Genomic DNA, 55363 nt, shown 5'->3' on the forward strand with positions numbered 1-55363 from the left:
GACGACGTCGCGGCCGCCGGGTATCGCGGGTTCGTGCTGGACGATCCCGCGGGCGCCGAGGTGAAGGCGATGCTGGCCGGGCTGGCCGATTTCCCGGACGTGACCCAGCACGAGCCCGCCGAACTGCGGGCGATCATCCGGTCCCGGCGGGCGCCGCTGACCCACCAGCCCGCGATGCGGATCGCGGAGGACCGCGTGATCGAAGGCCCCGGCGGAGACCTGCCGCTGCGGATCTACGCGCCAGAGCACGATGGGCCGCTTCCGGTGGTTGTCTTCGCGCACGGCGGCGGATTCGTGTTCTGCGACCTCGACAGCCACGACGAGTTCTGCCGCTCGATGGCCGCCGCGGTGGGTGCCGTCGTGATCGCGGTCGACTATCGGCTGGCCCCGGAGCATCCCGGACCCGCGGCGATGGAGGACCTGTACGCGGCCGTGGTCTGGGCAGCTGAACACGCCCTTGAATACGGGGGAGACCCAGCCCGGATCGGCGTGGCCGGCGACAGCGCCGGGGGCAACCTGGCCGCCACGGTGTGCCTCGCTGCCCGCGACCGCGGCGGCCCGCGCATCGCCGGGCAAGTCCTGCTGTACCCGGTGATCGACGACGATTTCACCACCGAGTCCTATAGCCGGTACGGCGAGGGTGACTACAACACCGAGAGCGCCATGCGGTGGTACTGGGCGCAATACGCGCCGGACGGAACCGACAGCCCCTACCTGGTGCCCACCCGGGCAGAGTCGCTGGCAGACCTTCCGCCCGCCGTGGTCGCGACCGCCGAACTGGACCCGCTCTGCAGCTCCGGGGACGACTACGCGCAGCGCCTGCGGGAGGCCGGGACAGCAGTCACCGCGCACCGGTTCGAGGGACTGTTCCACGGTTTCCTGACGATCCCGGCGCTGTCCCTGACCGAACCCGCGCGCGAGAAGCTCTGGCAGATGATGCGGGACCTCCTGGCCTAGGAAGGACTGATCCATGACGACCGACCGACTGCGTCCCGTCCCGGCCGCCGCGATCGCCGAATGGCACGACTCCGCGGACGTGGTGATCGCCGGGTACGGCATCGCCGGGGTGTCCGCGGCGATCGAGGCGGCGAGGTCCGGCGCGCAGGTGCTGATCCTGGAACGCACGAGCGGCTGGGGCGGCGCGGCGGCGCTGGCCGGCGGGTTCGTGTACCTCGGCGGCGGCACTCCGCTCCAGCGCGCCCTCGGTTTCGCGGACAGCGCGAAGAACATGGAGAAGTTCCTGCTCGCGGCCGTCGGCCCGGGCGCGGACGGAGCCAAGATCGCCGACTACTGCCGCGGCAGCCTGGAGCACTACGACTGGCTCGTCGGCAACGGCGTGCCCTTCCGCGAGGCGCTCTGGGACGAGCCCGGCTGGGAACCGCCGCACGACGAAGGCCTGGCGTACTCCGGCGGCGAGAACGCGGCCCCGTTCAACGCCGTCGCCAGGCCTGCGCCGCGCGGGCACGTGCCGCGGATGAGCAACAAGCGCACGGGCGAGCAAGGCGGCGGATACATGCTGATGAAGCCGCTCGCGGAGACCGCGGAAGCGCTCGGCGTGCGCGTTTCCTACGACGTCCGCCTGAGCAGTCTCATTGTGGACGGAGACCGAGTCGTCGGAGTGCTCGCGCGGCGCTACGGACGCGAGATCGCCGTGCGGGCCGACCTCGGTGTCGTCCTGGCTACCGGCGGATTCGCCTACTCAGAGCAGATGGTCGCCGATCACGCGCCGCGGTTGATCGGCCGCCCGGGGGCCGCGATCGAGGAACACGACGGCGTCGGCATCCTGGCGGCCACCGCGTTCGGTGCGGCGACCGCGCACATGGACGCCACGGAGGTCGCGTTCTTCGGCGACCCGCAGATGATGGCGCGCGGCATCCTCGTCAACGGCCAGGGCCAGCGTTACGTCACCGAGGACACGTACCCGGGCCGGATCGGCCAGGCGACGCTGTTCCACCAGGACAACCAGGCGTACCTGGTGATCGACGAACAGGCGCACGAGGAAGCGCTCGCGACCGAGACCGCGACCCCGAACTTCCGCGTCCCGCCGACCTGGGCCGCGGAGACCATCGCCGAACTCGAGGCCGACATGGGCCTCCCGGAACGGGCGTTGCAAACCACGGTCGAGCTTTACAACACGTATGCGGCGCAAGGCCGGGACCCGCTGTTCGGCAAGAAACCGGAATGGCTGCGCCCGCTTACCGGCGCGGTCGCTGCCTTCGACCTGCGAGGCGCCACCGCAGGCTTCCCGCTGGGCGGACTGCGGACCGACCTGGACTCGCGGGTGCTGCACGTGTCAGGGGCGCCGATCCCGGGGTTGTTCGCGGCGGGCCGCTGCACGGCGGGGATCTGCACCGGCGGTTACGTCAGCGGCGCTTCGCTGGGCGACGGCAGTTTCTACGGACGCCGGGCCGGGCGCGCGGCGGCGAAGGGGGAAGTGCAGTGACCGAACCGTCCGACCCCGCCCTGATGCGCACCGTGCTGGGGCATTTCGCGACCGGCGTCGTGGCGATCACCGGCATGGACGAGGAAACCGGCTCGCCGGTCGGGCTGGCGGCGAACTCGTTCACGTCGGTGTCGCTGGATCCGCCGCTGGTTGCCTTCTGCGTAGCCGCGACCAGCACTTCGTGGCCGCGGGTGCGCTCGGCGGGGTGTTACGCGATCAGCATCCTGTCCGAGTCGCAGGAAGCGGTGTGCCGTCAGCTGGCGGCCCGGGGCGCCGACAAGTTCGCGGGGATCGACTGGACGCCGTCGCCTTCGGGCGCGCCCGTGGTGGCCGGTTCGCTGGCGTGGATCGAGGCGGAACTCGATGCCGAGCACGTGGCAGGCGATCACGCGATCGTGGTTTCGCGGGTGCGGCATCTGTACTCGTCGGACCTGGAGCCGCTGGTCTTTTTCCGGGGCCGCTACGGGCGGATCAGCGCGGGCGTCCGCTGATCGGGAAGGGCGATCGACCGGCCCCGGTTCCGCTGGCAAGGTCGGGCCATGACCCCCGAACTGCTTGAACTCCCCACCGAACACGGTGTGCTGCGCTACCGGGAAAGCGGCGACGGCCCGCCTTTGGTGCTGCTGCACGGTTCCGGGCCCGGCGTGACCGGATGGCGCAACTTCGGCGCCAACCTGCCGGCCTTCGCCCCGCACTATCGCACGATCGTCCTGGAGTTCCCGGGTTTCGGGGTCAGCGACGATTTCGGTGCCGTGCACCCGATGCAGTCCGCCAGGACCGCCGTGCGGGCGCTGCTCGACGGTCTCTCCCTGGATCGCGTGCGCATGGTCGGCAACTCGATGGGCGGGTTCGTCGCGACGGATTTCGCCCTCGCGGCCCCCGAACGCGTCGAGCGGCTGGTCACGATCGGCGGCATCGGAACCCCGATTTTCAGTGCCCAGCCCGGGGAAGGGATCGTCCGGCTCAGCGAGTTCGTCGAAAACCCGACCCGCGACGCGCTCGTCGCCTGGCTGCGCTCGATGGTCTACGACCAGGCGATGGTCACCGAGGAACTGATCGAGGAACGCTGGAGCCAGGCGACGGATCCCGCCACGCTGGAGAACTCGCGCCGGATGTACGGCGCGGCGGCACTGGCCGCGATGGCGGCCGCCGCACGCAGCGCGGAAACCCCGGCCTGGGCCCAGCTTCGCCGCCTCGACGTCCCGACCCTGGTCACCTGGGGGCGCGACGACCGCGTCAGCCCGGTCGACATGGCGTTGCTTCCGATGCGTGCGCTGCCGCAGGGCGAGGTGCACATCTTCCCGAACTGCGGGCACTGGGTCATGATCGAACAGAAAGCCGCCTGGGAAGCCACTGTCCTGGCTTTCCTCGGCCGCTGATGTTCCGCTGACTGGACTCGGCCGGGGGACCGGCGCACCCGGCGAAATACGGTGACCCGGCCTCCTGCCGAGAACGAAGTGGAGTTCGAAGGACATGAAGAAGAAAATGCCCGCGCTCGTGCCTGCCGAGGACACGACCGTCGATCTCCTCGTCGTCGGCTCGGGAACCGGGATGGCCGCCGCGCTCGCGGCCCACGAACGCGGACTGTCCACTTTGGTCGTCGAGAAGACCGGCTATGTCGGCGGATCGACCGCGCGTTCCGGCGGGGCGTTCTGGATCCCCGGGAACGCCGCGTTGCCGGACCGCTCGGTCGCCGACGCGGGCACCTATCTGAACGCCGTGGTCGGTGACTCGGCCCCGGCCGAACGCGGCCGCGCCTACCTTGAGCACGGTGCCGCCGCCGTCGACATGCTGCGCCGCACCACTCCCATGCGGTTCTTCTGGGCCAAGGGCTATTCCGACTACCACCCCGAGGAACCGGGCGGCCGTGCGGAAGGCCGGACGTGCGAATGCCGCCCGTTCAACGCCTCCGTCCTCGGCGACGAGCGCCCCAGGCTGCGTCCCGGCGTGATGGAAGCGCCGGTCCCGATGCCGGTCACCGGCGCGGACTACAAGTGGATGAACCTGGTGGCGCGCAAGCCGCTCAAGGCGCTGCCGCGGATCTTCGCCCGGGCCGCGCTGGGCATCGGCGGCATGCTGATCGGCCGCGACTACCTCGCGGGCGGGCAAGCGCTTGCGGCCGGGATGTTCGCGGGCGTGCTGCGCGCGGGCATTCCCGTGTGGACAGAGACCGCCCTCGTCCGCCTGCTGCGCGACGGCGACCGGGTCACCGGAGCCGTTCTGCGGCAAGGGGCTCGCGAAGTCACCGTGCAGGCCCGGCGCGGCGTCGTCCTGGCCGCGGGCGGCTTCGATCACGATGTCGAGGCACGGCACAAGTTCCAGTCGCCGCGGCTCGGCGAGTACAGCCTGGGTGCGGAAGGCAACACCGGCGACGGCATCCTGGCCGGCCAGGAACTCGGCGCGGGCACCGCTTTGCTGGACCAGGCCTGGTGGTTCCCGGCCTTCGCCCCGGTCCCGGGCGGCTCCCCGGCGGTCATGCTCGCGGAGCGTTCGCTGCCGGGTTCGTTCATCGTCGACCAGACCGGGAAACGGTTCATCAACGAGGCGACCGACTACATGTCGTTCGGGCAGGAAATCCTGGCGCGCGACCGGGCCGGGACGCCGGTCGAGGAGACGTGGCTGGTTTTCGACCAGCGCTATCGCGACAGCTACATCCTCGCCGGCCGCTGCTTCCCGCGGCAGCCGCTCCCGGAATCGTGGTACCGGGCAGGAATCGCCCACAAGTCGGACGACCTCGGCGCACTCGCCCGGGCGATCGGCGTTCCGGCGGATTCCTTCCAGGACACCTTCCAGCAGTTCAACACTCTCGCCGCCACCGGACGCGACACCGCCTTCGGCCGCGGCGACAGCGCGTACGACCGTTACTACGGCGACCCCACGATCGCCCCCAACCCGAACCTGGCCCCGCTGCGCCGCGCGCCGTACTACGCGGTGAAGGTGGTCCTGAGCGACCTCGGCACGTGCGGGGGACTGGTCGCCGACGAGCACGCCCGAGTCCTGCGCGAGGACGGCACCGTGGTGGAAGGCCTGTACGCGATCGGAAACACCGCAGCGAACGCCTTCGGCGCGTCGTACCCGGGCGCGGGCGCGACGATCGGGCAGGGTGTGGTGTACGGGTATATCGCCGCTCTGCACGCGGCGGGCGCGTCTTCGTAACGTCCTTTGTGGACCGGGCGGGGTTTGCGTCCGGTCCACAAAGGACTACTTGGGGAGTCGGGTCAATCCGCTCAACGCCAGCCGCAATCCGCGCGCTTCCCACCGTTCGATGTCCGCGAAGTCATCGGACCCGCCGTTCTGTACCCACTGGATCAGTGCGTGCCGCATCGTCTGGATCACCAGCAGCGCCGGAAGCTCACGCAGGAACGGGTCCTCGTCGAGTTCGTAATACCGCGCCAGAAACCGCGTCACTGCCTCGCTGAGCCCCTCGCACCACTCCACGAACCGGAGCCGGTACTGCGGCGTGTTGACGATGAGCGTCATGATCTGGTGGTCGTACTCCGGCACCTGCCGCCGGTTGAGCTCCGTGGTGAGCGCGGCCGTCAGGACCTCGACCGGGTCCGCGTCGTCCGGCGCGTCCTCGAGTCCTTGGAGGATGACGCGTTCGCTGCGGCGCAGCAGCGGCATCAGGACGTCCTCCTTGACCGGGAAGTGCCGGTGGAACGTCCGCGGGTTGATCCCGACGATCTCGCAGATCCGCTCGACAGTGACCGCCGTGTGGCCCTCGGCCACGAACAGGTCGCGTGCGGTGAGCGCGATGCTCATCCGCAGCTCCTCGGCCCGGCGCTCGGTGAGGGTCTGCCGTTTCGGCTCCGTCACCAGGACTCCCTCCCTGTCGCGTGCATGGACCGTAGCCGCCCGGACGCGCCTGGTGCTGCCCGCTGACCGCTCTGCGGAACAACGCGCCGTCCGGCCACGGGTGTCAGAATATGACACGTTCCGGCGCGGCCCGCGGCGATCCTGCTACGCTCGGGTGTGATGAACGACTACTCGTGCAGATCGGAGGTTCCGTTCGCCCCAGGTGAGTGCTGATGCACCCATTCCCCGCGAACGAGAATCCTCGTCTTCTTTCCTGGGCGCGCGTGCGACAGTTCGCCGTGCCGCCGTCGATGATCGAGTCAGCGACTGCCCGCCGGGCCGCGGGCGACTGGGCCGGAGCCTGCGCCGCCGCCCGCGTCGACGTGGATCTGAACCTGCGAACGGCAAGCCGGGCTCACGGCGCTGGGCCGGCCGCGCAGATCCGCTGTGGACTTACCCTCCGTGAGCCTGGCTCATCGAGGTGGCGGATTGCGCCACCTGGCCCAGTGGTAGCGGGGGCAACAGCGGGTATCCCCACCCCATGAACCGGATCGCCGCCAAGGTCGCCCGAGGCGAAAAGACCGACACCGCCCAGCTCCTCGGCCGGGCCGGAATGGTTTGTTACGCGCTCGTGCACCTCATCCTTGCCTACCTCGCCCTGCGGGTCGCCTTCGGCAGCGGCGGACAGCCCGACCAGAAGGGCGCGTTGCAAGAGGTCGGGTCGACGGCGTTCGGCCAGGTCCTGCTGTGGGTCCTCGCGGCCGGGCTCGTCGCGTTCGGGCTGTGGCAGTTCCTGATGGCCGCGACCGGATACACCTGGACCAGCGGCGGAAAACGGACGCGCAAACGGTTCGGCGCCGCCGCGCGAGGAATCGTCGTGCTCGCGATCGGCGCCACCGCCTTCCGCCTCGCCGCGGGCCAGGGCGGCGGTGGTTCGAGCGATCAGACCCAGCAGGAATTCACCGCGAAGCTGCTCCAGTTGCCCGCCGGCCCTGCGCTCGTAGTGGCCGCCGCCGCGATCGTGCTCGGCGTCGCCGTCGCGGCCGGGGTCAAGGGCGTGAAGCAGAGTTTCCTCGAGGATCTCGACCTGGCCGGGCTGCCCGGCAAGACCCGCCGCTGGGTCGGCTGGCTGGGCAGCACCGGGTACCTGGCGAAGGCGGTTGTTTTCGCGGTGACCGCGTTCCTGCTGGGCTACGCCGGTTTCCGCTCCGACGCGAAACAGGCGGGCGGGTTGGATGCCAGCCTCAAAACCCTCGCCGCCCAGCCGTTCGGCGCGGTGCTACTGACGGTGGTGGCGCTCGGTCTCGCGGCGTTCGGTGTTTATTGCCTGGCTGCGGCGTGGGCGCATCGGCGCTGACGGGGTGCCTGCGACCAGCTCCGTGCCGTCGCTCGCCGCGTCCCCGTTCGGCGCGTTTATCGTCTGGCTCCGGCGGTGAGCGGCCCGCGGTCAGGGAGTGCCCGCGAGCAGGTCCGTGCCGTCGCTCGCCGCGTTTATCGTCTGGCTCCGGCGTTGACCGGCCCGCGGTCAGGGCGTGCCCGCGAGAAGGTCCACGACATCCTCGCCGCGGCCTCGCTCTGGGAACCGGTTCCGTTGCCGGTCCGCGCCGCAGCCTTCGGCGCACAGTTGCGCTGTGGGTTCCTGCGCGGATCTCGGATGAGGTCAGCTCGGCCAGAGCGGTGTTGCTGACGAGCCCGCAGTCAGGGAGTGCCCGCGAGCAGGTCCACGACATCCTCGCCCCGCCCCCGCTCAGCGAACCGCCGCCGTTGCCGGTCCGCGCCGCAGCCCTCGGCACACAGCTGCGCCGTCGCCTCTTGCGCGAACTCCAGATCCCCGGCCGATTCCAGCGCGGACGACGTCACCTCGATCAAATCCGCGAGCACCGCCTTCGCCGGGGCCAAATCGCCACTCCGCGGGTGCGGGCAACAACCGCTGATGCCGTCCCGCGACGCGCGCCAGAGGTGGGCTCGCAGCACCTCGTTCGGCAGGTCCGGCGGGGGATCGTCGTCCGCCAGTGCGGTGGCGACCAGGCCTCGCGCGAGCACTCCCAGCAAGACCGCCTCCTCGGGCGTCGCGGCGACGTCGGCGATGCGGAACTCGATCGTCGGCTGCTTCTCCGAGAGCCGGGCGTCCCAGTAGACCATCCCGCGGTCGAGGATCGCGCCCGAGCGCAGCCACGCGTCGACGACGCTTTCGTACTCGTCGAGCGACGCGAACCGCGGGGGCGGGCCGGCCGAGGGCCAGCGGCTCCATTGTTGGTAGCGCCAGCTGCGGTAACCGGTGTCGTAGCCGTCGGCGATCGCGGAATTCGCGGTCACGGTCAGCAGCGCGGGCAGCCACGGCCGGATCCGCCCGAGCACCTGGATGCCGGTCTCCTTGTCCGGGATCGCGACGTGCACGTGGCAGCCGCAGGTCAGCGACGTCCGCGCGGTCGCCCCGAAATGCTCGCCGATCCGCTCGTAGCGCGGACTCGGCGTGACGTCCGGCAACCCCTCCTCCAACACCGGCGGCGAGGCCGCGGGCAGCAACCGGCGATTCTGCCGCCGGGCGGCCGCCGCCAGATCCTCGCGCAACTCGCGCAGCCGCTGCAGTGCCTCGCCACGGGTCCGGCAGACGTCGGTGGCGATCTCGGCCTGCGCCTGGGTCAGTTCGTGCTGCAGTTCGCCGTTGTCGCCGCCCGTTTCCGCGGCGCGGTCGACGACGTCGTCCGCCTGGGCCAGCCGGCCGTCGCGGTCGACGACGAAGAACTCCTCCTCGATGCCGAAGGTCAGCTCGTCGCCGGTCTGGTCGTTCACCGAGGTTCTCCTGGGGTCGGGGGCATCGGAGTACCCCGGCGGCCTCGCGCGCAAACGACGTTTTCCCGGCCCGGAAAAGGGTAATCAGCGGACCGAGAAACGGCGGGCGGGCGACCCTGCGCTGCCCGCGCCCGGACCGCACTGGGAGGACCCCGATGTCGACCGACGCGATCGTGCTGCTCAAGAACGACCACAAGACGGTGGAGAAGCTTTTCAAGGAGTTCGAGAAAGCGGGCGACAAGGCTTACCAGAAAAAGCGCCGCATCGTCGACTCGATCATCGAAGAGCTCACCATTCACGCCTACATCGAGGAAGAGATCTTCTACCCGGCGGCCAAGGAAGCCGTGCCGGAGACCAAGGACCACGTCCTGGAAAGCGTCGAGGAGCACCACGTCGTGGTGTGGATGCTGTCGGAACTGCTCGACCTGGACCCGGAAGACGAAACCTTCGACGCGAAGGTGACCGTGCTGACCGAAAACGTCCGCCACCACGTCGAGGAAGAAGAAGACGAGTGGTTTCCGGAGGTCCGCTCGGCCATGGGCCGCAAGCAGTTGCAGGAATTGGGGCAGCGGATGATCGACGCGCGGCCGGACGCGCCGAAGAATCCGCTGAAACTGCAGAGCGCCAAGGCCTGAGCTGGACACCCGGGTAGGTCCACAAAGGACAAAATCAGGTGAGTTTGCCGTTAGCGACAAGCGAATCCTTCAACGCTCCCGTGGCCGTAGTGAGCGCCTTGGTCGCGGTCCCGACATCGATGCTGTCGTCCCACGTGCTCATCACCGCGACCGCGAACGTCCGCGACCCGGTCCGGACCAGACCGGTCGTGTTGAGCACCCGCCGCCCCTCCGACGTGCCCCAGCCCTGTTTGATCGCCCACGTCGCACCGGGGAAGGCGCGCGGGATCCCGAAATGCTGGTCGAATCCGTCGGCGGCGGTGAGCGGGGCGCTTTCCAGCGCCTCGGTCAGAAAATCGCGTTCGTCGGCGGACCGTGCCGAGGTGATGTGCCGGTACACCGTGACGACGTCCTCCGGCGACATCTTCGTCGACCCCCACTGGCCGGGATCGTCAGGCGGCGAAGTGTGCGTGAGCCCCAGCTTCCCGGCCTGCCGCCGGACGATCGCCGGTCCGCCGAGTTGCTGCCAGAACCGGCTGGCGACCCGGTCGTCGCTGGCCGCGAGCATGGCGTGGACGGCGTCGGCCTCGCTGTCTTCGGGGACGCCGGACTGGTCGAGGAGATCAAGCGCGATGAGCAGTTTCACCACCGACGCCGTCGGCTGCGGCTGATCGGCCTTCCAGCCGACCTCCACCGCGCACGCGTCGAGGTCGACGACCTCCATTTCGAGCCGGGGGTCGTTCCCGTTGCTCAGCAACGCTTTCCGGGCGTCCGCGACGGCTCCGGGATGCTTGCCCGCCGTCGAAGCCGGGGCCGTTCCGCACGCGGCTTGCCAGTCGGTGCCGCCGGAGCCGGCGGCCAGGCAGATCGCGGCGACCAGACCTCCCGCGACGGCAAGCGCGGCGAGCCCCACGAGCATCTTCATCGATGCGCACTCCTTCGGCAACGGTCCGCTTCTGCGGGAAGCGGGAGCGCTCCGAAGGTAGGGAGGCAGGCGGACGGACAGGATCGTCCGAAAAGTCCGTCCATTCAGGCCAGTCGGCGGGCAACCCCGTCCCGGCATCGGCCATCTGGCCGACCCGCGCCGCGCTGACCTGCGACGACTAGACCGTCGACAGGGGTGCGGCGACGGCGGTCGAGGGTGCGCGCAAAGCGACGGCGGCGAAAGCCGGAGGACGTTCAGGCGCCTGCGCCTGCCCGATCATCCCTCTTCGCCGTCGTCGGTCCCGGGGTTTCGCTCAATCGGTTTCCGGCTGCTGCCACGCCCTTCCGGCCCGCTGGGCGGCCAGCTGGATCTCGTCGCCGACCTCCTGCCAGTTCTGGTCCGTCGGGTCGTGGTCGCCGATCCACGTGCGCCGCGGCGTCGCGAGCGAGCCGCCTGCCTGCTGCGGTTGTTCTGTCATCTGAGTCATGATTCCTCCGTCTCCGGGTGAAGACCAGCGGGGATTACCCCTTCCGGGGCCCCTGAAACGGGTCGTTGTTTGAGATCGGCCCGGCTGGGTAAGCGGGGCGGGTGGCCGATCATTCCCGCGCACCAGTGCTCGAGGCGATCCGGCGGTTCCGCGCGTCCGGGCACGTGTCCTTCCTGCCGCCCGGGCACAAACAGGGCCGCGGCGCCGACCCCCGGCTGACGGAGATCGTCGGCCGCGACGTGTTCGCCTCGGACATCATCCTGATGAACGGGCTCGACGACCGGGCGCTCACCCGCGGCGTCCTGAACGAGGCCGAAGACCTCATGGCGGACGCGGTGCACGCGGACCGCGCGTTCTTCTCGACCTGCGGCAGTTCGCTGTCGGTCAAATCGGCGATGCTGTCGGTCGCGGGCCCGGGCGAAGAGCTGCTGATTTCCCGCAACGTGCACAAATCCGTGGTCGCCGGGCTCATCCTGAGCGGCGTCCGGCCGGTGTGGGTGTCCCCGCGCTGGGACCGGACCCTGCACTTCGCCCATCCGCCCGGTCCGGAAGAAACCGAGGCGGCCTTCGCGGAACACCCGGCGGCGAAGGGAATGCTGCTGATCACGCCGACCGATTACGGGTCCTGCGCGGACATCCGCGGCGTCGCGCGGATCTGCCACGAACGCGGGGTGCCGCTGATCGTCGACGAAGCCTGGGGCGCGCACTTCCCGTTCCACCCGGACCTGCCGGCGTGGGCGATGGACGCGGGCGCCGACCTGTGCGTGACGAGCGTGCACAAGATGGGCGCGGGCCTGGAACAGGGCTCGGTCTACCACCTGCGCGGCGACCTGGTCGACGCCGACGTGCTCGCCATGCGCGCCGACCTGCTCGACACGACCAGCCCGTCGTCGCTCGTCTACGCCGGACTCGACGGCTGGCGCAGGCAGATGGTCGAACACGGAAAGGGCCTGCTCGACACCGTGCTGGAGCTGGCCGCGGACACCCGGAAGCGGCTGGCCGGAATCGCCGGGATCACCGTGCTGGGCGATGCCGAACTCCTCGGCCCCGGCCGGGCGGACGACCGGGATCCGCTGAAAATGCTGATCGACGTGTCCGGCCTCGGCTGCTCCGGCTACGACGCGAACCACTGGCTGCGCGAACACCAGCGGGTCGACGTCGGACTCTCCGACCATCGCCGGATCGCCGCCCAGCTGACCGTCGGCGACGACGAGGAGACGGCCGCCCGGCTGGTCGAGGCGCTGCAAGCGTTGTCCGATCACGCCGAGGAGCTGCCCCGCGCGAAATCGGTGGACCTGCCCGCGCCCGAGGACCTGGAACCGGACCAGGCCATGCTGCCGCGCGACGCGTTCTTCGGCCCGGCCGAACAGATCCCGGTCGAGAAGGCCGCCGGACGGATCGTCGCCGAAACGATGAGCCCGTACCCGCCCGGCGTCCCGGCCGTGCTGCCCGGCGAGGTGCTGACCCGGCCGATGCTCGACTATCTGCGGAGCGGGGTGGCCGCGGGCATGTTCCTGCCCGATCCGGTGGATCCGTTGCTGCGGGGCGTGCGGGTCGTCGCCCGCTGAGGTTGCCTCCGCCGGACGCGGGTAATCCCGGGCCCATGACGGAATGGGACAACCGGCTGCCCGTCGTGCGGGACCTCGACGAACTGGTCTCGGCGTTCCGCCGGGCCGGCGAGGACGACCTGTACGTCCGGTGGTCGCGCGGACCGGACGCGGACCTGCGCTCCGGCGAGGAAAGCCGCGACGGGCTCACCGGGATGCTGCTGCCGGGACTGTCGGCGAACTCGCTGGCCCGGCAGCCGTGGTGGCGCGGCCGCTCGCTCCGGCTGTGGCTGGCCCGGCGCCTGCACGACTACCAGCACCTGCGCGAACGCGGCGGCCCCGGCGTGCGTCCGTGGCTGTTGCGGGGCAGGGAGATCGCGCGGGGCCCGGACAACGAGCCGCTGGTCGTGGACGCGGAGCCGCTGGCCTGGATCGAGGACGCCGTCATGCACGAAGCGCTGCGGCTGGTCGATCAGGAAGCCCCCGCGGACTGGGGCTCCATGGACCGGCAATCGTGACCTGCCACTACGCGGCGGACTGGACGTGAGGGGAACCCTGCGGGAATCAGATTCCGTCAGGGTTCCCCTCACGGACTTCTGCGGAACTCAGCCGACCGTCGACGCCCGCACGATCAGCTCCGGCTGCAGCCGCTCCGACTCCACCTCTTGCCCGGCCAGCTTGCGCAGCAGCGTCGCCAGCGCCCGGCGTCCCATCTCGTGCATCGGCGACCGGATCGTCGTCAGCGGAATGGAGATCGACGCGGCGAGGGGCGTGTCGTTGTAGCCGACCAGCGCGACGTCCTCGGGGATCTGGAGTCCCTTGTCCCGCAAGGAACCCATCGCGCCGATCGCGGCGAAGTCGTTGGTCGCGAAGATCGCGTCCGGATAGGGCTTGCGCGCCAGCAGCTGATCGGCTGCCTCGCGTCCGGCCGCCGCGTCGAATCCGTTGTAGACGATGCGGTGCGCGGGGATTTCGATGCCGGCCTCGGCGAAGCGGTCGACCAGCCCCTGGGTCCGTTCCTGCGCGGTCGACGCGAACGGAAGCCCGGCGACGATCGCGACGTCCCGGCGGCCGGTCTCCAGCAGATGGTCGGCGATCAGCCGCCCGCCCGCCGGGTCGTCGCAGGTGATCGAGACGTGCCTGCCGAGCCTGCGCGAGGTCAGCACGAACGGGACGCCGGTTTCGGCGAGGCCGTCGAGGAACGTGTCGTCGGAGTGCGCGTCGCCGAAGATCAGCCCGTCCACCCGGCGGTCCAGCATCTGCTGGGTACGCTGGCGCTGCAGTTCCGGGTTGTCGAGCGAGTTCGTGACGTAGGTCGAGATCCCGGCCTCGGTCGCGGCCTCGTCGATGCCCTCGTAGATCGTCGCCAGCACGAAGTCCTGCAGCCGGGGGACCAGCACGCCGATCACGTTCGACCGGGCGGTGCGCAGGCTCGCGGCGTGCGGATTGCGGCGGTAGCCGTTGCGCTCGGCCGAGTCGAGGATCGCCGCGACCTTCTCCGGCGACGCCCAGCGCTCCGGATGCTCTTCCGCCGGATTGAGCACCCGGGACACCGTCGTCACGCTGACGCCCACGTCCTCGGCGATCATCCGCTGGGTGAAGGGCCGCACGGTCGCGGGCATCTGCCTCCTGTCGTCGGGCTTCAGTATGCCCGGCCCGCGCGCACCTCGCCACAAACGATTGACACAAACGATTGACTCAAACGTTTGTGTAGCTCACACTCAACGCCCATGACGCACATCGTGGTTCTGGCCACCGGGGGCACCATCGCCTCCCGCACGGGTCCCGGCGGGGCCTCGGTCGCCGCCGACGGAGCCGGCGCGCTGCTCGCGGCGGCCGGGCAAGACCCCTCGGCCAAGGTCGAACCGGTCGACGTGCTGCGGGAGAACTCGTTCAACCTGACCCTGGACGACCTGGCCTCGATCGCCGAAGCGGTGCGCGCCCAGCTGGCCCGCCCCGAAGTCGACGGCATCGTCCTCACCCACGGCACCGACACGATCGAGGAGACAGCGTTCCTGCTGGACCTGGTCCACGACGACGACCGGCCGGTGGTGCTCACCGGCGCGCAGATCGCGCCCGACCGAGACGGCTCCGACGGGCCCCGCAACCTGCGGCAGGCGATCGCCGTCGCGGCCGCGCCCGAGGCCCGCGGGCTCGGCGTGCTGGTCTCGTTCGCCGGCGAGCTTTTCGCCGCGCGGGGCCTGCGAAAGGCGCACACCCTGCTGCCGCAGCCGTTCGCCGCGCAGTCCGGCGGACCGATCGGGCAGGTGCTCGACGACGGCCCGCTGATCACCGCCCGGCCGGTCCGGTCCGCGCCGCTTCCGTTGCCCGGTCCCGGATTCGGCTCGCTCCGCGTCGAAACGCTGACCCTCTCGCCCGGCGCGACCCCGGAACTGCTCGACCACCTCGTCGAGCAGCGGACGCCCGGGATCGTGCTGGCCGGGACCGGTTCCGGGAACCTCAACCGCGGCTACCTGCGCTCGCTGCGCACGGCCGTCGACGCCGGGACCGTCGTGGCGCTGTCGAGCCGGGTCCCGTTCGGACCGGGTGCCGCCATCTACGGCAGCGGCGGCGCGGTCGACGCGATCGCCGCCGGCGCGGTCCCGGCGACCGCCCTCCCGTTCACGCAGACGCGGATCCTGCTCGCGCTGCTGCTGTCCCGTTTTCCCGCCGACGACGCCGCCGACCGGCTGCGCCGCCGCGCGAACCGTGAGAAAGGAATCTGAGCATGGCCAAGGAAATTTTCGTCGCCTTCGGCATCGACGTGGACGCCGTCGGCGGCTGGCTCGGGTCGTACGGCGGCGAGGACTCGCCGGGCGACATCTCGCGCGGCATCTTCGCCGGCGAGGTCGGCGTGCCGCGGCTGAACCAGCTGCTCGCTCGCTACGGCCTCCCGGCGACCTGGTTCTGGCCCGGCCACTCGATCGAAACCTTCCCCGAGCAGTTCGAGCAGGTGGTCGCGGCGGGCCACGAGATCGGCCTGCACGGCTACAGCCACGAGAACCCGATCGCGATGACCCGCGCGCAGGAATCGGAGATCCTCGACTACTGCCTGGAGCTGATCCAGGCGCGCACCGGCACGCGGCCGACCGGGTACGTCGCGCCGTGGTGGGAATTCTCGCCGGTCACCAACGAACTGCTGGTGGAGCGGAAGATCCGCTACGACCACTCGCTGATGCACCGCGACTTCACGCCGTACTACGTCCGGGTCGGCGACTCCTGGAGCAAGATCGACTACGACAAGCCGGCCTCGACCTGGATGAAGCCGCTGGTCCGCGGCGCTGAGACCGACCTGGTCGAGATCCCGGCCAGCTGGTACCTCGACGACCTGCCGCCGATGATGTTCGTCAAGTCCAGCCCGAACAGCCACGGCTTCGTCAACCCGCGCCACCTCGAAGAGATCTGGCGCGACCAGTTCGACTGGGTCTACCGCGAACTCGACTACGCGGTCTTCACCTTCACCGTGCACCCCGACGTGTCCGGCCGCCCGCAGGTGCTGCTGATGCTGGAGCGGCTGATCGAGCACATCAACGGGCACGAGGGCGTCCGCTGGGCGACCTTCGACCAGATCGCCCAGGACTTCCAGGCGCGTTTCCCGCGCACCGCCTGACCCGGCTCACGACAGGAGCGTCCAGATGACCACCCCAGCACCCGGGAGCGGGCTGCCCGCCGTCTCGGTCAAGGAGACCAGACGGGCGACCAAGATCGCCTTTTTCGCCTGGGCCGTCGCGGTCTACGACTTCATCATGTTCGGCACGCTGCTGCCCCGGATCTCCGACAGTTTCCACTGGGACGCGAGTTTCGCGCTGCTGGTGTCCACTTTGGTCAGTGTCGGCACCTTCGTCGTGGTGCTGGCGGTCGGCCCGCTGGTCGACCGGCTCGGCAGGCGCAAGGGCATGATCATCTCGGTCGGCGGCACCGCGTTGTCCTCGGCCGCGACGGCCGCGACCGCGGGCGCCGCGAGCCTGGTCGGCGTCCGCGGGATCAGCGGCCTCGGGCTCGCCGAGCAGTCGGTGAACGCGACCTACCTCAACGAGCTCTACGCGCTGACCGAGGACCGGAAGATCAAGCGCCATCAGGGTTTCGTCTATTCGATCGTGCAGACCGGCTGGCCGCTGGGCGCGCTGCTGGCGGCCGCGTTCGTCGGCCTGATCACCGCGGTCTTCGGACCCGGCAGCTGGCGCATCGCGTTCCTGCTGGCGACGATCCCGGCGTTCGTGGTGGCGCTGTTGTGCCTGCGGCTGAAGGAAAGCCCGCAGTTCATCGCCCAGCAGACCCTGCGGCGGCTGCGCAAGGAGGGCCGCGGCGACGAGGCGTCGGCCTTCGCCGCGCGGGTCGGGCTCGAGGAGCAGCACGCGGCTCCGTTCAAGAGGATCTTCTCCGGCAAGCACCTGCGGAACACGATCATGCTGTCGCTGGCCTGGCTGGTGAACTGGTTCGGCATCCAGACCTTCTCGGTGCTCGGCACGACGGTGCTGGAATCCGGCAAGCACATCTCGGCGGGCAACGCGCTGGTGCTGGTCGTGGTGTCGAACCTGGTCGGCGCGCTCGGCTACCTCACGCACGGCTGGCTGGGCGACCGGTTCGGCCGCAAGAAGGTGATCGTGACCGGCTGGCTGCTGGCGGGCGTTTTCTTCGCCGCGATGCTGGTCGGCCCGGAGAACCCGGCCTACGTGCTGGTCACGTACATGCTGGGGCTGTTCTTCCTGCTCGGCCCGTACGCCGCGATCATGTTCTTCCAGGCCGAGTGCTACGACACCGACTGCCGCGCGACCGGAAGCACGTTCATCGGCGCGATGAGCCAGCCCGGCGCGATCGTCGGCGGCCTGATCCTGACCGGACTGGTCGCGGACGCGATGTCGTTCTCCACGGCCGCCTTGCTGGTCGGCGCGCTCGGGACGTTCGCGTCCGGCCTGATCATGCTGGGCACCAAGACAGTGACCCCCGACGCCGGGGCCGCGGTGCGCCCGGCCGGAACGAAAGCGGAAGCGGCATGACAGCGGTTTCGGTCATCAGCGGCGCGGCGTCCGGCATCGGCCGGGCCGCCGCGATCCGCCTGGCAGCGCGCGGCGACCGGGTCGTGATCGGCAGTTTCCCCGGCGACCCGCACGATCCGGGGGAAACGCTGGCCGGGGTCGAGCAGGCGGGCGGCACCGGGCTGATCGTCGAACTCGACGTCAGCCGGACCGCGTCGGCGCAAGCCTTCGTGGCCGCGGCCCTGGACGCCTTCGGCCGGGTCGACCACGTGATCGCCAACGCGGGAATCCTGCGCCGCGCCGCCTTCGACACGATGACGGACGACCAGTGGGACGAAGTCCTGCAAGTCGACCTGCACGGCGTGATGCGGCTGGCCCGGGCGGCGGCCCCGCACCTGCGCGAGGGCGGTTCGATCGTGGCCATTTCGTCGATCGCCGGCGGGGTGTACGGCTGGGCGGAGCACGCGCACTACGCCACCGCGAAGGCAGGCGTGCTCGGGTTGATCCGCAGCCTCGCGGTCGAGTTCGGCCCGCGCGGAATCCGGGCGAACGCGATCGTCCCGGGCCTGATCGAGACGCCGCAGTCGCTGGACGCGGCCAATTCCCTTGGCCCCGAAGGACTTCGCCGGGCCGGTGCCACGATCCCGTGGGGCCGGGTCGGCAAGCCGGAGGAGATCGCCAGCGTGATCGAGTTCCTCAGCTCGGAGGCGGCTTCGTACGTCAGCGGCCAGGCGATCACGGTCGACGGCGCGCTCACCGTCGCGATGCGGGATTGAGCCCGTGATCGCTAGCGCACCACCGAAACCGGAAGGATTCCCATGATCGACCCCAGTCCGCTCGCCGGCCGGACCGCGCTGGTCACCGGCGCGGCGAGCGGCATCGGCCGCGCGATCGCCGAGCACTTCGTCGCCGCCGGAGCGACCGTCGTGCTGGCCGACGTCCAGCCGCGGGTCACCGAACGCGCGGCGGAACTCGGCGCGACCGGTGCCGTGGTCATGGACGCGTCCGACGAACAAGCGGTCGCGGACGGCGTCGCCGAGGCGACCCGTCTGCTCGGCCGGATCGACGTCCTGGTGACCTCGCACGGGTTGCTGACCGAGGCTCCCGCCGACACGATGCCGCTAGAGACCTGGCAGCAGACTATCGACATCGACCTGACCAGTGTCTTCCTGCTCAACCGCGCAGTGCTGGGCCCGATGCTCGAACGCGGCGACGGACGGATCATCAACGTCGCGTCGCAACTGGGCATCAAGGGTGGCGTCGGTCTCGCGCACTACGCCGCCGCGAAGGCCGGGGTGATCGCGATGACCAAGTCGATCGCCCTGGAAGCGGCGAGCCGAGGCGTGCTGGTCAACGCCATCGCTCCCGGCCCGGTAGAAACGCCGCTGCTGGCCGGAATCAGCGACGACTGGCGCTCGGCGAAAGCCGCGGAACTGCCGCTCGGCCGCTTCGGCACCGTCGAGGAAATCGCGCCGACCGCCGTCCTGCTCGCCTCCAACCCCGGCGGCAACCTGTATGTCGGCCAGGTGCTCGGCCCGAACAGCGGCGACGTGATGCCCTGATGTGCGGCAGTTGCGGGACTGTCAGAACGGACTGGCTCACCGGCGTGCTGTCGGGAAGCTACGCCCGCACCGTTGTTGCGGCTCGGCTGTCGACGCTGCGCCCCGGCGTCCGCGTCACCGCCGGACCGGCCGGCTGGTCCCTCCGATCAGCCGGCCGCCCGGCCCGCTTCCACCCGACCCTGCCGGCCCTGCTGACCGCACTGGGCCCGGTACCCGATCCGGCGACGCTGGCCGCGAGCTGGCCCGAACACCGGCCGGTCCCGCTGACCGACCAGCCGGGGCAGGAGTCGACGCGGATCATCAACGTGTGGCTGGGACAGGCGCTGGCTCGCTCGGCCGTGCCGGGAAGCCGGAGCGCTAACGTCGTGGCGTGATTTCCCGCAGCGGCGGGAGCTATTCGGGCGAGGGGAACACGCATGCGCGCGGTGAAAATCAGGAACGGCGAGTTCGAACTCGGCGAGGCGCCCGATCCGGCGGCGGACGGCGACCAGGTCGTGGTCCGGATCCGCGCGGCCGGTTTGAACGCGGCGGACCTGCAGCAGGCCCGAGGCGCCTACCCCGCCCCGCCGGGCTGGCCGGAGGACATCCCCGGACTCGAAATCGCCGGGGTGGTCGAAAAATCGGCCACGGCCGTTTGGTCCGCCGGAGACCGCGTCATGGCCGTAGTGGGCGGCGGTGCCCACGCCGAACGCATCGCGGTCCCGGCGAGCCTGTTGCTGCCGATCCCGGACTCGGTCGACGACGTCCACGCGGCCGGTTTCCCCGAAGCGTTCAGCACCGCCTGGGACGGCTTGGTCGACCAGGCCGACGTCCGCCCCGGCGACCGAGTCCTGATCACCGGCGCGGCCGGCGGAGTCGGCACCGCGATGCTCCAGGTCGCCGCACTCGCCGGGGCTGATGTCGTCGCGAGCGTGCGCCGCCCGGAGACGCACGCCGCCGTCCAGGCTTTGGTTCCCGACGCGACGGTCGTGACGCCGGAGCAAGAAGAGGAACACGGCCCGTACGACATCGTCGTGGAACTGGTTGGTGGCAAGGATTGCCTGCGCCGCGTGCGGTGGCTCAAGCCGTACGGCCGGATCCTGGTGATCGGAGTCGGTGCGGGGGAGGAGGCGTCCCTGCGCCTGTTCGACCTGATGCGCGCCCGCGGCCGAGTGCTCGGGTCGACGATCCGCGCCCGCAGCACGGTCGAGAAGGCGGTGCTCGCGACCCGGGTGCGGCAAGGACTCCTGGGCGCACTCGCGGCGGGGCGGCTTACGGTGCCGGTGGACAGTGTTTATCCGCTGGCGCAGGCGCGTGACGCTTATGTCCGGCTGGGTTCGTCGGGCAAGCTGGGCAAAGTTGTTTTGCGGATGGACTGACGCGGAACTCCTGGAAGAACCGAGCGCCGGGTCGGGCATCGACGCCCGGCCCGGCGCCGGGGAGTTCAGCGGGTCTTTCTCAGCGCAGCGCGACTCCCGAGCCGGGGAGTCGCCGGTATCGGCCTTGTCTGCTGCGCCACCCACGAGATCGCGACCCGGAGCAGTGCCAGCGCGATCTGCCAGGCCAGGTTTTCGTCCATGGTGCCCACCTCGAATCACTCACCTGTCTCAGAGGGAGGGATTTCCGGCGCCTGACACGGCAAACGGGGCCCTGCCGCGGGCCCCGCTCCGAGTGGGCATCCGGTTCGTGCCGTCGCGCCTCACCGGTTCAACGCCGGACGGCACCGCGGCGATCGTGCCACCGGACTCAGGCGTCGCCCTTGATCTTTTTCATCGTCAGGTGCGACGTGACCCGCAGGACGCCCGGCAGGCCGGAAAGCTTCCGGGTCTGGAACTCCTCGTACGCGGCGTGGTCGGCGACCGCGACGCGGATGAAGTAGTCGGGGCGGCCGAAGAGGCGGCGGAACTCGATGACCTCCTCGTAGGAGGCGATGGTGTCCTCGAGCGCCTCGATCGTCGCCCGGTCGGTCGCGTAGACCTCGAGGTCGATGAGCGTTTCCAGCCCGCGGCCGACGGTGGCCGGGTCGATCACCGCGCGGTAGCCGGCGATCACGCCCGCGTCCTCGAGGCGCTTGACCCGGCGCAGGCACGGGGGAGGGGTGAGCCCGACGCGTTTGGCGAGTTCGACGTTGGTCAGCCTGCCGTCCTGACGCAGGTGAAACAAAATATCCCGATCCAGTGCATCCAGCCTAACTACATTGCTCACCGGCCCATTCTAGCGCCATGATCGGACACCAAATTAGCCCCGGACTGACGTAGTGTTCCAAGCGTGGAAACCGTCTCCGACCTGGCTGTTCGTGATCGCTCGCCCGCGCTGGCCGCGCTGAAGGACTGCGGGTCCGTCGGGATCGGCCTGGTCCCGCTCGGCCTCGCGTTCGGCGCGTTCCTCACGCATTCGGGCCTCGCCTGGTGGTGGGCGACCGTCTTCACCACGTTCATCTACGCGGGCTCGTTCGAGTTCCTGCTCATCGGCCTGGCCGCGACGGCGGCTCCGCTGGCGTCGATCGGGCTCTCGGCGTTCCTGGTCAACGTCCGGCATGTCTTCTACGCGCTGTCCTTCCCGCTGCACCGCGTACGCGGCCGCGGAGCACGCGCGTACAGCACGTTCGCCCTCACCGACGAGGCCTACGCACTGTCCACAACGGACGCCGCCCGGGAATGGAACGGTGCGCGAATCCTGTGGCTGCAACTGTTCCTGCACCTGTTCTGGGTCGGCGGAGCCACCGTCGGCGGCTTGCTCGGCGCGCTGATCCCGAGCGGTGTCGTCGGCATGGACTTCGCCATGACGGCCTTGTTCGTCGTCCTCGCGCTGGACGCCGTCCGCGACCGCAAGGGCGACCTCCCGACCCCCGTCCTCGCCGCACTGAGCGCGGTCTTCGCCCGCGTGGTCTTCCCCGGGCAGATGCTGCTGGCGGCATTCGTGTTGTTCGTCGGAGGCCTGGTCGTCCGCGGCCTCGTCGCCGAACGGAGCGTGAGCAATGCCTGACCCCGCCTACCTCCTCGCCGCGGTCGCGGTATCCGCCGCGGTCACGTGGGGCCTGCGCGCGCTCCCGTTCGCCGTCCTGGCCCCGCTGCGCGCCAGCCGGACCGTGCAGTACCTGAGCACCCGCATGCCGGCGGGAGTCATGGTGATCCTGCTGGTCTACTGCCTGCGCGACGTGTCATGGACGTCCCCGAGCGCCCTCTCCCCGACCATCGCGCTCGCCGTGACGATCGGGCTGCATCTGTGGCGCCGCAACGCAGTACTGAGCATCGTCGGCGGTACTGCGGTGCATGTTTTGCTGGCTAGCCTCCTGTTTCCGGCGTGAGTCACGGCGTTCGATTGCGCAGCGGATTTCCGCACGGCTGCGGACGCGCCTGCGCGGCCGACCGGCCGCTGTCGTCCGCCTGATTAAGTCAGCTGATTGACTTAACAACTCGGGTTCGCCATGATCGTGCCGGTTGCCGGTTGCGAGCAGGAGGTTGCGATGCCCGAAAGCGACGTGGAGCAGTTGCCGCGGTTTCCCTTCGAGCAGCCGGGGGCGTTGGAGCCTCCGGCTGAATGGGCGGAGCTGCGCGCGGGATGCCCGGTCGCGCGGGTCGCGTTGGCGAGCGGGGACGAGGCGGCGCTGATCACCCGGTACGCCGATGTGAAAACCGTGCTGTCGGACCGGCGGTTCACCCGTCCGACCCCGGCCGACGACGCGGCGCGGGTCGCGGACACCGAAAGCGGCGGAGTGTTCAACAGCGAGATGGCGACCGTGATCCCGCAGCACGGTCCGGAACATCTCAATTGGCGGCGGATGATCGGCAAGTGGTTCACGGCGAAGCGGATGAACGCGTTGCGGCCGGGGATCGCGGCGATGGCGGAGCAGCTGATCGGGGAGATGGTCGCGAAGGGAGGTCCGGCGGATCTGAAGGCGGGGCTGGCGTTTCCGCTGCCGGTGTGGGTCATCTGCGACATGCTCGGCGTCCCGGACGCCGACCGCGACCGGTTCGCGCACTGGTCGGACGTCATGCTCAGCATGACCCGCTACACCCAGGAGGAATTCGACGCCGCGCAAGCGGATTTCGGCCGGTACATGGGCGCGCACATCGCGGCGAAACGCGCAGAGCCGGGGGAGGATCTGCTCAGCGCGCTGATCACCGACACCGACGCGGACGGGCAGCACTGGTCGGACGCACTGCTCACTGCGACCGGCATTGGATTGTTGATCGCGGGACACGAGACGACGGCGAACATGATCGCGAAGATGGTCGCGATGCTGCTGTCCGACCGCACGCGGTGGGAGGAACTGCTCGCCGATCCGTCGCTAGTGCGCACCGCGGTCGAGGAAACGCTGCGGCTGGACGCGAACGCGGGCGTGGGTATGTCGCGGTATCTCACCGAGGATTTCGAAGTCGCCGGAACCGTGCTTCCCAGCGGTACCACCGCGATGTGCAGCATGGCCGCGGCCAACCGCGACGAGACCGCCTTCGCCGATGCAGCCGTCATGGACCTGCACCGCAGCCCGAACCCGCACCTGGCATTCGGCGCCGGCGCGCACGCGTGTCTGGGACAGCCGCTCGCGCGCACCGAACTCCAGGTAGCCCTCGAAGTGCTGCTGCGAATGCTGCCGTCGCTCGAACTCGACGTCCCGGCGGCCGAACTCCGCCGGATCGAGGGCCTGGCCGTGGGCGGGTTGCGGGAACTGCCCGTGCGATGGTGACAGTCATGAGGAACAACGCCGCCGACCGGGACGCGCCGGTTCGGGCGCACGCGACCCGGGAGCTGATCCTGACCGCTGCCGAGCGCCTGTTCGCCGAGCACGGGATTCTCGCCGTGTCCAACCGCCAGGTCAGCGAAGCAGCCGGACAGGGCAACAACACCGCAGTCGGCTACCACTTCGGCACCAAAACCGATCTGGTCCGCGCGATCGCGCGCAAACACTCCGCCGCGATCGAGGAACGTCGGCAGTGGCGGCTGACCGAGATCGGCGAGAGCGCCGACCTGCGGGACTGGCTCGACTGCCTGGTGCGTCCACTGGCCGAGCATCTGGCCGCGCTGGGCAGCCCGACCTGGTACGCCCGGTTCGCCGAACAGGCCATGGCAGATCCGACGCTGCGCCCGATCGTCGTGGAGGAATCCCTCTCGTCCCCATCGCTGGCGCGCATCGTCGAAGGCCTGCAGCAACGACTGCCCGACCTCCCGCCCGAAGCGGCCGCCGAACGCAGCGACATGACCCGGACTCTCTTGGTCCACCTGACCGCCGAACGCGAACGCGCCCTCGCCGAGAAGACCACCACCCCGCGATCCGACTGGAACGACGCCGCCACCGGCCTGATCGACGCGCTGATCGGCCTGTGGCAGGCACCGGTCACCGCCTCGCCGAACGAAAGGAAGAAACGCCGATGAAGGTCACCGTGGACGAAGCGAAGTGCTGCGGCGCGGGCACCTGCGTGCTGCTCGCGCCGGAAGTGTTCGACCAACGCGAGGACGACGGCATCGTGCTCCTGCTCGCCGAACACCCCGGCGAAGAACTGCACGCGACCGTCCGCGAAGCCGCCACCGTCTGCCCCGGAGCCGCGATCTCCGTGGACGCGTAACCACTGTCTATAGTGGACACTGAGTTCGCGCTGCGCGAGATCTCTGCCGCGCCGCCTGATCGAGACGGACGTGTCTCATTCGTCGAGGAGGTCTGAGAACTTCTCCAGAAGTGCGCGCGCAGCCTTGGCGACTCGGGGATTGTCGGTTTCCGCGGCCCGGCGCAGCCATACGACCGCCTCGGTGCGTTCGCCTCGCTTCAGCTGGTCGGCGGCCAGCCAGAGCATGCTGTCCGGTGCCGCGAACTCGTCGTGCTCGACCACCTGGAGATGCCAGCGCGTGGCTTCTCCCTGATCGCCACGTTCGTCGGCGATGAGGCCGAGTTCGTGCATCGCTCTGCTCACTGCTGACGGGGCCGCGGAGTCTGCGGCCTGCCGCAACCAGTGCTCGGCGGTGTCAAGGTCGTGGTTCTTGTGGGCCAGCGATCCCAGCCAGAACAACGCCTCGGGGACCGTCCCCGGCTGGCCGGACTCGACGGCCCGGCGAAGCCACTCCGCAGCTTCCTCGTCTTCGCCGCGACTCTCCAGAACAAGACCGAGCCGCAGCGCGGCACCGGGCCCCACCTCGGGTTCTCCGCTCTCGGCAGCTAACCGGAACCAGTGCGCAGCCTCGTCCTGGCGACCTTGCCGCTCACGGATCCCGCCGAGCCGCAGCATCGCCATCGGGGCATGGACCGGATCCTCGGTGGCCAGCGCCCGCCGGTACCACTGTTCGGCATCGGCCAACTCGCCCCTGCCCTCACAACGGTAACCGAGGACGGTCATGGCATGGGCCGCGTCACGGGGATCCGGACCGTCGACGGCTTCCCGCAACTCCCACTCGTCCAGATCGGCCCAGGGCCGCGGTCCGCGCTTACGTTTCGGCCCCCAGCGTTTCATCTTGGAAGGTTATTCCCGGCTTTCCGGACATACAAGGCTGATCGAACGCCAGGCAACGACGAGGCACGGCGACGGCCGGCTGCATCGAGGGTGTTGGCTTCTCGGCCGTATCTCCATCTTTTGTCCACCCGAATCGGCACTCCTTTGGCCAGCGGCTGGATCTGGTTAATTGCCAGCTGCTGTCGTTTGGGGCGACGCTGCGACCTGCTCATTCAGGCCGGTGCTGGAGCCGCGGCACTCGGCTTCCGGCGCAGCGCCAGCCACAGGAGAGCGCCGGCGGCGATCAGCGCGAAGGCGTCGACGGCGATCGCTACGTGGATGCCTGACAGCTCGACCGCCGGTCCGCTCCCGCCCTCGACGACCGCGGTGAACACCGCGCTCATGAGCGGGATGCCGATGGCGATGCCGACCTGCTGGCTCTGTGTGGCCATTCCGGTCGCCATGCCCTGTGCGTCCGTGTCGACCGCGGAGGTGGAGATGAGCATGAAGGAAAGCATCGCCAGCATCGAGAAGATCGCGTTGACGAACTGCGCGGCGACGACGACGGCGAGCCAGCCGTTGGTCGCGGCCATCCAGATTCCCGGCAGCATGAACACGCCTTGGCCGAGCAGCGCCATGCCGAGCATCGTGCGCGGCGAGACCTTGGCCAGGATCTTCGGGCCGATGCTGCCGCCCAGGATCTGGCCGACTCCGATGCCGAGAAGCACGAGGCCCGCGACGAGCGGCGAATGGCCCAGGACGTTCTGGACGTAGAGGGCCGTGAAGAAGATCAGCGCGGTCTCGCCGCCGAAGATGAACAACGCTGCCAGGTTGCCGAAGGCGATGTCCGGCCGCTTCAGAATGGCAACCGGGACGAGGGCGTCCGCCGTGCGGCTCTCCACCATCCAGAAAGCGACCAGCAGCACCGCAGCGAGTGCCAGCGAGAGGATCGCCGTAGTGTCCAAACCAGACTCCGCGGCGCGGGTAATGCCGTAGATGCCGGCGAACAGGCCGGTGGTGATGAGCACCGCGCCGGGCACGTCGAGCTTCTGGCGGTTCTCCGCCTTGTTTTCCGGGACCACCATCGGAACAACGATGATCGCGGCGATCGCCACGGGAATGTTGACGAAGAACGCCCAGCGCCACGAAAGCAGGTCGGTCAGCACACCGCCGAGGATCGAGCCCACCGTGAAACCAGAACTCATCATCACGCCGTTGAGGCCCAAAGCCTTGGTGCGCAAGGAAGGTTCGGTGAAGGCGGTGGTCAGCATCGCCAGCGCGGCCGGGGTGATCGCGGCGGTAGCGAGGCCCTGGAGCGTCCGGGCGACGAGCAGCAGCGCGGGCGAACCCGCTATCCCGCCGACGATCGACGCGACGGCGAGCAACGCCATCCCGGCGGTGAAGATCCGCCGCCTGCCGAAGTAGTCGCCTACCCGGCCGAATACCAGGGTGCAGCCGGCCGCGGTCAGCGCGAACATCGTGGTGATCCACTGCAGGTCGCCGGCGAAGAAGCCCAGCTCCGCGCCGACGCGGGGCAGCGCGACGTTCAGCACGGAGAAGTCCGCGGCCATCATGAACTGGGAAGCCAGCAGGACCACCAGAACCGTGAGCTGGCGGCCGGTCATGCGGGCCGGCCGCAAGGGAGCAGCAGGAGCCGTATCGGTCGTCATGCCGCCAGGTTCGGGCCACCGGCGGGATTTAGCCAGCACCCTGCCGTGACTACCACTGGCAGTGCCAGGCTAATCAGGAGTGGGTTCGCGCCACAGATCATGCGCGGTGCCGCGGGAAACGTGCTCCTTGCAGCCCTGCAGCTTCTTGGTGATCAGGTCGAGGCAGCCGGTGAATTCGGCGAGCTTGTGGATGGCGGCCAAGAACGCTGTGGTCCGCGTGCGCAGGTCGTGCTCGCGTGGGTGCTCTCGTGGCCCGCGGAAGAGATCAGCGAGTTGTCTGGGCTGAGCCTCGTCGACGTCCTGAAGCTCCTGCCCGTCCGGGCGGCTGTGCTGTTCACCTTCGCCGACGGTGAGGCCGCCGTGCTTATCTCGCCCGGGCACAAGCGCCCAAGGTTTTCCGCGAGGAAACCGAACGCCCCGGCCTAGGCGAGGCAAGCGCGAGGTGGAGAACGTACTTCCTGGTGCCGCACGGGAGTTCCCCCTGGGCCGTCGCGGCTGTCGAAGTCGGTTGAGTCCAGGCAGCGCCTCTGATGGCTTCAGCGCGAGTAGACCTGCTTCAGATCCACCGCGAGCAGCTTCAACGCCGCGTCGTGCGGGGAGCCCGGTTCCGCGTGGTAGAACTTGAGGATGTTGCCGTCGCCGAGTTCGGCGGACTGGTACATCAGGTCGAGTTCGCCGACCACGGGATGCCGGAAGGCCTTCGTGCCCACCGTGCAGTTGCCGACGGTCTGACCGACCCAGAGGTTCGAGAACTCTTCGCTGCCCATGGTGAGTTCGCCGATCAGCTCGGCCAGCCGGGTGTCGTGCCGGTGGTTTCCCGCGATGTACCGCAGGTACGAAACGTTGTACTCCGCCTCCCGCGACCAATCCGCGTACAGTGCCCGCACGTTCTCGTCGAGGAAGTTGAGCTTGATGATGTTCGGCCGGTCCTCGGCCGTTTCCGGTGCCGCGAAACCAAGGTGCGGGGCGAACAGTTTGTGGAACAGCGAATTCCACGCGAGGATGTCGCACCGGAAATTCAGCACCGCGACGGCCGCGTCGGCCAGCACGTCCACCAGCATTCGGGTCTGCGGGCTCACCTCGTCGGTCATGGCCTGCTTGACCGGCCTGGCCGGTGCGGCGGTGCCGATTTTGAGCAGGTACTCCTCCTCGTCGGCACTCAACTCCAGCGCCCGCGCGATGGCCGACAGAACCTCGGGCGACGCGTGCGCCGTCTGTGCCTGTTCGAGGCGCGTGTAATACGTCGAGCTGACGCCCGCCAGCGCCGCGACCTCTTCCCGGCGCAGTCCCGGCACTCGCCGCGTGCCCCGGCCGACCAGCCCGATCTGACCAGGCTGGATGCGTTCCCGCATGCGGCGCAGATAGCCGCCGAGGTCGGTGTTCACGTGCTCCGGCATGTTTCCATTCAAGAAGGCCGGTGTGGAGCGGTCAAGCGCCCTCCAGTTGCTGTGTGCGGGCCCGTGGGTCGCGGCGGAGTATTACCGGGTCGGTGACCGCTCCTCGTTCACCGAGGACGGCTGGTTACGCACCGGCGACGTCGCCACAGTCGACCCGCTGGGGTATGTGCGGCTTGTCGACCGGACGAAAGACCTGGTGAAGTCGGGCGGCGAGTGGATCAGTTCGGTCGAGCTGGAGAACGCGATCATGTCGCATCCCGAGGTCGCCGAGGCGGCGGTGATCGCCGTGCCGCACCCGAATTGGGTCGAGCGGCCGCTGGCCTGCGTGGTCGTGCGCCCAGGGGAGACGCTGACCGCGGCGGACGTGCTCGCGCACTGGGAAAGCCGGGTCGCGAAGTGGTGGCTGCCCGACGCGGTGGAGTTCGTCGACGAGGTGCCGAAGACGAGCGTCGGCAAGTTCGCGAAGAAGGCGCTGCGGGAGCAGTTCGCCGGGTTTCAGGTGCCGGCGGTTCCGGCCGAGACAGAAGAATCGAGAAATAGCAGCTGATTCCGCGTCCTGTTGTCGAATTTTCTACTCAAAACGTAGCGAGCGAGGGAGTTCGACGGCCGACTCGGAGCCGACGGCGAACACCATGCACTGGTCGCAGTGAGTGAATGTCCACCAGGGTGCTTGCCCCGGTGCTCCGCTCCCTCCTAGGGTTGGGCGCGCTGGGGAAAGGCATTGGCGATTCTGGGCGGAATCGGCGTGGCCGTCGAATCCCGCCCCGCCACCAAAGGGGAGCGACTGTGGTGCAATTGCCGGACATTTTCGATGCGCAGAACTACGCTCGAGTGCGCAGTGCGCTGCCGGAAGCGCAGACCATGCCGCACTGGTGCTACACCTCGCCCGAATGGCACCGCCGGGAAATAGACGCTATTTTCCGTCCCGCTTGGCATTTTGTCGGGCTGGCTTCGATGCTGCCTTCGCGCGGCAGTTTCCTCACTGCCGAGACGCTCGGCCAGCCGGTGCTGCTGGTCCGGTCGGACGAGGGGATCCGGGCGTTCCGGAACAGTTGCCGGCACCGCGGCTCGATTCTCCTGGAGGAAGCCCAGGGGACCTGCGGCGGCATCCGATGCCAGTACCACAGCTGGGTGTACAGCCTCGACGGAAGACTGCTCCGGGCCCCGGGGACCGAGGGGTCGACCGCCTTCGACCCGGAGCGGCACGCGCTCACCGGTCTGCGCTGGGCCGAATTGGAAGGACTGCTCTTCGTCACCTTCGACGAGAACGCCCCGCCCGTGGACGAGTATTTCGGCGATTTCGCCGAGCGGGTGGCCAGGCCTTACCGGATCGCCGAAATGGCGTGCGTGCACCGGCGCAGTTACCATCTCGCCTCGAACTGGAAGCTTTACGTCGAGGTGGACATGGAAACGCTCCACACCAAGCACATCCACCGCGGGTCGATCGGCGAGCAACCGGTCGTTTCGCCGCCCACCAGCGGCGAGTGGATCACGGTTTTCCACGAAAACGACCACACCCCGGCATTGGCCCCCGGCGAGCGGCACCTGGGTTTCCCGGCCACGCCCGGAATCAGCGGCGCGGCGAAACGCGGCACCCATTTCTCCGTGCTCGCTCCCGGGTTTTTCCTGGTCACCGCGCCGGACTGCATGTGGTGGATCCAGAAATACCCGGAGACGCCGACCCGGACCCGGGTCGACGTCGGCTACTGCTTCCCGCGCTCCACCGTCGAGCGCCCCGACTACGCCGAGGTTTCGGCCCGCTACATCCGCCGCTGGGACCAGGTCGTGCGCGAGGACGACTGGATCACCGAGTTCCAGCAGCGCGGCCTTCCCGGCAGCACGCCCGGCTGCTACACGCCCGAGGAACACGTGGTGCACCGCCTGGACAACTGGATCCTGGACCGGGTGCTCGGCACGGCGGGCGACCGGGTCCCGGCCGCGCAGGGGGTGCCCGGGTGAGGACCGGCGAGGCCGCGCCCGCGGAACTCCGCCGCGGGTTCCGGCGGGCGCGGGCCGGGTCGACGGCGCTGCTGCTGGCCCTGTTCACCATCGGGTTCTTCCAGCGGTTCGCGCCGGCCACGTTCGCCGAGCCGATCAGCGCGGCGTTCGGCGTTTCGGCGGCGCAGCTCGGACTCTTCGCCGCGGGCAATTTCTGGGTGTACACGGTGATGCAGGTCCCGGTCGGGCTGCTGATCGACCGGTACGGCACGCGGCTGGTGGTCGCGGTCGGCGGGGCGGTCACCTCGGCGGGGACGCTGCTCCTGGCCTGGGCGCCGGGGTTCGGCCTCGCGGCGGTCGGCCCGCTGCTGGTCGGGCTCGGCACGTCCGGCATCTTCGTCGGCCTGCTGAAGAGCAACGCCACCTGGTTTCCGGAGCGCCACTACGGGGTGGTCACCGGCATCACGATGTTCGTCGGGAACCTGGGCAGCATCGCCGCGGAGGGGCCGTCCGCCCTGCTGCTCACGGTGTTCACCTGGCGGTCGATCTTCCTGGTCGTCGGCCTGCTCGCGGCCGCGACGACGGTGCTGGTCCTGGTCGTCGTGCGCGATTCGCCCGAGGCCGCCGGATACCCGGACGTGCTTCCCCGGCCCGCCGCGCCCGCCGAGGCCGAACCGGCGAACGGGCGGCACCGGCTGCGGTCCGCGCTGGCGAGCAGGCAGGTCTGGCTCGTCTTCTTCGCGGTGATCGGCACCAACGGCACCTTCTACGCCTTCTCCGGCCTGTGGGGAGTGCCGGTGCTGACCGACAGCTTCGGGCTGAGCAACGCGGCCGCGTCGGCGTACACCACCATCGGCTTGGTCGTGTACGGCTGCGGCAACATCCTGCTCGGCCTCCTCTCGGACCGGCTGGGCCGGCGCAGGCCGGTGATCCTGGTCTGCTCGGCCAGCGCGGTGCTGGGCTGGGCCGGGTTCGCGTTCCTGCCGTGGTCGCCGGGCTGGTCGGCGGTGGTGCTTTACGCGCTGGTGGGACTCGCCGGAGCGCAGGTGGTGCCCGCGTTCGCGGCGGTCAAGGAATCGACCGCGCCCAGCGCCGCGGCGACCGCGCTCGGAGTCGTCAACGTCGGCGCGTTCCTGGCTTCCGGGGTGATCCAGCCGGTCTTCGGCTGGATCCTCGACGCCCGTCCCGGTTCACCGGCCGGGCTGAGCCATCCGGTGCTCGCCGACTACCGGTGGGCGCTGCTCGTCCCGTTGGCGCTGAGCGTGGCCGGGGCGTGCTGTGCGCTCGCGGTGCGGGAGACCTTCCGGCGCGGCCCGGATCACTGACCTCCCAGCGCGTCCGCGACGGCCAGCAGCGCCGCCCGGGAGCGTTGCGTGCCCTCCGGATCGCCGAACCGGCCGATGTCCTGCACGATCACGTGCTGGCACCCGGCCTCGGCGTACTCGCCCAGTTTCTCGGCCACCTGCTGGGGAGAACCGTGCAACACCGCCTCGCGCACCAGCGCGTCGGGGATGCCTGCGAGGATCTCCGGCACCTGCCCGGCCGGGACTTCGTGCGGCACATAGGCGTGCGGCAGCGGGTACTCGGCACCGTGCGCGGCGAACGCCGCCCGGCCGCGATACAGCGCGACGGCCCGAACTTCGGGGCGGCGCAACAACTCGGCGCTTTCCGCGGCGTCGCTGCCCAGCGCGGCCCAGAGGAACAGACAGGGCCGGACCGCGTCCGGGTCCCGGCCGGCCGCGGCGGCCTCCTCCCGGATGGCGGCGAGGCTCGACCGGTACTGCTGCACGGGCAAGCTGGTCGGGAGCCAGCCGTCGCCGTAGCGGGCGGTCAGCCGGAGCATCTGCGGGCCGTGCGCCGCCACGTACAGATCGAACGGCGACAACGCGGTCAGCGGCAGGTCCGGGCCCTCGGCGGACAACCGCCCGTCGTCGCGCAATGCGGCCAGGTCGCGCAGGGCGGGCCGGAGGTAGTCGAGCCGTCCGGTCCGTTCGCGGCCGGGGTGCAGGCCGAACGGGCGGAGCTGCCCCGGGTCGCCGACCCCGAGTCCCAGCACCATTTTCCGGCCGCCGAGCCAACTCGTGGTGGCGGCGGTGTGCGCGAGCGAGACCGGGCTGCGCCGCACGGGATCGGTGACGGCGACGCCGAGCGGTACCCGGCTCGTCGCGGCCGCGCCCGCCGCCAGCACGGAGAACGGCTCCAGCAGCAGGTGCGGATCGGTCTCCTGCGCCCCGCGCGGCGCCCAGCCCTGGAGGTGGTCGAGCATCCACGCGCCCGCGACGCGGGGTTCGCTGTCGGCCCACCGGATGTCGTCCAGCGGATCGGCTTCCGGACGCACCGAGATTCCGGTTCCGAGGGTCAGCACGGGCCACTCCCTGGCACGTCGGCGGCGTTTTCGCGGAGTCGCCGATTTTTCCGGCCCGTGCCGCCGATCGCAACCGGGCGGCCAGCCGCCCCAGCCTGGCGTCCTTCCGGGATCAGCTGGCACGCGAGTACAACGCTCGCCTGACCGTGGCCGCGATACTTCGCTTCCGAGCGGAGAACTTCACCAACACGGCGGAGAGAACACCATGCTGAAGTCCCACCAGTTCCGTCTCGCGATTCGGCCGGTCGGCGAGCCGCGCGACGGCGATTTCGAGCTCGCCGAGGCGGAGCTCCCGCCGCTCGGGCCGGGCCAGGTTCTGCTCCGCACCATCTACCTATCGCTCGACCCGTACATGCGCAGCCGGATGAAGAACGTCAAGTCCTACGCCGCGCCATGGGAGATAGGGGAGGTCCTGCCGGGCGGCACGGCGCTGCTGCTGGGCTTCGTCATGCAGCTCGGCGCGACGGGCAACCTCGTCGGCGTTTACCTGGGGAGCGTGCTGCAGGAAGTCGGCGTGACCGATGGAGATCGCTTCAGGCGACGGGATTGTTTCGCGCAGCGCGGATCCGATCGCCGCCGGAGTTTTCGCGGATCGCGCGCTGACGGCATACGGCGCCCGTTTGAACCCGACCTCGAGTACGTATGCCCGTTGGCTTCCGCAATTAGCTTCCCGGTTCGATGAATTCGAGAATGCTCGCGTTGATCTGCTTTCCGCAGACCGGGCACAGCTGTTGGTACTTGTGCGCACTCGATCGCTCGACCGGGTCGGAAAACAGCGGTATCACCTGGTTGAGATCTACCACTCGCAGCGGCGACCCGCACGCCTCGTGACTGATCCCGGTGGCTTCTCCGACGACGGCGCCGGCGAAGTCCGCATCGCGCGCGGTGCCCGACGACACGCGCTCGTCGAGTGCGGTGAGGTCGCTTCCGTCGCTCCAGTGAAGGTAAAAGCACCCCAGCGGCTGGCGCGGCACGACCCTGACCAGGATGCGGCGCAGCCGGGGATGATGGGCGAGCAGCCGGTCGTCCGATTCGGTGAAGTTGCCGATCGGCTCGTCGGACGAGATCCCCCGGCCTTCCGGGAAGTATTGGACTTCCCAGTTCCGGAACCTCACCGTCCGCCCGCCCACAACCCCACCTCGATCAAATCCGGCGTCAAGACTTCGCTCTGGCCGGTGCCGGGCAGGCATTGCCTGATCCCGTCACCAGGATTGATCATGGCATGGCACGCCGAACCGCCTCGGGCGAAGCACCTCGCCCTGCCCCGGGCCGGTGGTGAACGAGACGATTGATCTGGGTCCGAAGGCTCGCCGAATTCCTGTTCCGAACTCGGCGTGCGGGGCGGAGGAGTTGAGCGGCCGCTGGCGGGGCCGTCGTTATCCACGCGACGGAACTCGCGCCTGGCCTGGGACAGGCTGCTGCAGTCACCCGCCCCGCCTCTGGTCGAGGTTCCTGTTCAGCCGCCGATGGTGAGCGTGATCGGTGCGTGTGCCCGGTCGGCTGGGAGGAATTGGTCTCCGCGGTGGGAGATGGTGAGTACGTAGGAGGGGAGTCCGTCGGGGACGTCGTTGACGGTGAATCCGAGTTGGCATCCAGTGACAACATTTTGGCCGTAGAGGTAGCTGGTTTGCGCGGTTCCGCTGGTGATCGAGCCGGTTGCGATGACGTGGCCGGCGCCGTCGGACACTTTGACGGCTGTGCCTGGTGTGAGGTCGGAGTACCCGCCGGTTCCTTGGCAGGCGCTGTCCGTCGTTCCGGTGCCGTCCGTCCGCACGCCGGACAGGTCGCTTTCGATGGTGAGGACACCGGTCAGCACGAACGTCTTCGCTGGCGGCGCGGTCAACGACGACGGGATCCCGAGCGACATGCCCGAGGGTCGCGTGGCGAAGTACGTGATGGTCGCGGTGGCCGCGAGGGCGAACACCAATGCACCGGCACCGGCGACGAGGCGGGTAGTGGTCATGTCGTGCTCCAGTCGTTCGGACTGTTCTGGAGCAGTCGCACAGGGCGGGGTGCGTGTTACCGAGGAGATCCGGCGGCGGTTCGGTCGTCCTTTGGTGGCGTTGGGTGCTGCGTGTGCGTTGCATCAGCGCGGGGCCGGTCGGGAGCGGTGTTGCGACGCCATCGGCGGCGCTTGGTTGCGCAGCCGTCGTCGGCAGCCAGAGAGGAAAAGCGGCCGAAAACGGGAACATTCCGAAGCTCGCGCAAGGCCGATGACCGTGCTGCGCGCTGTGGCGTATCGGTAACTCTCGGCTGCGAGGTTGACCTGTTCGGGGGCGGTACTCATACTGTGTTCGTCAGACGCGCAAATGTGCGACAGGCGAACACGAGGGACGAAGATGTCAACCGGATCGTTGCTACGCACCGCCTTCACCAGAAAGCTCTATCTGACAGTTCTGGTGTCGATCGTTCTCGGGGCGATCCTGGGGCTCGCCGCCCCGGGCGTCGGCGCCGCGCTCCAGCCCGTCGGTTCCGGGTTCATCGAGCTGATCCAGATGCTCATCGCCCCGATCGTGTTCTGCACGATCGTCACCGGCATCGCGTCGGCGGGCGAACTCGCGAGCGTCGGCCGCATCGGCATGAAGGCGCTGGTCTACTTCGAGGTGCTGACCACGGTCGCGCTGGTCGTGGGTCTCCTCGTGATGAACGCGTTCAAGCCGGGCAGCGGCATCCACGCCGATCCGGGCGCTCTGCACCTGTCCGGTACCGCGCAGCAGTACGCGCGGGCAGGCGCGTCGCAGCACTGGTACGACTTCCTGGTCAACATCATCCCGAACACCCTCGTCGGCGCCTTCACCGGCGGGAACGTGCTCCAGGTGCTCCTGGTGTCGATCCTGTTCGCGGTCGCGGTCAAAGCGCTGGGGGAGCGCGGCGCGCGGGTGGTCGAGGCGGTCGAGCGCATCGGCGAGGTCATGTTCGGCATCGTCAAGCTGGTCATGTACCTGGCCCCGCTCGGGGCTTTCGCCGCGATGGCCTACACGACCGGGAAATTCGGCGCGTCCACTTTGGCCAGTCTGGGCGGCGTCGTCCTGTTGTTCTGGGCGACCGGAATCGCCTTCTGCCTCGTCGTGTTCGGAGCGGTCGCCCGGCTGTGCGGAATCCGGATCCTCAAGCTGTACCGCTACTTCAAAGACGAACTCCTGATCACGCTCGGCACTTCGAACTACGAGGTCGTGATGCCGCAGCTGATGCGCAAACTCGAGCATCTGGGCTGTCCGAAGCGGATCGTCGGCTTGGTCGTGCCGTCCGGATACGCGTTCAACGGGGACGGGGTGTGCCTGTACCTCGGGTTCGCCTCGCTGTACATCGCGCAGGCCTTCGACGTGAATCTGTCGATCTGGCAGCAAATCGGGCTGCTCGCCGTCTTCATGATCACCTCGAAAGGCAGCGCGGGCGTGGCCGGCGCGGGGTTTGTCATTCTCGCCGCGACGCTGTCCGCCACCGGGACCGTTCCGATCGCCGGGATCATGCTGGTGCTCGGCGTCGACCGGTTCCTCTCGACGATGCGCGGCCTCGTCAGCCTGTGCGGCCAGATGCTCGGCAGCGTCGTGGTGAGCCGGTGGGAAGGCGTTTTCGACCGCGAGCGGGCTCGCCGGGTCCTCTCCGGTCGCGAGACGGTCCGCGAGACCGTCGCAACGGAATAGAAAAGAAAGGAAATACATGGCCAGGCTGGACTACGTGGAGACGGCGGGCGAGGTCGCCGACCGGATCCGCGCGCGCCGAGGGGGGCGCCTGACCCCGCTGGACCGCATGCTGCTGCACAGCCCGCCGTTCGCCGACGGCTGGAACAGCCTGCTGGGCGCGATCCGAGGCCAGGGAACGCTTCCGGGCGATCTGCGGGAGCTCGCGGTGCTGCGCGTGGCAGCGCTCAACGGCGCGGACTACGAATGGGCAGCACACGAACCGGTCGCGAGGAAAGAAGGAATGACCGCCGAACAGGTCGGGGCCTTGCGCGTTGACGGGGACACCGCGTTGCTGGACGAGCGGCAGCGGGCCGCGGTCGCCTACACGGACGCGATGACCGAGAACGTCAGCGTTCCGGAGGAAGTTTTCTCCGCTCTGCACAAGCATTTCGACCCGCGCGAAATTGTCGAACTGACGGTGACCGTGGGAGCGTACAACCTGGTTTCCCGGTTCCTCGTCGCGTTGGAGGTGGGCGCATGACCGGCCGGTTGGAAGGCAAGACCGCGATCGTCACGGGCGCGGGCAGCGTCGGACCCGGCTGGGGCAATGGCCGGGCCGCCGCCGTCTTGTTCGCGAGGGAGGGAGCGCGGGTCTTCGCCGTGGATCTCAAGGCCGAAGCGCTGGCCGAAACCGTCCGGACAGTCGAAGCGGAGGGCGGAGTCATCCGCACGCACCTGTGCGACGTGACCAGCAGTTCGGCGGTCGCCGCGATGGTCCGGTCGTGCCAGGAGGAGTTCGGCCGGATCGACATCCTCGTCAACAACGTCGGGGGTTCGTTCAAGGGCGGTCCGGTCGAACTGTCCGAAGAGGACTGGGCACGCCAGCTCGACTACAACCTCACCAGCGTTTTCCTCACCTGCAAGCACACGATCCCGGTGATGAAAGCCCAGGGAGGCGGCGCGATCGTCAACACCGCGTCCACCTCGGGCACGCGCTGGACCGGTTCGGCGCAAGTCGGCTACGCGGCGGCGAAGGCGGCAGTCATCCAGTTCTCCAAGGTGACCGCCGTTCAGCACGCGCCGGACGGCATCCGCGTCAACACCGTGGTGCCCGGCCAGTTGCACACCCCGATGGTCGAGGAACGCCTCGCCGGCCAGCGGGCCGGCGGAAACGTGGAGTCCTTGCTGGCACAGCGGCAGGCGCGCATCCCGCTCGCCTTCGCGGGCGACGGCCGGGACACCGCTTACGCCGCGCTGTACCTGGCATCTGACGAGGCCCGGTTCGTGACCGGGACCGAGATCGTCGTCGACGGCGGGATGTCCGCGAGGTGCGACTGATGAGCGACCCGCGCAACCCCGGCCCGGATCCGAACCCGCACGCGCCGGCGACCCCGTTGCCCGCCAACGCGTGCGACGCGCATTGCCACGTCTTCGGCCCGGTCGCCAAGTTCCCGTACTCCGAGGACCGGACCTTCACCCCGCCGGAAGCGCCCAAGGAGGACCTGCGAGCGCTGCACCGGCTGCTCGGCTTCGAACGCGCCGTGCTCGTCCAGTCCGCCTGCCACGGCGACGATCACGCGGTTCTGCTCGACGCGCTGGAAGCCGGGGCGGGCCGGTACCGGGGAGTCGGCCTGATCCGGCCGACGACGCCGGCAAGCGAGGTGAAGCGCCTGCACGAGGCCGGGGTTCGCGGGGCCCGCCTGCACTTCACCCCGCATCTCGGCCCCGCGCCGTCGCGCGCGGAGATCGACGCCGTAGTCGCGTTGATCCGGCCCTTCGGCTGGCACATCGCCCTGCACGTCGCGGGAACCGGAGTCGCCGATCACGCGGAACTGGTGCGCTCGCTGGGCGTTCAGGTCGTGATCGACCACATGGGACGGATCGATCTCCGCGACGGGCTGGACAGCGAACCGGTGCGGTCGCTGCTGCGGTTGCTGGAGAGCGGGCCGGTGTGGGTCAAGCTCAGCGGAGCCGACCGGATCGCCACCGCGCCGCCGGACCTGGCCGACTCCGCCGCGCTCGCCCGGCTGCTCGCCGCCGAGGCACCGGAGCGGGTGGTGTGGGGCACCGACTTCCCGCACCCGAACACGCACGGTTTCGTGCCCAACGACGGCGATCTCGTCGACCTGATCGAGCAGATCGCACCGGACCCGGAGGCCAGAGAACGCCTTCTCGTCGCGAACCCCGCGCGGTGCTTCGATTTCCCGGCGGGCTAATGCAGCCGTTCGATGTCGCTGCTGATGCCGCGGGCGGTCTCGAGCAGCCGGGGCACGAACCGCTCGTGCAGCTCCTCCAGCGAGACGCGGGCCGCGTTGACCGACACGTTCAGCGCGGCCAGCGTACGCCCGCCGGCGCCCCGCACCGGGGCGGCCGCCGAGCGGATGCCTTCCTCGCGTTCGCCGTCCACCACGGCGAAACCCCGGTCGGCGACCCGGCGCAGTTCGGCCCGCAGCCGCGCCGGGTCGGTGATCGTGGCGGAGGTCAGCTTTTTCAGCTCGGTCGTGTCCAGATAGGACTTCAGCTCGGGTTCGGGCAGCGCGGCGAGCAGCACCCGTCCCATCGAGGTCGGGTAGGCGGGCAGCCGCGACCCGACGTTCAGCGTGATCGTCATCGAACGGGACGCGGGAACCCGCACCACGTAGACGATCTCCGGACCGTCCAATGTGGCCATCGAGCACGACTCCCGGAGCTCGTCGGCGAGCGCGCGCATGCGGGGCTGTGCGTGCTCCCAGAACGGCAGGGCGGCGAGGTAGCCGTAGCCGAGGCGCAGCACGCCGGCGGTGAGGCGGAACCGCCGGTCGTCCGTCTCGGCGAATCCGAGGCGTTCGAGCGTGAGCAGGATCCGCCGCGCCGTGGCCCGGCTGAAGCCCGTGGCCGCGGAAGCCTCGCTCACCGTCATCGCCGGCCGGTCCGCGGAAAACGCCTGCAGCAGCTGGAATGCCTTCGCCACCGAATCGATGACGTCGGGGTCCTCTCTCGACACTGCCGCTCCTCGCCGTGCTCGCCGCTTGGCCGGAAGCCTACTGGACGACAAGGAAGGGACGCGGGATGACCGAGGGACTGCTGTACGTGCTGTCCGAACCGGGCGCGGTCGGGGACGAGGAGTTCCACGACTGGTACGACACCGAACACGGACCGGCGCGGCTGAGCGTGCCCGGCATCCGCGCCGGATACCGCTACCGCGAGGGCGACGGCGCGCGCCCCTCGTGGCTGGCCTGGTACGAGCTGGAGCTCTCCGCGCTGAAAACGCCGGAGTACGAGCGGATCCGGCGGCGCGGCCCGCGCGAGCAGTCGGTCGTCGACCGGCTCGCGGTTCTGGACCGGCGGGTGTACGAGCTCGTCGGGAAGTGGGGGCACTGCGCGTCGCCCGCGCCGGTCGTCGTGTCGGTCGGGTTGTCCGGAGACGCCGCCGAACTGGAGCGGTGGTACCGCGAGGAACATGTGCCGATGCTGCTCGAGGTGTCCGGCTGGCGACGGATCCGCCGGTACCGGAAGCTCGAGGGCAGCGGTCCGGACCTGCTGGCATTCCACGAGATCGACAGCACGGACCTCTTCCGCTCGCCCGCTTACCAGCGCGCGGTCAGCACGCCCTGGCGGACGCGGGCGATGGCGCTCGCGACCGCGCGCGAGCGCCGGGTATTCCGCTACCACAACACAGTGGCGGCCGGATCCGCGTGACCTCGGCCGCCCCGCGCGCGGTGCTCACCGGCCGGCGGGGAACTGCTCCCGCTCGACGTCGCCGGCCGGGCGGAGCCCGGGTTCGCGGTCGCGGATCTCGGCCGCGTGGAGGATGTGCGCGCTGGTGAGCCGGGAGGCTTCCTCGGCGTCGCCGCGGACGAGGGCGTCGAGGATGCCGTCGTGGTCGTCTTGGAGTTCGCGGGCGTGCGCGGGCGTCCAGATGGTCGACGAGGGAATGAACCGGACCCAGAGCGCTTCGACGTACTGCAGGACGATCGGCGAGGACTGCTGGTACACCGCGAAGTGGAAGTCCTTGTTCAGCACCGACAGTTCGGCGGGGTCGGCCCCGGCACGGACAGCTTCGTCGAGCAGCGCGTGCTTGTCGCGGACCAGCGCGAGGCCGGACGGGATCATCCGTTCGGCCGCCATTCCCGCGGCGACGGCTTCGGACGCGGCGCGGAGCCGGTAGAGATCCTGTGCGGTGTCCGGGGTCATCTCGAGGACCGAGGCTCCTCGATGCGGCGAGTACGTGACCACGCCGTCCGCCTCCAGCAGGCGCAGCGCCTCCCGGACCGGGGTAGGGCTGACGCCGTAGCGTTTGGCGAGCACGGTCTGCTTGATCAGTTCGCCGGGGCGCAGTTCGCCCGAGGCGACGTCCCGGCGGATGCGGTCGGCAACGTAGGCCGTCCGGCTTTGCGGCGGCGCGATCGCCCCGTCGGTCATGAAGCCTCCCTGTTTCGCCCTCGGCTGCTCTCCACTCTATAGGACAACGTCAGCGCGGGGCGTCCGTCATCCTAGATCACATAGACAACACTCTATAGAGTATGTAGTCTCGGCCGCGATCGCTGGGCGTGCGCGCCCCTGCGTCGACGACGACACGGGATCCGGGAGAGTGCATGAACGCACATGAGGGTTTGACCTGGCACGTTGCCGAATGGGTGGCCCGGCAGCAGGAGGAGCCGCTGCCGCCGGGACTGCACCGGCACGCGCGGCGGATGGTGCTGGACCACTTGGCCGGCGTGGTCGCCAGCTCGGTCGGGCCGGTGTCGCACGCGGTGGCGACGCACGTGGCGCGGACCTATCCGGGCGACGCCGCGACCGCGGTGGGCCACGGCCGCTCGTCGATTCTCGGCGCCGCGGTGCTGAACGGAACCAACGGGCACGGCATCGAGGCGGACGAGGGCTACACCCCGGGCAGCATGCACCCGACGTCGGTCGTACTGCCGGCTGTGTTCGCGGTGGCCGAGCAGACGGGCGCCGGTCCGGAGCGGGTGCTGAAGGCGGCGGTGACGGGCATGGAACTGGCGTGCCGCATCGCGGCGGCCGGGCATCCGGCGACCCGCAACCGGCATTTCCACAACACGCCCCTCGGCGGGGTGTTCGGCGCCGCCGCAGCGGTGGCCGCGCTCAACGGCGGTTCGGTGGCCGAGGTCGCGAACGCGCTGGGCATCGCGGGATCGCACGCCGGAGGCCTGTTCGCCTTCCTCAACGGCTCCGCCGAGGTGAAGCGGCTGCACCCGGGCAAGGCGGCGCGGGACGGGATCGTGTCCGCGGACCTCGCCGCCGCCGGGCTCACCGGACCGACGACCGTTCTCGAAGGACCCGAAGGCTATTTCGCCGCGTTCGCTGGAGAACCAGGCGTCGATTGGTTCCCCGGGCGGATCACGGACGGGCTCGGCGCCGAGTGGGTGCTGGAAAACACTTACGTCAAACCGTATCCGTGCTGCCGGCACCTGCACGGCGCGATCGACGCGGCGATCGCGCTCCGCGAGGAACACCGGTTCGCGCCCGAGGCCGTGACCGCGGTGCGAGTGGGCACCTTCGCGATCGCGGCCAACCACAACGGAACAGTCCTCGACACCGTTCTCGACGCACAGCTCAGCCTGCCGTTCACGGTGGCCGTCGCGCTTCGGCGAGGCGCGGTGACACTCACTGACTTCGCGGAGGACCAGCGTTTCGATGCCGAGAACCGGAAGCTGATGGAAACCGTCGCCGTCGAGGTGGACGACGCGGCGAACGCGGCCTACCCGCGCAGCGGACGGCCCGCCGAAGTCACCGTGACTCTCGCGGACGGCGCCTCGGTGCGGCACCGGGTCGAACAACCTTACGGCGAGCCGTCGAATCCGGTGTCGGACTCCGCGCTCGAAGACAAAGTGCGCGCTCTGTGCGAGCCGGTGATCGGCGAGAAGGAAACCGCGCGCCTGATCCAGGCGGTGTGGGCGTTCGAGAATCTGGACTTCCTCGCGTGCGCCGACGCGGCAGTGCGGTCCGGCTCCGGCCGGTCCCGCGGCGAGTGAAAACCATGGGCACGACAACGAAAGCGAGCGCGAAACCGGTGACAGACCTCTCGATCGAACACGCCGATCTCGTCGAATCCGTGCGCGGTTTCGCGCGTCGGCACTTGGCCGACGGCGCGCTGAAAAGGGCGCACGAACCCGGGTACTCGTGGGACATCGCCGAAATGCTCGGTGCGCAAGGACTGCTGGGGCTGACCGTCGCCGAGGAGGACGGCGGGCAGGGAGCAGGGCTCGCGGCGGCGGTGGCGGTGATCCAGGAGATCGCCCAGCACTGCCCCAAGAGCGCGGACATCGTGCAGGCCGGGAATTTCGGAGCCGTCCGGACCTTCGCGGAGTTCGGCACCGCCGAGCAGAAGCGGCGGTACCTGCCGGACCTGCTTGCCGGGCGCGCGCTGATCGCGCTCGGGATGAGCGAGCCGGAAGCGGGCTCGGCGGCGACCGAACTGACCACCAGCGTCGTCGAGGACGGAGACGAACTCGTGCTCGACGGCAGCAAGATCTGGTCGACGCACAGCGTGGACGCGACATTGTTCCTCGTCTACGCCCGGTTCGGCCCGGGCACCGGGAACATCGGCTCGGTGCTGGTCGAGCGCGGCGCGCCGGGGTTCACGCTGGGGGAGCCCTCGGCCTACATGAGCGGCGAGACCTGGGCTCCGCTGTATTTCGACGGATGCCGGATTCCCCGCCGGAATCTCCTGCTCGGCCCGGGCGGATTCAAGAAGCAGATGAGCGGGTTCAACGTCGAGCGGATCGGCAACGCCGCGCGGTCGCTGGCGCTGGGCAGGCTCGCGTTCGACCTCGCGCGCGAGCACGTCGGCCGGCGCACCCAGTTCGGCCGGACCTTGAACGAATTCCAAGGCGTGCAATGGAGTTTCGCCGAAGCGGCGGTCGGGCTGGAGGGGGCGAGCGCGCTGCTCGACCGCGCCGTCCGGGGAGCGGAGAACGGCCTGCCCTCCGCATACGACACCTCCATCGCCAAGCTCGCGGCCAACGAAGCGGGCTTCCGCGCCGCCGACACCGCGATGCAGGCGATGGGCGCGCTCGGCTACAGCACCGACACGCTCGTCGAGTACTGCCTGCGCCGCACCCGGGGATGGATGATCGCCGGCGGGTCCATCGGCATGCTGAAGAACCGGATCGCCGAGGAGATCTTCGGCCGCCGGTTCAGCCAGCGGGGCTGATCGCCGTGCCGGACGCATCCGAGAACCGCCGTCTCGTCCGCCTCGAGCGCGAGGGCGAGGTCGCCCTGCTCGTCATCGACAACCCGCCGGTCAACACCGGCACCGCGGCCGTCCGCGGCGAACTGGCCGCGGCACTGCGCTCGGTCGCGGCCGACGACTCCGTGGCGGCCGTCGTGCTCATCGGCGCGGGCCGCCATTTCCTGTCCGGATCGGACCTGCGCGAATTCGCCGGCGAGCTGGCGAAGCCGGAACTGCCGGAGGTCGTCGAGCTGATCGAACGGTGCCCCCACCCGGTGGTCGCGGCGTTGTCGGGCACCACGCTGGGCGGCGGCCTGGAGCTGGCGCTCGCCTGCGACGCGCGGATCGCCGCGCCGGGCGGCCGGGTGGGATTGCCGGAGGTGGCCTTCGGGATGCTCCCGGGCGCCGGCGGCACTCAGCGCACGCTGCGCCTGCTGCCCCCGTCGCGCGTTCTGGAGCTCGTGACCTCCGGAAAGGCGCTTGGCGTGGAACAAGCCGCGGAGGAAGGGCTGATCGACGCGATCGCCACCGGCTCGCTCCGGGAGGACGCGGTCCGGCTGGCGCGCCGGACCGTCGCCAAGCGCCTCTTGCGCACCAGCCCGGTGCGCGAGGAGGCGCCCGGGGCGCTCGAAACCGCCGCGGTCGAGGCAGTGGCGCGGGAAGGTCTCCGCCCGGCCGTCCTGGCTGCCGTCGGCGCGGTGGTAGCTGGGGTGGCCGGTCCCGCGGAACTCGCGCTCGCCCACGAACGAGCCGAGTTCCACCGTCTCCGGTCCAGCCGGGAAGCCGCCGCCCGGCGCCGCCTGTTCTTCGCCCGAACCGAGGCGCGGAAAACCGCGCCGGCGCGCGGGCGGCGGTCCGTCGGCCCGGTCGGAGTGGTGGGGGCGGGAACGATGGGGGCCGGCATCGCTCGTGCGGTCGTCGAATCCGGGGGACGAGCGATCCTGCTCGACCGGGACGCCGAGGTCGCCGAGCGCGCTCGCGCCGGGATCGAGGAGGCCTGGCGGCGGCAAGCCGCCAGCGGTCGCCTCGCCGCCGCCGAGGTCGCGAGACGCCGGGAATCGCTGAGCACGGGCAGCGAGTTCGCCGCCTTGGCGGAGGCCGGGTTGGTGATCGAAGCGGTGTTCGAGGACTACGAGGCCAAGGCGAATGCGCTCGCGGCGGTCGAGGCCGTCGTCGCTCCCGGAACTCCGTTGGGCACCAACACGTCCTATTTGGACATCGACGTGCTCGCGGCGCGCCTGGCCGATCCGAGCCGTCTGGCAGGTACGCACTTCTTCAGCCCGGCGCACCGAAGCGGCGTGCTCGAAGTGGTCCGGGGCGCGAAGACCGGCGAGGCGGCGACGGAAGCGGCGCTCGCTCTGGCCGCGATGCTGGGCAAGGTCCCGATCCTCGCCGGGGCGAGCGAAGGCTTCGTGGGCAACCGCGTCTACCAGGCATACCGATACCAGTGCGAGTTGCTGGTGGAGGACGGCGCGACCCCGTCGGCCGTCGACGCGGCGCTCGCCGGGTTCGGGTTCGCGATGGGCCCGTTCGCGGTCGCGGACCTGGCCGGACTGGACATCGCCTGGCGCACGCGACGGCGCCACGACCAGGGCCGGGATCCGCGCGCCCGCTACCCGGACGTCGCGGACCGCCTCGTCGAAGCCGGCCGGCTCGGGCAGAAGACGTCGGCGGGGTGGTACCGGTACGCACCCGGATCGAGGACGCCGCGGCCGGACCCCTTCGTCGACCGGCTCGTCGCGGAATCCCGCCGGGCGAAGGGCATCACGCCGAGGGAAATCCCGCCCGAGGAGATCCTCGAACGCGCCTTGCTGGCGATGGCCAACGAAAGCGCGCTCGTGCTCGAGGAAGGCGTCGCGGCGAGCCCGTCCGACATCGACCTCCTGCTCACCCTCGGCTACGGATTTCCCGGGCACGTCGGCGGGATCGCGTTCTGGACCGCGGGACTGGACCCGGCGGCCCGGCAACGCGGGCAGCGCCGCCTGGCCGAGGCCACCGGGCACGGATTCCGCGCCGGGGATCTGGCCTTGCTGCGCTGAACCGCCGGCTGGGTTCGCCTGGCCACGCCGAGCGAACCCAGCCGGCGGCCTCAGGACGAAGGGAAGAAAACGCCTTGCTGCGCCACCGATGCCACGACCGTGCCTTCGCGGTGGTAGATCAATCCGCGCGCCAGGCCCAGCACTTCGGTGCTCGCCGGACTGTCCTGCACGTACAGCAGCCATTCGCCGCAGCGGACGTCGGCGTGGAACCACATCGCGTGGTCGACGGTCGCCGAGGGGCGAGGTCCGGGATGGTCGAGTTCCCCGCGAGCCTGTGCCACCGCGGGGATCAGGGAACGGTCGGACGCGAAGGCGAGGATCGCCCGGTGCGCGTTCTGGTCGGCGGACTCGATTTCGGCGCAGCGGAACCAAAACGCGCGGCGAGCCCGGTCGCCCGCGACCGCTCCGACCCAGCGGAGATCGAGCGGGCGAGAGGCAGTCCGCCAGTTCTCGCGCGGCGGCAGGTTCACCCCGCCGGGACCGGGTTTCCCGGGCTGGTGTTCGCGGACGGACGGCAGCTCTTCGGGCGCGGGTACCGCCGGCATCGCCGCGGACACCGGCCCCGGGCGGTCGCGGAGCGCGGTGAAGCCGATTTGGACCGTCGCCAGTTGCTGTCCGCTTTGGACAGCCGACACCGAGCGGATCGAGAACGACCTGCCGTCGCGCACCTCGGCCACGGGATAACCGAGGGCCTCGTCGGCGGAACCGCTTCGCAGGAAATAGGCGTGCAGGGAATTCACCACTCGGCCCGCTGGCACCGTCCTTGTCGCGCTGAGCACCGACTGGGCGAGCAGGTGCCCGCCGAACACTCGCTGCGCGAACCCGGCAGGCGGCCGGCCGGAGAAACAGCCGTCGCCGACCGGCGTCACGGCGAGCCGATCCAGGAGCGGGTCGTCGTTCCGCACGCCCGTCGACGACGCGTCGCCCCAGGTCGCAGACCCGGCTCGGACTGCATTAACTTCATCTAGGTATTCCATAGAACATACTCTATAGAGTAGAGTCTTTACTCAGTTCCAGGGACCGCGCAGCCCGATCGGCGCAGTCGGTCCCGTCGAGAACCTCACTCCGCGCGGCCAGGCCGCGCCGTCGATTTCCAGACGCGCAAGGAGCGCAGCATGACCGACCTTTTCGCGAGCCTCGCCCGCCCGCTGTTGTATCCGGAGAAGGTGGCGATCGTCGGGGCTTCCGACGATCCCGGCAAGACGACCGGCCGCCCGCAGCGGTTCCTGGCCCAGGCGGGCTACCGGGGCGCCGCGTACTTCGTGAACCCGCGGCGGGAGACCGTGCAGGGGGAGAAGGCCTGGCCCAGTCTCGAAGACCTGCCCGAGGTCCCTGACCACGTCTACATCGTGACCGGTGCCGAGGCGGCGATCGAGGCCGTGGGGCAGTGCGCCCGGATCGGCGTTCCGGTGGCGACCGTTCTGTCCTCCGGATTCGCCGAAGACGGTCCGGAGGGACTCGCCCGCGAGGACCGGTTGCGTGCCGCGGCGGCCGAAGGGCCGGTCCGGGTCGTCGGCCCGAGCAGCCTGGGCGTCGTGCACCCGGCGGCCGGCGTGATGCTCACCGGGAACGCGGCCTTCGGGGAACCGGGCACGCCGTGCGGGGGAGTGTTCGTCGCGTCGCAGTCGGGCAGCGTCATCGGCGCCCTCGTCAGCCGCGCCCGCGGCCGGGGCGTCGGCTTCGCGGGCTTGGTCTCCACCGGTGGCGAGGCGGACCTGTCGCTCGGCGAGATCTGCCTGGCGACGGTCGACGACCCGAACGTGACCTCCTACGCGCTGTTCCTCGAGTCGCTGCGCCGTTCGGAAGACCTCGCCGCGTTCGCGCGGGCAGCTGCCGAGGCGGGGAAGCCGGTCGCGGTCTACAAACTCGGGCGCAGCGAGCAAGCGGCGGCGCTGGCGGTTTCGCACACCGGTGCGCTCGCCGGCGAGGACGCGGAATCGGAAGCCTTCTTCCGCGCCTGCGGCTTCGCGCGGGTGTCGCACTTCGAGGGGCTGATCGAGGCCCCGGCGCTGCTGGAACGGATCCCGTCCGGCGCGGAGCCGCGCTCTCCCCGGATCGGCGTGGTGACCACGACCGGCGGCGGCGCGGCCGTCATGGTCGACCAGCTCGCCGTGCGCGGGCTGAACGTCGCCGCTCCCAGCCGGGACCTCGTCGCCGCGATGAACGCCGGCGGCGCGCAGGTTCCGCACAGCCTGATCGCGGACTTGGGCCTCGCCGGCGCCCGGCACGACATCGTGACCCAGGCGCTGCGGCTCATGCAGGACAGCGGCGAATTCGACCTGATCGTGTTCGTCATCGGCTCGTCGGCCCGGCTCAATCCGGAACTCGCCGTGCAAGCGATCGCCGCCCGAGGCGGACACCCGGTGCCGGTCGTCGCGTTCGCGCTCCCGGAAGCACCCGATGCGGCAGCGCTGCTCAATGCTTCGGGGGTGCCGGCGTTCCGCACTCCCGAGTCCGGCGCGGACGTCATCGCCGCGGCGTTCGGCCGGCGCGGCTGCACGGTGGGCGCGGAGTTCCGTCCCGGGGGTCCGGACGCGGAGACCGCGACGCTCGACGAGCGCGAATCCGGTCGCCTGCTGGAAAAGCACTCGGTGCGGACACCGGCATCGGCGGCGCTGGAGGTGTCGGAGCTCGACGGGCCGACGCGGCTGCCGTTCGGATATCCGGTCGTGGTCAAGGCATTGTCGGATCGGCTTCCGCACAAGACGGACGCGGGCGGGGTGGTGCTCGGCGTCGAGGACGCGGACGGAATCCGCGACGCGGCGAAACGGATCGTCGCGTCGGTCGCGGCCTACGACCCCGCGATCGCGCTGGACCGCGTCCTGGTGCAGGAAATGATCGACGGTGCGGGCGTCGAAGTCCTCCTCGGTTACCGCGTAAGCCGCGACGTCGGCCCGATGGTCGTTCTCTCCACCGGCGGAGTGCTGGCCGAGCTGTACGCCGACTCGGCGACCCGGCTCGCACCCGTAGATCTCGGGACGGCGCACGAGATGATCCGGGAGGTCCGGGGATTGGCTTCGCTGCGGGGATATCGGGGCGGGACGCCGGGGGACGTCGACGCGCTCGCGCGGGCGATCGTCGGCCTGTCGGCCTTGGCCGTGCACGAACCGGACGTCGTCGAAGCCGAGATCAACCCGCTTGTCGTGCGGGCCGCAGGAGAGGGCGTTCTCGCGCTCGACGCGCTCGTGCGCATCCAGACGGAGGGAGCCCGGTGAACCGCGGAGACGCAGTGCACAGCCGGTTGCCCGCCGGGCGCGGAACGGCGGGACGCGCCTTGGCGACCCCGGAACGCATCGTGGTCCCGGCAGGTCGCGGGGTGCGGATCGAGACGCTCCGGCAGGGCGACGGACCGCTGATCGTCATCCTCCCGTCCCTTGGCCGCGGCGCCGAGGACTACGACGAGGTCGCCCGGTTGCTGGCAGCAGAAGGCTTCCGGGTGCTCCGGCCGCAGCCGCGCGGCATCGGCCGGAGCTCGGGGCCGATGGAGGGGCTGGACTTGCACGACTTCGCCGCGGATGTCGCCGCCGTCCTCGACCACGAAGGAGCGGGACCCGCGGTCGTCGCAGGCCACGCCTGGGGCAGCCAGCCCGCCCGCATGCTCGCGGTCGACCGTCCCGATCTCGTGCGAGGCCTGGTCATGGCCGCCGCTTCGGCGGGCAAGATGCCGCCGGGCTCGACCGAGCAGCCGTACCGGAGGATGCGCGAAGCGATCGACGGGGCGGGCGACCCGCGATTGCCCGAAGCGAAGCGGATCGAGTACCTCGAGCAAGCGTTCTTCGCTCCGGGCAACGATCCGCGGCCGTGGCTCACCGGCTGGTATCGCGAAGCGCACGACGCGCAGTCGCACGCGCGGACCGTCACCCCGATCGATTCGTACTTCGCCGGAGGTTCCGTTCCTTTGCTGGACCTGCAAGCGGAATTCGACGCGGTCGTCGTGCCCGGCGTGTTCAAGCCGATGCTGGGCGGACGGGTGACCGTGCGCACCGTCCCGGACGCGGGACACGCGCTGGCGCCGGAACAGCCGGCCGCCCTGTGCGCCGCGATCGCGGAATTCGCCCGCGGCCTCGGCAGCGTTCACCGCGGCTAGTCGACTCATCAGCAACCCCGAGACTCAAGGAGGAGTCGTGCTGGGCGAAACGACAGAGAAGAAAACCCGGGCAGAGAGCAAGTCCCGCGGAGCGATGGTCCGCACCGTGCTCGGCATCGTCCTCGAATACTACGATTTCGCCGTCTTCGGCATTTTCACCCCGTTTTTCTCCAAGCAGTTCTTCGGCGGCGCAGGATCGATCGGGGCGACCCTGTCGGTGCTGACGGTCTTCGCGGTCGGCTTCCTGTTCCGTCCGGCCGGGTCCGTCTTTTTCGGCTGGCTGGCCGACAAACGCGGCCGCAAGACCGCCATGGTGATCGCCATGACGGTCACCGCTACGGGCAGTCTCGCGATCGGGGTGAGCCCGACCAGTTCCAGCATCGGCGTCGCCGCGGTGGTGATCCTGATCGTCGCCCGGATCATGCAGGGTTTCGGATACGGCGGGGAAAACGCTGCCGCGTACTCGTATTCGGCCGAGATCGCCCCGTCCAAGCGCCGCGGGCTGTGGATGAGCTTCAACGGAATGGCGCTCATTCTCGGCATCATGGCGGCCACGGCCATCGGCACCGTGCTCACGACCGCGTTCACCGCCGAGCAGATGGAATCCTGGGCCTGGCGCATCCCCTTCATCCTCGGTGGCTTCACCGGGTTGTTCGGTCTGTACCTGCGCCGCAGCCTGCACGAGTCGGAGGCGTTCACCGATCACGCGGAGAAGTCCGCCCGCAACGCGGACCACGCCCCGAAGCCGTCCCAGTTCAAGGATCTCTGGGAGCACCGCGGCGGCATGCTGCGCGTTCTCCTGATGACAGCCGGGATCACGGTCACCTTCTATTCCTGGGTGGTCAACGGCGCGGCCAACGCGATCGTTTCCTATGGAGCGGACAAGCAGACGGCATTCACGGTCGCCCTGGTCTCGCAGGCGATCTACATCGTCGCCACGCCGTTCTGGGGACGTTTCTCCGACCGATTCGGCCGGCGCGCGAACTTCCTGGTGTATGGCATCACGACCGCTGTCCTGGCCTTCCCGGTAGTGTGGATCATGGGCAGCGAGTGGTGGCAGATGCTGATCGCGATGTCCGTTTCGCTGGTGCTGCTGTCCGCCGCGACCGCCGCCAACACCGCGTTCTATGCGGAGTTGTTCCCGACAAGCGTGCGGTCGCGCGGCGTCGCCATCCCGTACGGATTGGGAATCGCGGTCTTCGGCGGCACCGCGCCGCTGCTCGACACGTGGCTGCACAGCATCGGCCTGCAGCAGGTCTTCACTGTCTACGCACTGCTGATGAGCCTCGGGGCTGCCGTGGCCGCGTGGCGAAGCCCGGAAACCGCGGGACGAAACCTCCATGACGCCTGAGTAAGCCGAATAAGCGGCACCGCCCCCCTCCGACGGCGGGGCGGTGCCGCGTGGACCCGCTAGGCGAAACGACACCGTCAGTGAGCAGTGAATGTGGCTGCGCTAAGAGTCCCGAAAGGATGCTTTCTCGAGAGATTTTACGCCCTTGAAGTCTGCGCTGCTGGGCCTCCCTTAAAAGCGAAGGTCATGAAGCTGTTATTCATAAACAGCTGAGTTGCAAAAATTGCACTTCTTGAAGAGCTCCACGCAATATCGCAGTTCTGGGGACTCGCCCGGGAAGGACTCGGCAGAGGGAGAGTCCCGCATCGGCGGTCACGCCTGCCGGTAGATCGGGCCGCGTTCCACGACCCGGAGCAGCAGGTCCTCGTCGATGTCCTCGGCGATCTGCACGGTCCTGGGTTGTTGGCCGGTGTAGCCGAGCAAGTCGCGCACTGTTCGGTTCGTGTAGTAGCTGCCCGCGACCGCGAGCAGCACCGCCTGGTGCCCGGCCTCGTCGAGTTCGCTCAATTGCTTGAGGGCGACACCGGAGGGGAGGGCGGCGGTGGCCCGCCAGGCGCGCAGGAGGTCGTCGACGAGGTTCGGCAAGACTCGCAGGACGATGTCCAGCTGTCCGCTGTCGATGCCGGCCGCGGCGGCGGACGGCATCGGGTCGGCGGCGGGGATCAGGTCGTCGGCGAGTTCTCGCAGCCAGTGCCGACACTCGGCGGGAAGGGGGCGGCCGGTGGTCGCGGTCATGGGTGGCTCCGATCAGGCGGGGACGGGCTGGTTCCGGCGGTTCGCGATGAGATGTTCCGTCGCGCGCAGGGCGAGCGCGGCGATGGTGCTGGTCGGGTTGACGCCGCCGGAGGTGACGAACACGCTCCCGTCCACGATGAACAGGTTGGGGATGTCGTGGGATTTCCCGTGCTCGTCGACCACCGACCTCGCCGGGTCGTCGCCCATCCGCGCGGTGCCCAGGAGATGCCAGCCGGAGTAGCGCATGAGCGATTCGGCGGCGACGTCGGAGGCTCCGGCCGCACGGAGGGATTCGCTGGCCCGCGCGATGTGGAAGTCGAGCAGGCGACGGGAGTTGTCGCTGACGGAATACTCGATCCGGGGGGCGGGGATTCCGGAGGAATCGGTGAGCGCGCTGTCGACCGTGACGCGGTTGTTCTCGTCCGGCAGGTCTTCGCCGAAAATGCCCCAGCTGATCGTCCGGCCGAGGTGGCGCTTGACGTGCTCGTGGTGCGCGGGGCCCCAGGTCTGCTCGCCCGCGCGGGTCGGCAGGGCGGCGTTCAGCGGGCCGCCGGTCGGGGCGAGGCTCCATTTCGCGCCGCGCACGAAACCTCGGTCGGTGTCTGTTTCGTAGAACTGGTACGAGGTGATCTTCGCGCCGACGTGTCCTCGCCAGCTTTCCAGGTCTGCGTCGAAGTAGCCGGTGACGTTGGCGAACGGGTGCACCATCAGCCGCCGCCCGAGCAGGCCGCTGGAATTGCCGAGACCGTCCGGGTGTGCGGAGGTGGCCGAATTGAGCAGGATCCGCGGGGTTCCGACGGCGTTGGCGGCCATGATCACCACGTCGGCCCGGACGGTGTGCCACGAACCGTCGGGGAGCACGTACTCGGCGCCGGCGGCGAGTCCTTTGGCGGACATCAGGATCCGGGCCACGCGGGCCCCGGTCAGCAGCCGCGCGCCGCCCGCGACCGCGGCCGGCCAATGGGTGAGGTCGGTCGACGCCTTGGCTCCTTCCGGGCAGCCTTGCATGCACGATCCGAATTGGACGCACGGACGCCTGCCCTGGTGCGGTGCGGACAGCACCGCCTGCGCGGCCGGCCACCAGTGCCATCCGAGTTTGTCATGGGCTTTCGCCATCCTCGCGCCGATCCGGCCGATCGGCAGGGGCGGAAGCGGGGGTTCGGCGCCGTCCGGATAAGCCGGGTCGCCGCCGGCGCCGGACACGCCGAAGGCGACGTCCGTGCGTTCGTAAAACGGTCGCAGGTCGGCGTAGCGCAACGGCCAGTCGTCGGCGACGCCGTCGAGGGAGCGCACGCGGAAATCGGACGGCAGCAGCCGCGGCCAGTCGCCCGCGTAAAGGATCGTGCTCCCGCCGACCCCGGCATACATCAGCGGCGCGACCGCGGACCGGCTGTCGTCGATCGGGTAGTCGGCGGGGCTCTGCCGCACGTTCGGGCTCGCCGACCACTGTTTGCGCGCTTCGAGTTCGTAGGTGTCGCGCTGGGCGGGGTAGTCGGCCCGGTCGGGCCATTCGCCCTGTTCCAGGCAGACCACGTCGAACCCGGCCTTCGCCAGCGCTCCCGCCGCGACTCCGCCGGACGCTCCCGCGCCGATGACCAGGACGTCAGCTTCTTCCATGGGATTCCTCTCGCACACCGCCGTTGGTAAGCGCTTTCCGGGAACCGTACGAGTTGTGCTGCCCGGACGCAAGAGGGGTGTTCGATGCGGCTGCCGGGGAAGCGAGCGCGAGGTCGTCAGCGCAACGATCGGTTACTGGCGGCGGGTGCTGTCGCGGAGCACGACTTCGCCTCGGACGCGGTGGCGCCGGGGAGCGCCCGCGTGGTCGTCGAGGGCGAGTTTCACCGCCTCCGCGCCCATGTTCGTCATCGGCAGGCGGACGGTGGTGAGGGCGGGCACGACGTCGCGCAACGGGCTGATGTCGTCGAATCCGGCGATGCCGATGTCTTCGGGCACTCGCAGGCCGGCTTCGCGCGCGGCGGCGAGCGCGCCGAGCGCCATCACGTCGTTGACGGCGAACAGGCAGTCGACCGGCGGGCGTCCTCCGGTTCGCTGGAGCAGCGCACGCGTCGCTTCGTAGCCGCCAGTCCGGGTGAAGTCGCCGGGGATCTGGTGCTCTGCCTCGGGTTCCGCGCCGTGCTCGGACAATCCGAAGCAGAAGCCCTCGGCGCGGTCGCGCGCGGTGAGCAGCGAGGGCGGACCCGTCAGCACCGCGAACGCCCGGTGTCCGGCGCGGTGGAGGGCGTCGGCGAGCGCGGCCGCGCTGAGCCGGTTTTCGACGACGACGGTGCCGATGCCGAGCCCGTCCTGGCCGATGCACGCGGCACGGCCGCCGCCCTGGGTGTACTTCCGCAGCAGCGTGCGCATCGGGTCGAGCAGGGCGGCGTCGTCGAGCCGCGACCCGGCGAGGACGACGGTCTGCGCGCGCTGGCGGCGGAGCAGCTCCACGTGGCGGAGTTCGGCTTCGGGGTCGCGCTGGGTGCTGGCCACGGTGACCAGCAGGCCCCGCTCGCCCGCGGCGGCGATGACGCCGGCCGCGATGCTGGAGAAGTACGGGTCGGCGATGTCGTGGACGATCAGCCCGAGGGTGGCGGTGTTGCCGCGCGCCATCGCTTGCGCCTGGGCGTTGGGCGAGTAGTCGAGTTCCGCCGCGGCGGCGATCACCTTGGCCCGCAACGCTTCCTTCACCTGGCGTGTGCTGCCGTTGAGCACCCGGGACGCGGTCGCGAGCGAGACCTCGGCGCGCTCGGCGACGTCGGCGAGGGTGGCCACGCTGCCGGCCGGCTCGGCCGGGCTGGGAGAACGTCGAGGACTCACAGCCGCGATGCTAGCGCTTTCCGGAATTCCCGGCGGCGAGCCTGCCTGGGGGCTTGACGGGGAGCACTCGACGAATCTAGTTTGGAAAGCGCTTTCCGAGCGACAGTGATCGTGGCGGGAACGCGTTCTCTGCATCCGGCCCTGACCGGTCCGGACCGATCCGACCAGGTGTCCCAGGAGGCCCCGTGGCTCAGCGAAGCATCGGCATCATCATGAACGGCGTGACCGGGAGGATGGGCTACCGGCAGCATCTCGTCCGGTCGATCCTCGCGCTGCGCGACGAGGGCGGGGTGCCGCTGCACAGCGGCGAGCGCGTCCAGGTCCGGCCCTTGCTCGTCGGCCGGGACGGGGCGAAGCTCGCCGAACTGGCCCGCCGGCACGACATCGCGGACTGGACCACCGATCTCGACGCCGCGCTCGGCGACGGCCAGTGGGACGTCTATGCCGACTTCCTCGTCACGAAGGCACGCGCGGCCGCGCTGCGGCGGGCGATCGCCGCCGGCAAGGCCGTCTACACGGAGAAGCCGACTGCCGAGACGGTGCCCGAAGCTCTTGAACTCGCGGCGCTGGCCCAGAACGCGGGTGTGCCCAACGGCGTCGTGCACGACAAGCTTTACCTGCCGGGGATGA

Annotated in this window: 57 protein-coding genes (2 of these 57 running past the window's edge); 37 read left to right on the top strand and 20 right to left on the bottom strand. The window is 69.9% G+C overall.

Going from position 1 to position 55363, the window contains the following annotated elements; all coding sequences use genetic code 11:
• From EIZ44_RS46085 to EIZ44_RS14270, 5 genes are all read left to right on the top strand, one after another.
• Positions 1 to 957, top strand: the final stretch of a protein-coding gene (locus tag EIZ44_RS46085) for a flavin-containing monooxygenase (RefSeq protein ID WP_167754121.1). The gene continues 1548 nt to the left of window position 1, outside the view; 957 of the gene's 2505 nt are visible here — the last part of the coding sequence; the start codon falls outside the window, past its left edge; it ends in the stop codon at positions 955 to 957.
• Positions 958 to 970: 13 nt separating this feature from the next.
• Positions 971 to 2443 carry an FAD-dependent oxidoreductase gene (locus tag EIZ44_RS14255; RefSeq protein WP_134729000.1) on the top strand — a complete coding sequence of 491 codons (1473 nt, stop codon included), beginning with the start codon at positions 971 to 973 and terminating at the stop codon, positions 2441 to 2443.
• The gene (locus tag EIZ44_RS14260; protein WP_205673144.1) at positions 2440 to 2934 is read left to right on the top strand and encodes a flavin reductase family protein; all 495 of its coding nucleotides are present in this window, start codon (positions 2440 to 2442) and stop codon (positions 2932 to 2934) included. The genes EIZ44_RS14255 and EIZ44_RS14260 overlap by 4 nt, the downstream gene beginning before the upstream one ends.
• Before the next feature lie 48 nt (positions 2935 to 2982).
• Complete coding sequence (locus EIZ44_RS14265) at positions 2983 to 3822, top strand: alpha/beta fold hydrolase (RefSeq protein ID WP_134729001.1); 840 nt, start codon at positions 2983 to 2985, stop codon at positions 3820 to 3822.
• 94 nt (positions 3823 to 3916) lie between these two features.
• Complete coding sequence (locus EIZ44_RS14270) at positions 3917 to 5599, top strand: 3-ketosteroid-delta-1-dehydrogenase (protein ID WP_134729002.1); 1683 nt, start codon at positions 3917 to 3919, stop codon at positions 5597 to 5599.
• 45 nt (positions 5600 to 5644) lie between these two features.
• On the opposite strand, the gene EIZ44_RS14275 is transcribed toward EIZ44_RS14270, so the two are convergent.
• Positions 5645 to 6259, bottom strand: coding sequence for a TetR/AcrR family transcriptional regulator (locus EIZ44_RS14275; protein ID WP_037810767.1), 615 nt, complete (start codon positions 6257 to 6259; stop codon positions 5645 to 5647).
• Between the two features lie 520 nt (positions 6260 to 6779).
• On the opposite strand from EIZ44_RS14275, the gene EIZ44_RS14285 reads away from it, so the two are divergent.
• Positions 6780 to 7595: a DUF1206 domain-containing protein gene (locus EIZ44_RS14285; RefSeq protein ID WP_134729005.1), complete on the top strand. Its 816-nt coding sequence runs from the start codon at positions 6780 to 6782 to the stop codon at positions 7593 to 7595.
• A gap of 341 nt (positions 7596 to 7936) precedes the next feature.
• Here the strand turns inward: EIZ44_RS14285 and EIZ44_RS14295 are convergent, their stop codons facing one another.
• Positions 7937 to 9031 carry a carboxylate-amine ligase gene (locus EIZ44_RS14295; RefSeq protein WP_134729007.1) on the bottom strand — a complete coding sequence of 365 codons (1095 nt, stop codon included), beginning with the start codon at positions 9029 to 9031 and terminating at the stop codon, positions 7937 to 7939.
• Positions 9032 to 9186: 155 nt separating this feature from the next.
• On the opposite strand from EIZ44_RS14295, the gene EIZ44_RS14300 reads away from it, so the two are divergent.
• Positions 9187 to 9666: a hemerythrin domain-containing protein gene (locus EIZ44_RS14300; protein ID WP_037810779.1), complete on the top strand. Its 480-nt coding sequence runs from the start codon at positions 9187 to 9189 to the stop codon at positions 9664 to 9666.
• Positions 9667 to 9700: 34 nt separating this feature from the next.
• On the opposite strand, the gene EIZ44_RS14305 is transcribed toward EIZ44_RS14300, so the two are convergent.
• Both EIZ44_RS14305 and EIZ44_RS44680 read right to left on the bottom strand, forming a co-directional pair.
• Complete coding sequence (locus EIZ44_RS14305) at positions 9701 to 10570, bottom strand: serine hydrolase (RefSeq protein WP_134729009.1); 870 nt, start codon at positions 10568 to 10570, stop codon at positions 9701 to 9703.
• Positions 10571 to 10883: 313 nt separating this feature from the next.
• Positions 10884 to 11057, bottom strand: coding sequence for a hypothetical protein (locus EIZ44_RS44680; protein WP_158691544.1), 174 nt, complete (start codon positions 11055 to 11057; stop codon positions 10884 to 10886).
• A gap of 101 nt (positions 11058 to 11158) precedes the next feature.
• Here EIZ44_RS44680 and EIZ44_RS14310 point away from each other — a divergent pair, with 101 nt between their 5' ends.
• On the top strand, positions 11159 to 12625 hold the full coding sequence (locus EIZ44_RS14310) for an aminotransferase class I/II-fold pyridoxal phosphate-dependent enzyme (RefSeq protein ID WP_134729011.1): 1467 nt from the start codon (positions 11159 to 11161) through the stop codon (positions 12623 to 12625).
• A gap of 35 nt (positions 12626 to 12660) precedes the next feature.
• The gene (locus tag EIZ44_RS14315) at positions 12661 to 13122 is read left to right on the top strand and encodes a DUF6098 family protein (protein WP_134669184.1); all 462 of its coding nucleotides are present in this window, start codon (positions 12661 to 12663) and stop codon (positions 13120 to 13122) included.
• Positions 13123 to 13209: 87 nt separating this feature from the next.
• On the opposite strand, the gene EIZ44_RS14320 is transcribed toward EIZ44_RS14315, so the two are convergent.
• On the bottom strand, positions 13210 to 14226 hold the full coding sequence (locus tag EIZ44_RS14320) for a LacI family DNA-binding transcriptional regulator (protein ID WP_037810787.1): 1017 nt from the start codon (positions 14224 to 14226) through the stop codon (positions 13210 to 13212).
• A gap of 108 nt (positions 14227 to 14334) precedes the next feature.
• On the opposite strand from EIZ44_RS14320, the gene EIZ44_RS14325 reads away from it, so the two are divergent.
• The 7 genes from EIZ44_RS14325 to EIZ44_RS14355 are packed head-to-tail and all read left to right on the top strand — an operon-like array spanning position 14335 to position 20500.
• Positions 14335 to 15330: an asparaginase gene (locus EIZ44_RS14325; protein ID WP_134729013.1), complete on the top strand. Its 996-nt coding sequence runs from the start codon at positions 14335 to 14337 to the stop codon at positions 15328 to 15330.
• Positions 15331 to 15332: 2 nt separating this feature from the next.
• Positions 15333 to 16214 carry a polysaccharide deacetylase family protein gene (locus EIZ44_RS14330; protein ID WP_043839932.1) on the top strand — a complete coding sequence of 294 codons (882 nt, stop codon included), beginning with the start codon at positions 15333 to 15335 and terminating at the stop codon, positions 16212 to 16214.
• 25 nt (positions 16215 to 16239) lie between these two features.
• Positions 16240 to 17601, top strand: a complete 1362-nt coding sequence (locus EIZ44_RS14335) for an MFS transporter (protein WP_134668022.1) — start codon at positions 16240 to 16242, stop codon at positions 17599 to 17601.
• Positions 17598 to 18356, top strand: a complete 759-nt coding sequence (locus EIZ44_RS14340) for an SDR family NAD(P)-dependent oxidoreductase (protein ID WP_037810793.1) — start codon at positions 17598 to 17600, stop codon at positions 18354 to 18356. Before EIZ44_RS14335 ends, EIZ44_RS14340 begins: the two co-directional genes overlap by 4 nt.
• A gap of 42 nt (positions 18357 to 18398) precedes the next feature.
• Complete coding sequence (locus tag EIZ44_RS14345; protein WP_037810795.1) at positions 18399 to 19142, top strand: SDR family NAD(P)-dependent oxidoreductase; 744 nt, start codon at positions 18399 to 18401, stop codon at positions 19140 to 19142.
• Between the two features lie 44 nt (positions 19143 to 19186).
• Positions 19187 to 19516, top strand: a complete 330-nt coding sequence (locus tag EIZ44_RS14350; RefSeq protein ID WP_134729015.1) for a hypothetical protein — start codon at positions 19187 to 19189, stop codon at positions 19514 to 19516.
• Between the two features lie 42 nt (positions 19517 to 19558).
• The gene (locus EIZ44_RS14355; protein WP_134729017.1) at positions 19559 to 20500 is read left to right on the top strand and encodes a zinc-binding dehydrogenase; all 942 of its coding nucleotides are present in this window, start codon (positions 19559 to 19561) and stop codon (positions 20498 to 20500) included.
• 65 nt (positions 20501 to 20565) lie between these two features.
• Here the strand turns inward: EIZ44_RS14355 and EIZ44_RS45910 are convergent, their stop codons facing one another.
• Positions 20566 to 20700 (bottom strand): hypothetical protein, encoded by a 135-nt coding sequence (locus EIZ44_RS45910; RefSeq protein ID WP_276323726.1) that lies wholly within the window; start codon positions 20698 to 20700, stop codon positions 20566 to 20568.
• 167 nt (positions 20701 to 20867) lie between these two features.
• Complete coding sequence (locus EIZ44_RS14360; RefSeq protein ID WP_037810799.1) at positions 20868 to 21326, bottom strand: Lrp/AsnC family transcriptional regulator; 459 nt, start codon at positions 21324 to 21326, stop codon at positions 20868 to 20870.
• 63 nt (positions 21327 to 21389) lie between these two features.
• On the opposite strand from EIZ44_RS14360, the gene EIZ44_RS14365 reads away from it, so the two are divergent.
• The 5 genes from EIZ44_RS14365 (at position 21390) to EIZ44_RS14385 (ending at position 24685) form a co-directional block, all read left to right on the top strand.
• A complete protein-coding gene (locus EIZ44_RS14365; RefSeq protein WP_134729018.1) occupies positions 21390 to 22106 on the top strand; it encodes an AzlC family ABC transporter permease in 717 nt (238 codons plus the stop codon).
• Positions 22099 to 22428 carry a branched-chain amino acid transporter permease gene (locus EIZ44_RS14370; RefSeq protein ID WP_134729020.1) on the top strand — a complete coding sequence of 110 codons (330 nt, stop codon included), beginning with the start codon at positions 22099 to 22101 and terminating at the stop codon, positions 22426 to 22428. The genes EIZ44_RS14365 and EIZ44_RS14370 overlap by 8 nt, the downstream gene beginning before the upstream one ends.
• Before the next feature lie 159 nt (positions 22429 to 22587).
• Positions 22588 to 23808, top strand: coding sequence for a cytochrome P450 (locus tag EIZ44_RS14375; RefSeq protein WP_134729022.1), 1221 nt, complete (start codon positions 22588 to 22590; stop codon positions 23806 to 23808).
• A 5-nt stretch (positions 23809 to 23813) separates the two neighbouring features.
• Positions 23814 to 24494, top strand: a complete 681-nt coding sequence (locus EIZ44_RS14380; protein WP_134729024.1) for a TetR/AcrR family transcriptional regulator — start codon at positions 23814 to 23816, stop codon at positions 24492 to 24494.
• A complete protein-coding gene (locus EIZ44_RS14385) occupies positions 24491 to 24685 on the top strand; it encodes a ferredoxin (RefSeq protein WP_134729026.1) in 195 nt (64 codons plus the stop codon). Before EIZ44_RS14380 ends, EIZ44_RS14385 begins: the two co-directional genes overlap by 4 nt.
• A 75-nt stretch (positions 24686 to 24760) precedes the next feature.
• Here the strand turns inward: EIZ44_RS14385 and EIZ44_RS14390 are convergent, their stop codons facing one another.
• The 4 genes from EIZ44_RS14390 to EIZ44_RS14405 form a co-directional block, all read right to left on the bottom strand.
• The gene (locus EIZ44_RS14390; protein ID WP_134729028.1) at positions 24761 to 25561 is read right to left on the bottom strand and encodes a tetratricopeptide repeat protein; all 801 of its coding nucleotides are present in this window, start codon (positions 25559 to 25561) and stop codon (positions 24761 to 24763) included.
• Positions 25562 to 25773: 212 nt separating this feature from the next.
• Positions 25774 to 27210 carry an MFS transporter gene (locus tag EIZ44_RS14395; RefSeq protein ID WP_205673145.1) on the bottom strand — a complete coding sequence of 479 codons (1437 nt, stop codon included), beginning with the start codon at positions 27208 to 27210 and terminating at the stop codon, positions 25774 to 25776.
• A gap of 69 nt (positions 27211 to 27279) precedes the next feature.
• Positions 27280 to 27591, bottom strand: coding sequence for a hypothetical protein (locus EIZ44_RS14400; protein ID WP_134729030.1), 312 nt, complete (start codon positions 27589 to 27591; stop codon positions 27280 to 27282).
• A 155-nt stretch (positions 27592 to 27746) separates the two neighbouring features.
• On the bottom strand, positions 27747 to 28607 hold the full coding sequence (locus EIZ44_RS14405; protein ID WP_134729032.1) for a helix-turn-helix transcriptional regulator: 861 nt from the start codon (positions 28605 to 28607) through the stop codon (positions 27747 to 27749).
• 22 nt (positions 28608 to 28629) lie between these two features.
• Between EIZ44_RS14405 and EIZ44_RS14410 the strand changes: the two genes are divergently transcribed.
• The 3 genes from EIZ44_RS14410 (at position 28630) to EIZ44_RS14420 (ending at position 31870) form a co-directional block, all read left to right on the top strand.
• Positions 28630 to 29154, top strand: coding sequence for an AMP-binding enzyme (locus EIZ44_RS14410; protein WP_240691299.1), 525 nt, complete (start codon positions 28630 to 28632; stop codon positions 29152 to 29154).
• A 239-nt stretch (positions 29155 to 29393) separates the two neighbouring features.
• Positions 29394 to 30566 carry an aromatic ring-hydroxylating oxygenase subunit alpha gene (locus tag EIZ44_RS14415; protein WP_167754122.1) on the top strand — a complete coding sequence of 391 codons (1173 nt, stop codon included), beginning with the start codon at positions 29394 to 29396 and terminating at the stop codon, positions 30564 to 30566.
• A complete protein-coding gene (locus EIZ44_RS14420) occupies positions 30563 to 31870 on the top strand; it encodes an MFS transporter (protein WP_167754123.1) in 1308 nt (435 codons plus the stop codon). The genes EIZ44_RS14415 and EIZ44_RS14420 overlap by 4 nt, the downstream gene beginning before the upstream one ends.
• Here the strand turns inward: EIZ44_RS14420 and EIZ44_RS14425 are convergent.
• Positions 31864 to 32910 carry an LLM class flavin-dependent oxidoreductase gene (locus EIZ44_RS14425; RefSeq protein WP_134729040.1) on the bottom strand — a complete coding sequence of 349 codons (1047 nt, stop codon included), beginning with the start codon at positions 32908 to 32910 and terminating at the stop codon, positions 31864 to 31866. The genes EIZ44_RS14420 and EIZ44_RS14425 overlap by 7 nt on opposite strands.
• A gap of 205 nt (positions 32911 to 33115) precedes the next feature.
• Between EIZ44_RS14425 and EIZ44_RS14430 the strand changes: the two genes are divergently transcribed.
• On the top strand, positions 33116 to 33592 hold the full coding sequence (locus EIZ44_RS14430; protein WP_134729042.1) for a hypothetical protein: 477 nt from the start codon (positions 33116 to 33118) through the stop codon (positions 33590 to 33592).
• Here EIZ44_RS14430 and EIZ44_RS14435 read toward each other — a convergent pair.
• A complete protein-coding gene (locus EIZ44_RS14435; protein ID WP_134729044.1) occupies positions 33573 to 34100 on the bottom strand; it encodes a hypothetical protein in 528 nt (175 codons plus the stop codon). The genes EIZ44_RS14430 and EIZ44_RS14435 overlap by 20 nt on opposite strands.
• A 266-nt stretch (positions 34101 to 34366) precedes the next feature.
• Positions 34367 to 34873, bottom strand: coding sequence for a hypothetical protein (locus tag EIZ44_RS14440; protein ID WP_134729047.1), 507 nt, complete (start codon positions 34871 to 34873; stop codon positions 34367 to 34369).
• A 376-nt stretch (positions 34874 to 35249) separates the two neighbouring features.
• On the opposite strand from EIZ44_RS14440, the gene dctA reads away from it, so the two are divergent.
• The 4 genes from dctA to EIZ44_RS14460 are packed head-to-tail and all read left to right on the top strand — an operon-like array spanning position 35250 to position 38749.
• Positions 35250 to 36554, top strand: a complete 1305-nt coding sequence (gene dctA, locus EIZ44_RS14445; RefSeq protein WP_134729049.1) for a C4-dicarboxylate transporter DctA — start codon at positions 35250 to 35252, stop codon at positions 36552 to 36554.
• Between the two features lie 16 nt (positions 36555 to 36570).
• On the top strand, positions 36571 to 37074 hold the full coding sequence (locus EIZ44_RS14450; RefSeq protein ID WP_134729051.1) for a carboxymuconolactone decarboxylase family protein: 504 nt from the start codon (positions 36571 to 36573) through the stop codon (positions 37072 to 37074).
• Entirely contained in the window at positions 37071 to 37871 is an 801-nt protein-coding gene (locus EIZ44_RS14455; protein ID WP_134729053.1) for an SDR family NAD(P)-dependent oxidoreductase, read from the top strand. The genes EIZ44_RS14450 and EIZ44_RS14455 overlap by 4 nt, the downstream gene beginning before the upstream one ends.
• Positions 37871 to 38749 carry an amidohydrolase family protein gene (locus tag EIZ44_RS14460; protein WP_134729055.1) on the top strand — a complete coding sequence of 293 codons (879 nt, stop codon included), beginning with the start codon at positions 37871 to 37873 and terminating at the stop codon, positions 38747 to 38749. The genes EIZ44_RS14455 and EIZ44_RS14460 overlap by 1 nt, the downstream gene beginning before the upstream one ends.
• On the opposite strand, the gene EIZ44_RS14465 is transcribed toward EIZ44_RS14460, so the two are convergent.
• Complete coding sequence (locus tag EIZ44_RS14465) at positions 38746 to 39516, bottom strand: IclR family transcriptional regulator domain-containing protein (protein ID WP_134729057.1); 771 nt, start codon at positions 39514 to 39516, stop codon at positions 38746 to 38748. The two genes, EIZ44_RS14460 and EIZ44_RS14465, sit on opposite strands and share 4 nt — an antisense overlap.
• Positions 39517 to 39581: 65 nt before the next feature.
• Here EIZ44_RS14465 and EIZ44_RS14470 point away from each other — a divergent pair, with 65 nt between their 5' ends.
• Positions 39582 to 40211, top strand: coding sequence for a hypothetical protein (locus tag EIZ44_RS14470; protein ID WP_134729059.1), 630 nt, complete (start codon positions 39582 to 39584; stop codon positions 40209 to 40211).
• 24 nt (positions 40212 to 40235) lie between these two features.
• Here the strand turns inward: EIZ44_RS14470 and EIZ44_RS14475 are convergent, their stop codons facing one another.
• Positions 40236 to 40934, bottom strand: coding sequence for a GntR family transcriptional regulator (locus tag EIZ44_RS14475; RefSeq protein WP_134729061.1), 699 nt, complete (start codon positions 40932 to 40934; stop codon positions 40236 to 40238).
• Between the two features lie 173 nt (positions 40935 to 41107).
• Here EIZ44_RS14475 and EIZ44_RS14480 point away from each other — a divergent pair, with 173 nt between their 5' ends.
• From EIZ44_RS14480 to EIZ44_RS14490, 3 genes are read left to right on the top strand one after another with little or no spacing between them, the layout of a single operon-like run.
• Complete coding sequence (locus tag EIZ44_RS14480) at positions 41108 to 42508, top strand: MmgE/PrpD family protein (RefSeq protein WP_134729063.1); 1401 nt, start codon at positions 41108 to 41110, stop codon at positions 42506 to 42508.
• A gap of 5 nt (positions 42509 to 42513) precedes the next feature.
• On the top strand, positions 42514 to 43689 hold the full coding sequence (locus EIZ44_RS14485; RefSeq protein WP_134729065.1) for an acyl-CoA dehydrogenase family protein: 1176 nt from the start codon (positions 42514 to 42516) through the stop codon (positions 43687 to 43689).
• A 5-nt stretch (positions 43690 to 43694) separates the two neighbouring features.
• On the top strand, positions 43695 to 45746 hold the full coding sequence (locus tag EIZ44_RS14490; RefSeq protein WP_240691300.1) for a 3-hydroxyacyl-CoA dehydrogenase NAD-binding domain-containing protein: 2052 nt from the start codon (positions 43695 to 43697) through the stop codon (positions 45744 to 45746).
• A 50-nt stretch (positions 45747 to 45796) separates the two neighbouring features.
• Here the strand turns inward: EIZ44_RS14490 and EIZ44_RS14495 are convergent, their stop codons facing one another.
• Complete coding sequence (locus tag EIZ44_RS14495) at positions 45797 to 46723, bottom strand: acyl-CoA thioesterase (protein ID WP_134729070.1); 927 nt, start codon at positions 46721 to 46723, stop codon at positions 45797 to 45799.
• A gap of 138 nt (positions 46724 to 46861) precedes the next feature.
• On the opposite strand from EIZ44_RS14495, the gene EIZ44_RS14500 reads away from it, so the two are divergent.
• Genes EIZ44_RS14500 through EIZ44_RS14510 form a run of 3 tightly spaced genes read left to right on the top strand, consistent with a single transcriptional unit; the run spans position 46862 to position 51184 of the window.
• Complete coding sequence (locus EIZ44_RS14500; protein WP_134729072.1) at positions 46862 to 48961, top strand: acetate--CoA ligase family protein; 2100 nt, start codon at positions 46862 to 46864, stop codon at positions 48959 to 48961.
• Entirely contained in the window at positions 48958 to 49833 is an 876-nt protein-coding gene (locus EIZ44_RS14505) for an alpha/beta fold hydrolase (protein WP_205673146.1), read from the top strand. Before EIZ44_RS14500 ends, EIZ44_RS14505 begins: the two co-directional genes overlap by 4 nt.
• Positions 49834 to 49870: 37 nt before the next feature.
• Positions 49871 to 51184, top strand: coding sequence for an MFS transporter (locus EIZ44_RS14510; protein ID WP_134729074.1), 1314 nt, complete (start codon positions 49871 to 49873; stop codon positions 51182 to 51184).
• Positions 51185 to 51496: 312 nt separating this feature from the next.
• On the opposite strand, the gene EIZ44_RS14515 is transcribed toward EIZ44_RS14510, so the two are convergent.
• From EIZ44_RS14515 to EIZ44_RS14525, 3 genes are all read right to left on the bottom strand, one after another.
• Complete coding sequence (locus tag EIZ44_RS14515) at positions 51497 to 51919, bottom strand: hypothetical protein (RefSeq protein WP_134729076.1); 423 nt, start codon at positions 51917 to 51919, stop codon at positions 51497 to 51499.
• Positions 51920 to 51931: 12 nt separating this feature from the next.
• Positions 51932 to 53536, bottom strand: coding sequence for a GMC family oxidoreductase (locus EIZ44_RS14520; protein WP_134729078.1), 1605 nt, complete (start codon positions 53534 to 53536; stop codon positions 51932 to 51934).
• Positions 53537 to 53668: 132 nt separating this feature from the next.
• Complete coding sequence (locus tag EIZ44_RS14525; protein WP_240691301.1) at positions 53669 to 54733, bottom strand: LacI family DNA-binding transcriptional regulator; 1065 nt, start codon at positions 54731 to 54733, stop codon at positions 53669 to 53671.
• Between the two features lie 185 nt (positions 54734 to 54918).
• Between EIZ44_RS14525 and EIZ44_RS14530 the strand changes: the two genes are divergently transcribed.
• Positions 54919 to 55363, top strand: the start of a protein-coding gene (locus tag EIZ44_RS14530) for a Gfo/Idh/MocA family protein (protein WP_205673147.1). Its footprint extends 737 nt past the window's final position; only the first 445 of its 1182 coding nucleotides appear in the window; the start codon lies at positions 54919 to 54921; its stop codon lies off the right edge, out of view.

Source organism: Amycolatopsis nivea (assembly GCF_004522235.1).
GTDB lineage: Bacteria > Actinomycetota > Actinomycetes > Mycobacteriales > Pseudonocardiaceae > Amycolatopsis > Amycolatopsis nivea.

Coding starts and splice junctions, on each gene's coding strand:
- EIZ44_RS14265 (WP_134729001.1), top strand. CDS start 2,983: ATGACCCCCGAACTGCTTGAACTCCCCACCGAACACGGTGTGCTGCGC.
- EIZ44_RS14500 (WP_134729072.1), top strand. CDS start 46,862: ATGACCGACCTTTTCGCGAGCCTCGCCCGCCCGCTGTTGTATCCGGAG.
- EIZ44_RS14405 (WP_134729032.1), bottom strand. CDS start 28,607: ATGCCGGAGCACGTGAACACCGACCTCGGCGGCTATCTGCGCCGCATG.
- EIZ44_RS14480 (WP_134729063.1), top strand. CDS start 41,108: ATGAACGCACATGAGGGTTTGACCTGGCACGTTGCCGAATGGGTGGCC.
- EIZ44_RS14270 (WP_134729002.1), top strand. CDS start 3,917: ATGAAGAAGAAAATGCCCGCGCTCGTGCCTGCCGAGGACACGACCGTC.
- dctA (WP_134729049.1), top strand. CDS start 35,250: ATGTCAACCGGATCGTTGCTACGCACCGCCTTCACCAGAAAGCTCTAT.
- EIZ44_RS14285 (WP_134729005.1), top strand. CDS start 6,780: ATGAACCGGATCGCCGCCAAGGTCGCCCGAGGCGAAAAGACCGACACC.
- EIZ44_RS14515 (WP_134729076.1), bottom strand. CDS start 51,919: ATGACCGCGACCACCGGCCGCCCCCTTCCCGCCGAGTGTCGGCACTGG.
- EIZ44_RS14395 (WP_205673145.1), bottom strand. CDS start 27,210: ATGACGACCGATACGGCTCCTGCTGCTCCCTTGCGGCCGGCCCGCATG.
- EIZ44_RS14455 (WP_134729053.1), top strand. CDS start 37,071: ATGACCGGCCGGTTGGAAGGCAAGACCGCGATCGTCACGGGCGCGGGC.
- EIZ44_RS14335 (WP_134668022.1), top strand. CDS start 16,240: ATGACCACCCCAGCACCCGGGAGCGGGCTGCCCGCCGTCTCGGTCAAG.
- EIZ44_RS14470 (WP_134729059.1), top strand. CDS start 39,582: ATGACCGAGGGACTGCTGTACGTGCTGTCCGAACCGGGCGCGGTCGGG.
- EIZ44_RS14315 (WP_134669184.1), top strand. CDS start 12,661: ATGACGGAATGGGACAACCGGCTGCCCGTCGTGCGGGACCTCGACGAA.
- EIZ44_RS14520 (WP_134729078.1), bottom strand. CDS start 53,536: ATGGAAGAAGCTGACGTCCTGGTCATCGGCGCGGGAGCGTCCGGCGGA.
- EIZ44_RS14475 (WP_134729061.1), bottom strand. CDS start 40,934: ATGACCGACGGGGCGATCGCGCCGCCGCAAAGCCGGACGGCCTACGTT.
- EIZ44_RS14355 (WP_134729017.1), top strand. CDS start 19,559: ATGCGCGCGGTGAAAATCAGGAACGGCGAGTTCGAACTCGGCGAGGCG.
- EIZ44_RS14370 (WP_134729020.1), top strand. CDS start 22,099: ATGCCTGACCCCGCCTACCTCCTCGCCGCGGTCGCGGTATCCGCCGCG.
- EIZ44_RS14325 (WP_134729013.1), top strand. CDS start 14,335: ATGACGCACATCGTGGTTCTGGCCACCGGGGGCACCATCGCCTCCCGC.
- EIZ44_RS14320 (WP_037810787.1), bottom strand. CDS start 14,226: ATGCCCGCGACCGTGCGGCCCTTCACCCAGCGGATGATCGCCGAGGAC.
- EIZ44_RS14460 (WP_134729055.1), top strand. CDS start 37,871: ATGAGCGACCCGCGCAACCCCGGCCCGGATCCGAACCCGCACGCGCCG.
- EIZ44_RS14255 (WP_134729000.1), top strand. CDS start 971: ATGACGACCGACCGACTGCGTCCCGTCCCGGCCGCCGCGATCGCCGAA.
- EIZ44_RS14380 (WP_134729024.1), top strand. CDS start 23,814: ATGAGGAACAACGCCGCCGACCGGGACGCGCCGGTTCGGGCGCACGCG.
- EIZ44_RS14375 (WP_134729022.1), top strand. CDS start 22,588: ATGCCCGAAAGCGACGTGGAGCAGTTGCCGCGGTTTCCCTTCGAGCAG.
- EIZ44_RS14390 (WP_134729028.1), bottom strand. CDS start 25,561: ATGAAACGCTGGGGGCCGAAACGTAAGCGCGGACCGCGGCCCTGGGCC.
- EIZ44_RS14430 (WP_134729042.1), top strand. CDS start 33,116: ATGCTGAAGTCCCACCAGTTCCGTCTCGCGATTCGGCCGGTCGGCGAG.
- EIZ44_RS14495 (WP_134729070.1), bottom strand. CDS start 46,723: ATGGAATACCTAGATGAAGTTAATGCAGTCCGAGCCGGGTCTGCGACC.
- EIZ44_RS44680 (WP_158691544.1), bottom strand. CDS start 11,057: ATGACTCAGATGACAGAACAACCGCAGCAGGCAGGCGGCTCGCTCGCG.
- EIZ44_RS14485 (WP_134729065.1), top strand. CDS start 42,514: ATGGGCACGACAACGAAAGCGAGCGCGAAACCGGTGACAGACCTCTCG.
- EIZ44_RS14330 (WP_043839932.1), top strand. CDS start 15,333: ATGGCCAAGGAAATTTTCGTCGCCTTCGGCATCGACGTGGACGCCGTC.
- EIZ44_RS14345 (WP_037810795.1), top strand. CDS start 18,399: ATGATCGACCCCAGTCCGCTCGCCGGCCGGACCGCGCTGGTCACCGGC.
- EIZ44_RS14300 (WP_037810779.1), top strand. CDS start 9,187: ATGTCGACCGACGCGATCGTGCTGCTCAAGAACGACCACAAGACGGTG.
- EIZ44_RS14340 (WP_037810793.1), top strand. CDS start 17,598: ATGACAGCGGTTTCGGTCATCAGCGGCGCGGCGTCCGGCATCGGCCGG.
- EIZ44_RS14450 (WP_134729051.1), top strand. CDS start 36,571: ATGGCCAGGCTGGACTACGTGGAGACGGCGGGCGAGGTCGCCGACCGG.
- EIZ44_RS45910 (WP_276323726.1), bottom strand. CDS start 20,700: ATGGACGAAAACCTGGCCTGGCAGATCGCGCTGGCACTGCTCCGGGTC.
- EIZ44_RS14385 (WP_134729026.1), top strand. CDS start 24,491: ATGAAGGTCACCGTGGACGAAGCGAAGTGCTGCGGCGCGGGCACCTGC.
- EIZ44_RS14305 (WP_134729009.1), bottom strand. CDS start 10,570: ATGAAGATGCTCGTGGGGCTCGCCGCGCTTGCCGTCGCGGGAGGTCTG.
- EIZ44_RS14440 (WP_134729047.1), bottom strand. CDS start 34,873: ATGACCACTACCCGCCTCGTCGCCGGTGCCGGTGCATTGGTGTTCGCC.
- EIZ44_RS14435 (WP_134729044.1), bottom strand. CDS start 34,100: ATGCCTGCCCGGCACCGGCCAGAGCGAAGTCTTGACGCCGGATTTGAT.